This window comes from Gammaproteobacteria bacterium, from assembly GCA_009845905.1.
Classification (GTDB): Bacteria; Pseudomonadota; Gammaproteobacteria; order Steroidobacterales; family Foliamicaceae; genus Foliamicus.
The window spans coordinates 57,672-115,342 of the sequence record VXYS01000009.1; the positions used below are offsets into that span (position 1 = coordinate 57,672).

General features: G+C 64.9%; 53 protein-coding genes (2 of these 53 cut by a window edge). 29 read left to right on the top strand and 24 right to left on the bottom strand.

The annotated features are described in order from the left end of the window. The 4 genes in view from F4036_07795 to F4036_07810 are tightly spaced (at most 4 nt apart) and all read right to left on the bottom strand, a layout consistent with a single transcriptional unit that may run on beyond the window. A protein-coding gene (locus tag F4036_07795) for a hypothetical protein (GenBank protein ID MYK37637.1) crosses the window boundary here: on the bottom strand, positions 1 to 943 show its 5' portion. Its footprint begins 620 nt before the window's first position; 943 of the gene's 1,563 nt are visible here — the first part of the coding sequence; the start codon lies at positions 941 to 943; its stop codon lies beyond the left edge, outside the window. A gap of 4 nt (positions 944 to 947) precedes the next feature. After that, positions 948 to 1,949: an alpha/beta hydrolase gene (locus tag F4036_07800; GenBank protein MYK37638.1), complete on the bottom strand. Its 1,002-nt coding sequence runs from the start codon at positions 1,947 to 1,949 to the stop codon at positions 948 to 950. Continuing rightward, positions 1,946 to 2,719 (bottom strand): anti-sigma factor, encoded by a 774-nt coding sequence (locus tag F4036_07805; GenBank protein ID MYK37639.1) that lies wholly within the window; start codon positions 2,717 to 2,719, stop codon positions 1,946 to 1,948. The genes F4036_07800 and F4036_07805 overlap by 4 nt, the downstream gene beginning before the upstream one ends. Next, the gene (locus F4036_07810; GenBank protein ID MYK37640.1) at positions 2,706 to 3,305 is read right to left on the bottom strand and encodes a sigma-70 family RNA polymerase sigma factor; all 600 of its coding nucleotides are present in this window, start codon (positions 3,303 to 3,305) and stop codon (positions 2,706 to 2,708) included. The genes F4036_07805 and F4036_07810 overlap by 14 nt, the downstream gene beginning before the upstream one ends. A gap of 116 nt (positions 3,306 to 3,421) precedes the next feature. On the opposite strand from F4036_07810, the gene F4036_07815 reads away from it, so the two are divergent. The 7 genes from F4036_07815 (at position 3,422) to F4036_07845 (ending at position 9,766) form a co-directional block, all read left to right on the top strand. Next, entirely contained in the window at positions 3,422 to 5,203 is a 1,782-nt protein-coding gene (locus F4036_07815; GenBank protein ID MYK37641.1) for a thioredoxin domain-containing protein, read from the top strand. Between the two features lie 46 nt (positions 5,204 to 5,249). Further along, positions 5,250 to 5,744, top strand: coding sequence for a VOC family protein (locus F4036_07820; protein MYK37642.1), 495 nt, complete (start codon positions 5,250 to 5,252; stop codon positions 5,742 to 5,744). Positions 5,745 to 5,918: 174 nt separating this feature from the next. Next, a complete protein-coding gene (locus F4036_07825) occupies positions 5,919 to 6,710 on the top strand; it encodes a prolipoprotein diacylglyceryl transferase (GenBank protein MYK37643.1) in 792 nt (263 codons plus the stop codon). A gap of 4 nt (positions 6,711 to 6,714) precedes the next feature. Further along, positions 6,715 to 7,509: a thymidylate synthase gene (locus F4036_07830; protein ID MYK37644.1), complete on the top strand. Its 795-nt coding sequence runs from the start codon at positions 6,715 to 6,717 to the stop codon at positions 7,507 to 7,509. A 23-nt stretch (positions 7,510 to 7,532) separates the two neighbouring features. Next, positions 7,533 to 8,483: a DUF1838 domain-containing protein gene (locus tag F4036_07835; protein ID MYK37645.1), complete on the top strand. Its 951-nt coding sequence runs from the start codon at positions 7,533 to 7,535 to the stop codon at positions 8,481 to 8,483. Then, positions 8,480 to 8,851, top strand: a complete 372-nt coding sequence (apaG, locus tag F4036_07840; protein ID MYK37646.1) for a Co2+/Mg2+ efflux protein ApaG — start codon at positions 8,480 to 8,482, stop codon at positions 8,849 to 8,851. The genes F4036_07835 and apaG overlap by 4 nt, the downstream gene beginning before the upstream one ends. A 144-nt stretch (positions 8,852 to 8,995) precedes the next feature. Then, positions 8,996 to 9,766: a symmetrical bis(5'-nucleosyl)-tetraphosphatase gene (locus F4036_07845; GenBank protein ID MYK37647.1), complete on the top strand. Its 771-nt coding sequence runs from the start codon at positions 8,996 to 8,998 to the stop codon at positions 9,764 to 9,766. Between the two features lie 130 nt (positions 9,767 to 9,896). On the opposite strand, the gene rsmA is transcribed toward F4036_07845, so the two are convergent. From rsmA to F4036_07865, 4 genes are all read right to left on the bottom strand, one after another. Continuing rightward, the gene (gene rsmA / locus F4036_07850; GenBank protein ID MYK37648.1) at positions 9,897 to 10,667 is read right to left on the bottom strand and encodes a 16S rRNA (adenine(1518)-N(6)/adenine(1519)-N(6))-dimethyltransferase RsmA; all 771 of its coding nucleotides are present in this window, start codon (positions 10,665 to 10,667) and stop codon (positions 9,897 to 9,899) included. Further along, on the bottom strand, positions 10,664 to 11,662 hold the full coding sequence (gene pdxA / locus F4036_07855) for a 4-hydroxythreonine-4-phosphate dehydrogenase PdxA (GenBank protein MYK37649.1): 999 nt from the start codon (positions 11,660 to 11,662) through the stop codon (positions 10,664 to 10,666). Before pdxA ends, rsmA begins: the two co-directional genes overlap by 4 nt. Positions 11,663 to 11,680: 18 nt before the next feature. Further along, the gene (locus tag F4036_07860) at positions 11,681 to 12,970 is read right to left on the bottom strand and encodes a molecular chaperone SurA (protein ID MYK37650.1); all 1,290 of its coding nucleotides are present in this window, start codon (positions 12,968 to 12,970) and stop codon (positions 11,681 to 11,683) included. A 166-nt stretch (positions 12,971 to 13,136) separates the two neighbouring features. Then, positions 13,137 to 15,311, bottom strand: a complete 2,175-nt coding sequence (locus tag F4036_07865) for an LPS-assembly protein LptD (protein ID MYK37651.1) — start codon at positions 15,309 to 15,311, stop codon at positions 13,137 to 13,139. 183 nt (positions 15,312 to 15,494) lie between these two features. Here F4036_07865 and F4036_07870 point away from each other — a divergent pair, with 183 nt between their 5' ends. Further along, on the top strand, positions 15,495 to 16,148 hold the full coding sequence (locus F4036_07870; GenBank protein MYK37652.1) for a nucleotidyltransferase family protein: 654 nt from the start codon (positions 15,495 to 15,497) through the stop codon (positions 16,146 to 16,148). Here F4036_07870 and lipB read toward each other — a convergent pair. From lipB to F4036_07915, 9 genes are read right to left on the bottom strand one after another with little or no spacing between them, the layout of a single operon-like run. Then, positions 16,082 to 16,960, bottom strand: a complete 879-nt coding sequence (lipB, locus tag F4036_07875) for a lipoyl(octanoyl) transferase LipB (protein MYK37653.1) — start codon at positions 16,958 to 16,960, stop codon at positions 16,082 to 16,084. The two genes, F4036_07870 and lipB, sit on opposite strands and share 67 nt — an antisense overlap. Positions 16,961 to 17,018: 58 nt before the next feature. Then, the gene (locus F4036_07880; GenBank protein MYK37654.1) at positions 17,019 to 18,173 is read right to left on the bottom strand and encodes a D-alanyl-D-alanine carboxypeptidase; all 1,155 of its coding nucleotides are present in this window, start codon (positions 18,171 to 18,173) and stop codon (positions 17,019 to 17,021) included. Positions 18,174 to 18,201: 28 nt separating this feature from the next. Continuing rightward, entirely contained in the window at positions 18,202 to 18,939 is a 738-nt protein-coding gene (locus F4036_07885; GenBank protein MYK37655.1) for a septal ring lytic transglycosylase RlpA family protein, read from the bottom strand. Next, on the bottom strand, positions 18,936 to 19,931 hold the full coding sequence (gene mltB / locus F4036_07890) for a lytic murein transglycosylase B (GenBank protein ID MYK37656.1): 996 nt from the start codon (positions 19,929 to 19,931) through the stop codon (positions 18,936 to 18,938). Before mltB ends, F4036_07885 begins: the two co-directional genes overlap by 4 nt. Then, complete coding sequence (rodA, locus tag F4036_07895) at positions 19,918 to 20,997, bottom strand: rod shape-determining protein RodA (GenBank protein MYK37657.1); 1,080 nt, start codon at positions 20,995 to 20,997, stop codon at positions 19,918 to 19,920. Before rodA ends, mltB begins: the two co-directional genes overlap by 14 nt. Before the next feature lie 23 nt (positions 20,998 to 21,020). Continuing rightward, on the bottom strand, positions 21,021 to 22,901 hold the full coding sequence (gene mrdA, locus F4036_07900) for a penicillin-binding protein 2 (GenBank protein ID MYK37658.1): 1,881 nt from the start codon (positions 22,899 to 22,901) through the stop codon (positions 21,021 to 21,023). Positions 22,902 to 22,907: 6 nt separating this feature from the next. After that, a complete protein-coding gene (gene mreD / locus F4036_07905; GenBank protein MYK37659.1) occupies positions 22,908 to 23,363 on the bottom strand; it encodes a rod shape-determining protein MreD in 456 nt (151 codons plus the stop codon). Continuing rightward, complete coding sequence (gene mreC, locus F4036_07910; GenBank protein ID MYK37660.1) at positions 23,360 to 24,277, bottom strand: rod shape-determining protein MreC; 918 nt, start codon at positions 24,275 to 24,277, stop codon at positions 23,360 to 23,362. The genes mreD and mreC overlap by 4 nt, the downstream gene beginning before the upstream one ends. A 21-nt stretch (positions 24,278 to 24,298) precedes the next feature. Further along, entirely contained in the window at positions 24,299 to 25,366 is a 1,068-nt protein-coding gene (locus F4036_07915) for a rod shape-determining protein (GenBank protein MYK37661.1), read from the bottom strand. Between the two features lie 92 nt (positions 25,367 to 25,458). Between F4036_07915 and gatC the strand changes: the two genes are divergently transcribed. The 5 genes from gatC to F4036_07940 all read left to right on the top strand — a co-directional run bounded on the left by gatC (position 25,459) and on the right by F4036_07940 (position 31,115). Further along, entirely contained in the window at positions 25,459 to 25,785 is a 327-nt protein-coding gene (gene gatC, locus F4036_07920; protein ID MYK37662.1) for an Asp-tRNA(Asn)/Glu-tRNA(Gln) amidotransferase subunit GatC, read from the top strand. 3 nt (positions 25,786 to 25,788) lie between these two features. Next, positions 25,789 to 27,267: an Asp-tRNA(Asn)/Glu-tRNA(Gln) amidotransferase subunit GatA gene (gene gatA, locus F4036_07925; protein ID MYK37663.1), complete on the top strand. Its 1,479-nt coding sequence runs from the start codon at positions 25,789 to 25,791 to the stop codon at positions 27,265 to 27,267. A gap of 14 nt (positions 27,268 to 27,281) precedes the next feature. After that, complete coding sequence (gene gatB / locus F4036_07930) at positions 27,282 to 28,709, top strand: Asp-tRNA(Asn)/Glu-tRNA(Gln) amidotransferase subunit GatB (GenBank protein MYK37664.1); 1,428 nt, start codon at positions 27,282 to 27,284, stop codon at positions 28,707 to 28,709. Between the two features lie 143 nt (positions 28,710 to 28,852). Continuing rightward, positions 28,853 to 29,557 carry an ABC transporter ATP-binding protein gene (locus F4036_07935; protein MYK37665.1) on the top strand — a complete coding sequence of 235 codons (705 nt, stop codon included), beginning with the start codon at positions 28,853 to 28,855 and terminating at the stop codon, positions 29,555 to 29,557. Then, positions 29,460 to 31,115 carry an efflux RND transporter periplasmic adaptor subunit gene (locus F4036_07940; GenBank protein ID MYK37666.1) on the top strand — a complete coding sequence of 552 codons (1,656 nt, stop codon included), beginning with the start codon at positions 29,460 to 29,462 and terminating at the stop codon, positions 31,113 to 31,115. The genes F4036_07935 and F4036_07940 overlap by 98 nt, the downstream gene beginning before the upstream one ends. On the opposite strand, the gene F4036_07945 is transcribed toward F4036_07940, so the two are convergent. From F4036_07945 to F4036_07955, 3 genes are read right to left on the bottom strand one after another with little or no spacing between them, the layout of a single operon-like run. After that, positions 31,112 to 32,701, bottom strand: coding sequence for an FAD-dependent oxidoreductase (locus F4036_07945; protein MYK37667.1), 1,590 nt, complete (start codon positions 32,699 to 32,701; stop codon positions 31,112 to 31,114). The two genes, F4036_07940 and F4036_07945, sit on opposite strands and share 4 nt — an antisense overlap. Then, the gene (locus F4036_07950) at positions 32,598 to 33,443 is read right to left on the bottom strand and encodes a DUF1838 domain-containing protein (GenBank protein MYK37668.1); all 846 of its coding nucleotides are present in this window, start codon (positions 33,441 to 33,443) and stop codon (positions 32,598 to 32,600) included. Before F4036_07950 ends, F4036_07945 begins: the two co-directional genes overlap by 104 nt. A gap of 36 nt (positions 33,444 to 33,479) precedes the next feature. Beyond that, complete coding sequence (locus F4036_07955; protein MYK37669.1) at positions 33,480 to 34,376, bottom strand: DUF1838 domain-containing protein; 897 nt, start codon at positions 34,374 to 34,376, stop codon at positions 33,480 to 33,482. Positions 34,377 to 34,625: 249 nt separating this feature from the next. Between F4036_07955 and F4036_07960 the strand changes: the two genes are divergently transcribed. From F4036_07960 to F4036_07990, 7 genes are all read left to right on the top strand, one after another. Then, positions 34,626 to 36,959, top strand: a complete 2,334-nt coding sequence (locus F4036_07960; GenBank protein MYK37670.1) for a TonB-dependent receptor — start codon at positions 34,626 to 34,628, stop codon at positions 36,957 to 36,959. A 128-nt stretch (positions 36,960 to 37,087) separates the two neighbouring features. Further along, positions 37,088 to 37,939, top strand: coding sequence for a hypothetical protein (locus tag F4036_07965; GenBank protein MYK37671.1), 852 nt, complete (start codon positions 37,088 to 37,090; stop codon positions 37,937 to 37,939). 26 nt (positions 37,940 to 37,965) lie between these two features. Beyond that, positions 37,966 to 38,859 carry a DUF1838 domain-containing protein gene (locus F4036_07970; GenBank protein ID MYK37672.1) on the top strand — a complete coding sequence of 298 codons (894 nt, stop codon included), beginning with the start codon at positions 37,966 to 37,968 and terminating at the stop codon, positions 38,857 to 38,859. 46 nt (positions 38,860 to 38,905) lie between these two features. Next, positions 38,906 to 39,850 (top strand): ABC transporter permease subunit, encoded by a 945-nt coding sequence (locus F4036_07975; GenBank protein MYK37673.1) that lies wholly within the window; start codon positions 38,906 to 38,908, stop codon positions 39,848 to 39,850. Beyond that, complete coding sequence (locus F4036_07980; protein MYK37674.1) at positions 39,847 to 40,722, top strand: ABC transporter permease subunit; 876 nt, start codon at positions 39,847 to 39,849, stop codon at positions 40,720 to 40,722. The genes F4036_07975 and F4036_07980 overlap by 4 nt, the downstream gene beginning before the upstream one ends. Before the next feature lie 3 nt (positions 40,723 to 40,725). Further along, entirely contained in the window at positions 40,726 to 41,703 is a 978-nt protein-coding gene (locus F4036_07985; GenBank protein MYK37675.1) for an ABC transporter ATP-binding protein, read from the top strand. After that, positions 41,700 to 42,692: an ATP-binding cassette domain-containing protein gene (locus F4036_07990; GenBank protein ID MYK37676.1), complete on the top strand. Its 993-nt coding sequence runs from the start codon at positions 41,700 to 41,702 to the stop codon at positions 42,690 to 42,692. Before F4036_07985 ends, F4036_07990 begins: the two co-directional genes overlap by 4 nt. Positions 42,693 to 42,711: 19 nt before the next feature. Here the strand turns inward: F4036_07990 and F4036_07995 are convergent, their stop codons facing one another. Further along, on the bottom strand, positions 42,712 to 43,638 hold the full coding sequence (locus F4036_07995; GenBank protein ID MYK37677.1) for a LysR family transcriptional regulator: 927 nt from the start codon (positions 43,636 to 43,638) through the stop codon (positions 42,712 to 42,714). Positions 43,639 to 43,851: 213 nt separating this feature from the next. Between F4036_07995 and F4036_08000 the strand changes: the two genes are divergently transcribed. Genes F4036_08000 through F4036_08040 form a run of 9 tightly spaced genes read left to right on the top strand, consistent with a single transcriptional unit; the run spans position 43,852 to position 54,473 of the window. Further along, a complete protein-coding gene (locus F4036_08000; protein MYK37678.1) occupies positions 43,852 to 45,033 on the top strand; it encodes an amidohydrolase in 1,182 nt (393 codons plus the stop codon). Between the two features lie 2 nt (positions 45,034 to 45,035). Beyond that, the gene (locus tag F4036_08005) at positions 45,036 to 46,070 is read left to right on the top strand and encodes a hypothetical protein (GenBank protein ID MYK37679.1); all 1,035 of its coding nucleotides are present in this window, start codon (positions 45,036 to 45,038) and stop codon (positions 46,068 to 46,070) included. Positions 46,071 to 46,086: 16 nt separating this feature from the next. Then, entirely contained in the window at positions 46,087 to 47,694 is a 1,608-nt protein-coding gene (locus tag F4036_08010) for a peptide ABC transporter substrate-binding protein (protein MYK37680.1), read from the top strand. Next, on the top strand, positions 47,691 to 48,611 hold the full coding sequence (locus F4036_08015; protein ID MYK37681.1) for a hypothetical protein: 921 nt from the start codon (positions 47,691 to 47,693) through the stop codon (positions 48,609 to 48,611). The genes F4036_08010 and F4036_08015 overlap by 4 nt, the downstream gene beginning before the upstream one ends. A 4-nt stretch (positions 48,612 to 48,615) precedes the next feature. After that, positions 48,616 to 49,524, top strand: coding sequence for a hypothetical protein (locus tag F4036_08020; GenBank protein MYK37682.1), 909 nt, complete (start codon positions 48,616 to 48,618; stop codon positions 49,522 to 49,524). Between the two features lie 4 nt (positions 49,525 to 49,528). Next, entirely contained in the window at positions 49,529 to 51,379 is a 1,851-nt protein-coding gene (locus F4036_08025) for an alpha/beta fold hydrolase (protein ID MYK37683.1), read from the top strand. Next, positions 51,285 to 52,934 carry an FAD-dependent oxidoreductase gene (locus F4036_08030; GenBank protein MYK37684.1) on the top strand — a complete coding sequence of 550 codons (1,650 nt, stop codon included), beginning with the start codon at positions 51,285 to 51,287 and terminating at the stop codon, positions 52,932 to 52,934. Before F4036_08025 ends, F4036_08030 begins: the two co-directional genes overlap by 95 nt. 8 nt (positions 52,935 to 52,942) lie before the next feature. Continuing rightward, entirely contained in the window at positions 52,943 to 53,956 is a 1,014-nt protein-coding gene (locus F4036_08035) for a hypothetical protein (GenBank protein MYK37685.1), read from the top strand. 1 nt (position 53,957) lies between these two features. Further along, positions 53,958 to 54,473 (top strand): c-type cytochrome, encoded by a 516-nt coding sequence (locus F4036_08040; protein ID MYK37686.1) that lies wholly within the window; start codon positions 53,958 to 53,960, stop codon positions 54,471 to 54,473. A 51-nt stretch (positions 54,474 to 54,524) separates the two neighbouring features. Here the strand turns inward: F4036_08040 and F4036_08045 are convergent, their stop codons facing one another. The 3 genes in view from F4036_08045 to F4036_08055 are tightly spaced (at most 24 nt apart) and all read right to left on the bottom strand, a layout consistent with a single transcriptional unit that may run on beyond the window. Then, a complete protein-coding gene (locus tag F4036_08045; protein ID MYK37687.1) occupies positions 54,525 to 55,382 on the bottom strand; it encodes a DUF1838 domain-containing protein in 858 nt (285 codons plus the stop codon). Next, positions 55,369 to 56,583 (bottom strand): serine hydrolase, encoded by a 1,215-nt coding sequence (locus F4036_08050; GenBank protein MYK37688.1) that lies wholly within the window; start codon positions 56,581 to 56,583, stop codon positions 55,369 to 55,371. The genes F4036_08045 and F4036_08050 overlap by 14 nt, the downstream gene beginning before the upstream one ends. A 24-nt stretch (positions 56,584 to 56,607) precedes the next feature. Further along, positions 56,608 to 57,671, bottom strand: partial view of a primosomal protein N' gene (locus F4036_08055; GenBank protein MYK37689.1) — the 3' end only. 1,138 nt of this gene lie beyond the right edge of the window; 1,064 of the gene's 2,202 nt are visible here — the last part of the coding sequence; its start codon lies off the right edge, out of view; it ends in the stop codon at positions 56,608 to 56,610.

A 57,671-nucleotide genomic window follows, 5' to 3' on the forward strand; every position in this document is an offset into this window, starting at 1 on the left:
CGGGCGAAAACGTGTCCAGCCGGTCCCTCAGCATTTTGATGTAGGCGGTGCGGATCACCGGGATGTCGCCGAGTTGCGGAGTGATGATCACCTTGATGTGCTTGCCGTTGCGCTCCTCCCACTCGTGGATGTAGTGCATCGCGTGCTTGACGCTGCCGTTGAATTCCTCGTGGTGCGAATAGACCGGCCGCGGGATGGCCAGCAATACCGTGTCCACCCCGGTGTCGAGCAGGTCGTACATGGCCTTGCGCGCCATGCCGAAGTGTTCGGCGGTCACCCAGGCCCAGGGGATGTCGCCGTACTTTTCGTGCACCCGCTGCATCGCGTCCTCGGCGAGGAGGCGGCTGCCTTCCTCGTGAGGCACCCGGCCGTCCATGAAACCCTTGCCTGGCGCGTAGTAGAACACCCGGCACTTGGTGATCAGTCGGGCCGCCGAGGTGGACATGCCGGCCTTGCGGTCGGGAAGCAGGAAGAACCCCTGGGACATGTAGGTGGCGGTCGAGGGCGGCGACCAGACGACTTCGCCGGTCAGGTACTTGTCCGCGTAGGGCACGCCGTCGAAGTCCGTATCGCGCCCCATGTGATCGATCAGCCGGGTGGGCGTGAATTCCTCGAACTCGTAGTAGCGCTCGGCGTCCATGAGCACCACGCCCCGGTCGGCGCCGGCGATGTTGCGGATCGGCCAGGGAATGTACTGCAGGCTCTTTTTCGATAGCACGTAGTAGTCCTCGAAACGCAGTTCCTCCGGCTGGATGAGGTGCGAGATGAAGATTCCCACGCGGCCCTCGGGCACGGTGTCCTGGGCCTTGTAGTACTCGAAATAGTTCGGCTCCACCAGTTGCGGCGGAGTGCGGTTCATGTACTGAAACACGCCGAAGCCGGCCACCGCGAGCGTAAAGACCGCGATCACGGCCACGACCAGCACCTTAAGCAGCATCTTCATCTTTTCAACTCTCCCGCTGTTCGCGAAGTGAATCGGCGCCTCGGGCGAACGGCACGCGGTCCAGCCAGTCGCGCGCGTCAACGGCGGTTTCGCGCGGCGCTTCCTGTATCGCCATGTGCCCCACGCCGGGATAAATGATAGTCTCAACCGTAGGCGCGCTCGTCAGCAGCCGGGCCAGTTCGGCGGCCAGTTCCACGTGCACCTGCGGATTGTCCTCGCCCCACTGGATCAGGACGGGCGCCGACACCTGCCCGATCAGTTCCTCGATATTGCCCGAAATGTACTGACGCAGACGTGCCAGTTGCGCCGGGCGCTGTCCTTCCAGCCGCCACAGGTCATGCCAGCGGTCGACGAGTTCGGGCGAGACCCGTTGCGGATCGCTGAAGCCGCCCTTCAGCATGAATTCCGGCAGCGCGCGGGGCGTGATCCAGCGAACCAGGGCCGTCACCGGCGACATGCGCGGCGGCGCCTCCCGGCCTCGAACGCCGGGCTCCAGCGAACCGGGCGAAATCAGGCCCAGGCCGGCCACCTTGTTAGGATTTCGGACCGTGTAGTGAATGGCGACGGTGCCGCCCAGCGACGTCCCGACGATCGCGCAGCGCTCCACGCCCAGGCGATCGAGCAGCCGCTCCATCAGGTCCACCGTGCGAGGCAGGCTGTAATCGCCCGTCGCGTCGGCGCCGGACAGGCCGTGACTGGTCATGTCGAAGCGAACGACGCGATAGCGGTCCTTGAACGCGTCCACCCAGGGGTCCCAGCCGATCAGGCTGGCGAAGTTGGCGTGGATCAGCACCACCGCCGGGCCCTGGCCCTCGTCGCGGTAGTGGATGCGGGCCCCGTCGATCTCCGCGAATTGCGACGACGGCGTGCCGTAGCGGGCTTCGAGCGTCTCGGCCGGGATGTCCCGCCAGATCCAGGCGGCAACGCCGAACCCGATCAGCGCAAGAGCGATCAGCCCGCCGGCGGTCCAGGCGAGCGCCAGAAAAATACCGCGCAGAATCCTCAAAGGGGTTGTCCCGGGCGCGGACCTTCGGCGGCCACCAGCAACAGCGGCCCTTCGGACACCACCACGCCGCCGCGCTGTTCCAGCGTCACGGCGAAGGCCACCGGCTCAACCACGTTCAGCTTTGCGTCCACGGGGACAACGATATCGCCATCGGCGGAAGCGTCAAATACGCCGCCGTCCACCGGATGCGCATAGCGGTCCGGGACCACGATCCACAACTGGTAATGCTGCGATTCGGGATCGTTCGGCGGCAGCCCGGCGAATCGCATCTCGCCGGCCTGCAGCGTATCGCTCCATACGATTTCTCCACGCACCTCCTCGTAACCGCTGGTGTCCGAGCGCCATGGCAGCCTGACGACGTCCGGGGCCGACTGCACCGAAACGCTGTCCGGGACGGTTGGCTGGCGCGGCAGCAGCACGGTGCTGACGATCCAGACGATCACCATGGCCGTGGCCGCGCTCCATCCCCAGCGGGCCGGCCAGTTGGCCCGGGTTGCGCGCGGTGGGTTGTCCACCGCGCGGGCGCGGGCCATGCCCAGCAGGCGTTCGCGCAAATCCCCGGGCATCGGCCGCCACGCCTCGCGGTCCTGCGCCAGGAACGCGGCCTGCCCCAGGGCCGCGGCCTCGTGCATGGCGTCGCGTTCGCGCATACGGTCGGCGGCCGGCATGTCGGCCAGCAATTGCCGCAACTCGCCGAACTCCGCGTCGTCGAGCCGCTCCCCGGCGGCCTCGGCCGCGAGCAATTCGCGGATTCTGTCAGCCGGCGTCATTTTCGGCCTCCCCGCGCTGCACCTTGAGCGCCGCCCGCAGCCGGATAAGGCTGCGGCGGATACGCGTCTTGACGGTTCCCAAGGGCATATTCAGGCGCTTCGCGATCTCGCTATGTGAATATCCTTCGTAAAGGGACAGCGAAAGGATTTCCCTTTCGTTCCCGGACAGCTCGCGCAGCAGCGGTTCGACCCGCATCATTTCGAGCTGTGCGTCGAGCCGGGCCTGGTCGCTGCTGTTCTGATCCACCTCGTCGCCCACCAGCGGCACGCCGCCGGAAAAACGGGCCTCGTGCCGGACCTGGTCCACGATCCGCCGGCGCGCGACCGTGAGCACGAAGGTCAGTTCGCTGCCGCGATCGGGGCGGAACCGCCCGGCGCTGGACCAGAGCGAAAGGAAGGCTTCCTGCACCGACTCCTGGGCGATCGGGGAAGCGCCGAAATAGCGCCGCGCCAGCGACCACACCAGGTCGCCGTACTGGTCGACGAGTTCGGTCATGGCGAGCGGGTCGCCGTCGGCAATCCGCTCGAGTATTGCGGGGCCGGACGCAGGCGAAGCGCCGGCCGTTGCCGCCTTGCCTCTGTTCACGCGATCATCCAAGCAGCCGTTCGGACCCGAGAAAGCCCGGATTGTATTCGCACACCAGGGAAATACCGCGCCGCTGGCATAGACTGAGGCGAGCGCAGCCTTGAGGGCGGGAAAGCATGAATCGACTGAGGGAGGCAAGCAGTCCGTACCTGCTGCAGCACGCGGACAATCCGGTGCACTGGCACCCCTGGGACGAAGAGGCCCTGCGCGCCGCACGCGAATCCGGGCGTCCGATCCTGCTTTCGGTGGGCTATTCGGCCTGCCACTGGTGCCACGTCATGGCCCACGAGTCGTTCGAGGACGACGCCACCGCCGAAGTCATGAACGAGCTGTTCGTGAACGTGAAAGTGGACCGCGAGGAGCGCCCGGACCTGGACAAGGTCTATCAGACCAGCCACCAGTTGCTGACGCGCCGGGCCGGCGGCTGGCCGCTGACCGTGTTCCTGACCCACGACGAGCTGCTTCCGTTCTTCGCCGGAACGTATTTCCCCAAGGCGCCGCGTTTCGGCATGCCGGCCTTCACGGAACTGCTGAGGAACGTGGCCGCCTATTACGCCGGCCGGCGCGAGGAGGCGCGCGGCAACGGCAAGGCGGTCCGGGAAATGCTGGCCCGCATTGCGGCGCCCGGCGCGTCCTTCGCCGGCGAGCTCGACGAGCAGCCGCTGACCGGCGCCATGGAGCAGATGCGCGCGGCTTTCGATCACGTCCACGGCGGCACCCAGGGCGCGCCGAAGTTTCCGCGGCCGGCGGACATGGAACTGCTGATCCGGCGCGCCTCGCAGCCGGGCGGCGAGCCGGCCCGCGAAATGCTCGAGACCACGCTCGACGCGATGGCGGCGGGCGGACTCAACGACCACCTGCGAGGCGGGTTCTTCCGCTACTCGGTGGACGCGCGCTGGGAGATCCCGCATTTCGAGAAGATGCTCTACGACAACGCGGCGCTGTTGTCGGCCTACTCCCTGGCGTATCAATTCACCGGCAAGCAACGCTACGCGGAGGTCGCCGACGCCACGGCCGGTTGGCTGCTGAGCGACATGCGTCACGAGGGAGGGGCGTTCTTCGCCGCACTGGACGCCGATTCCGAAGGCGAGGAAGGCCTCTATTACCTGTGGACGCCCGAACAGGTGAGGGAACTGCTGCCGGAAGACGAATACGACGGCTTTGCGGCCCGCTACGGACTGAACCGGCGGCCCAACTTCGAGGAAAGCGCCTGGCACCTCGTGGAGCGGCCCGCGCCGGACGTCGCCGAAGCGGACTTTTCCGCGGCGCGGCAACGCCTGCTGGAGGCGCGCGCAAAGCGCGAGCGCCCGATGCGCGACGAGAAGCTGTTGACCGCCTGGAACGCGATGGCCGTGCGCGGGCTGGCGATCGCAGGCCGTTGCCTCGAACGCCCGGACCTGACCGCGGCGGCGGAGCAGGCGGCCGACTTCATCATCGCCGAAATGATGCGCGACGGCCGGCTGCTCGCCTGCTGGACCGACGGGCGCGCCGGCGGAGAGGGTTTTCTGGACGACTACGCGTTCTTCATCGACGCCTTGCTGGAGCTGGGCGGCGAACGGCAGGCCACGGCCGAGGCGCTGGCGCAGACGATGCTGGACAGTTTCGAGGATGCGGACAACGGCGGATTCTATTTCACCTCGGCCCGGCACGAGCGGCTGATCCACCGGCCGCGATCGCTGTCCGATGACGCCCTTCCGTCCGGTGCGGCGGTCGCGGCGCGGGCGCTGCTCAGGATTTCGCAGATCACGCCCGGCATGCGCCATGCGGCGGCCGCCGAGCGCACGCTGCGGACGGCCTGGGAGCACATGGGCCAGCATCCGCTGTCGCACACCGCGCTGTGCCTGGCGCTGGACGAGTGGCTTCGCCCCAACGCCTGCCGCCTGGACGGAACCTGCTGACGCCGACGTGGTATAAACGCGCACTTCAACCGAGGGAGTCAAACGAATGAATTCAGCACCCCGCATCCGGAACATCGTCAAGCGCACCACGCTGATCGTCCGGGACATGGAAAAGAGCCGCCGCTGGTACGAATACGTGCTGGGCATGCAAACCTGGATCGACATGCCCTACACGCTTTCGGGCAAGGGCATAGCCGCGGGCAAGAAGGGCGATGTCACCCACCTGGTCATCATGCAGTGCGAAGACCCCAGGATCGGAATGATCGGCCTGCTGCAATGGGTGGACCCGCCGCTGCCGGCGCCGGAGATTCCGACTTCCGTGGGCTACGGGACGCCGGTGTTCGTGGTCGATACGGAAGACGCGGCGGAGGTTGCGCGCCGGGCCGGCGAGCTGGGCACGCGGGTGCATACGCCGGAGAGGACCTTCAAGGTCACGGGGTCGAAGGGCGAGACGCGCCATCTGCTGGGGTGTGCGATCTTTGATCCGGACGGTTATTTTTACGAGTGCAACCAGGTGCTGCGCATCGACGATCCTGAGTAGCGCTGTTCCCTCGCCTTTTCCCTGCCCCCTGCTTTTCGGGAGGCGCCATCCATGGCTCGGTTCCGCCATCCTGGCTCCAACGCTCCCCAAAAGCAGGGGGCAGGGAAAAGGCTTCCCGTGTCGAGCGGCAATGGGCGGTAAAGGCTTGATTCGGGCTGCTAGACTTCGGGCGAGATGATCGAATATCCGCAGTTCGATCCTGTTGCGTTGCGCATCGGCTCGCTGGCGATACGGTGGTACGGGCTGATGTACCTGTTCGGCTTCGTCGCCGCCTGGTGGCTCGCGCACCGGCAGGCCCGCCGGCCAGGCAGCACGTTCACGCCGATCATGGTGCAGGACCTGATCTTCTACTCCTGCCTGGGCGTGATCGCGGGCGGGCGCCTGGGCTACCTCCTCTTTTACGGCTGGCAGCAGATACTCGACGATCCGCTCTATATCGTGCGGATCTGGGAAGGCGGCATGTCGTTTCACGGCGGGCTGCTGGGCGTGTGCGCCGCCGTTCTCCTGTTCGCCCGCAAGCACTCCAGGACGTTCGTCGAAACCGCGGATTTCGTCGTTCCACTGGTGCCGATCGGCCTGGGCGCCGGGCGTATCGGCAACTTCATCAACGGCGAACTCTGGGGCAAGCCCAGCGACGCGCCGTGGGCGTTCATCGTGGACGGCGTCGGCCGGCATCCAACGCAGTTGTACGAGGCTTTTCTCGAGGGACTGGTGCTGTTTGTCGTGCTCTGGTGGTATACGGCGCGGCCCTTGCCGTCCGGCGCGCGGCGCGGCCTGGGACGAGCAACCGGACTGTTCCTGGCCGGCTACGGGATTTTCCGGCTCCTGGTGGAGTTCCTGCGCGTGCCGGACGCGCACCTCGGTTACCTCGCTTCCAACTGGCTGACCATGGGGCAGCTTTTGAGCCTGCCGATGATCGGCTTCGGCCTGTGGCTGCTCGCCCGGCGCGCGCCGCAGCCGGTATAGGCACATGCGGCAATACCTCAGTCTTCTCGAGGAGGTACTGGAAACCGGAACCGAGCGCCGCGACCGCACCGGCACGGGCACCCGGGCGCTGTTCGGGCGGCAGCTCCGCTTCGACCTGGCCGACGGCTTTCCGATGCTCACCACCAAGAGGCTTCCGCTGCGGGTGATCGCGGTCGAACTGCTGTGGTTCCTGCGCGGCGGCACCAACGTGCGCTGGCTGCAGGAGCGCGGCGTGAAGATCTGGAACGAGTGGGCCGACGAGGACGGCAACCTGGGGCCGGTTTACGGGGCGCAATGGCGGCGCTGGCCGGACGGCAACGGCGGCGCGATCGACCAGGTGGACCAGGCCCTGGAAATGATCCGAAACGACCCGCACTCGCGAAGAATCATCATCAACGCCTGGAACGTAGCCGAGATTCCGCGAATGAAACTCCCGCCCTGCCACATGATGCTGCAGCTGCACGTGAGCCGCGGCAGGCTGTCGGCCCAGCTCTACCAGCGCAGCGCCGACCTGTTCCTGGGCGTTCCCTTCAATATCGCATCGTATGCGCTGCTGCTTTCCATGCTGGCCGAACAGACGGCGCTCGAACCCGGAGATTTCGTCTGGACCGGCGGCGACTGCCACCTCTACAGCAACCACTGCGAACAGGCCCGCGAGCAGCTTTCCCGCGAGCCGCGCCCCCTTCCCCAACTCAGGATCACGGCGGGACGAGAATCCATCGACGACTACGTGGAAACCGACTTCGAGCTGATCGGCTACGATCCGCACCCCCATATTCCGGCGCCTATTTCGGTGTAAGGCGCATCAGAAAGGAGAACAAGATGAGCAACAAGCCAGACCCCGTGAACCAATCCGGCCTCGACAGGCGCACGGTCCTGAAGGGCCTGGGAGCGGGCGCGCTGGGCGCGTCGGCGCTGTCCGGATGCGCGGCCGAACAAGGCGTTCCGCGCGAACCGCTGGACCTCAACGACCCCGTTGCGCGCTTTCGCGCGCGGGTCAAGGTGTTCGGGTCACTGGCCGAGGAAACGGTGCACCGCGTCTCGCGCGGTCACGTCTGGGGCTATGTCCACGAGGGCAACCTCGAGCCGCTGTTCAGCATGATCAATTACAACGTGACCCGCTGGCGGCAGGCGGAAGAGCACAGGTTCGTGGCCACGATGAACGAAACGGCGCTCTTTACCCGGTTCGACACCGACGAGGTGATTGACGAGTGGTACAACATGTACACCGGGGAAACGGTCGAAGTCCAGCACTACTTCACCGGGCCGATCACCGTCGAGAACACGCTGGAAGGAACGATTACCGACGAGACCGCAACGATGAAGCCGAAGAACATGGAATGGTGGACGGTGGGCGGCAGGCTGTTCATTCCGATTCGCTCGCAATTCCGGTTTCCCAACCCGCTGCGCCCGGAAGTCTGGCCCAAGGCCTCCGTGGGGCCCATCTTTCACTGGGACTCGTTCATGTTCCTGATGGCGGAACTCGCCGACGTCGAGAACCCGGAACTGTCCAGGGCGCCGGCGATCAGCCACTACCAGGAAACCCTGAACTGGAACCACTGGATGCTGATGGGCCAGCGGCCCGGGCGCCAGCTCTCCCGAGGCTACGGCTGCAAACTGGACAGTCTTGACGAGATGCCCGCCAACCTGCGCGGCACCCTGGAGGAGCACGCGCCGGAAATGTTCGACCTCGAGAACTGGACCGAAGTCAGGGACGACATGGTGGAGTTCATGAAGAACCGAACGCCCGCGGCGGTCGAGCCGGAAGAATGATCTCGGGCGAGGACATTCACGTCGAGGTTGAGCCGGCCTACCTGGGGCAGGATGCGCAGGGCGACCGCTACGTGTTCAGCTACACGATCACGATCTCGAACCGCGGCGGGGAAGCCGCCCGGCTGCTGACGCGGCACTGGATCATCACCGACGGCAACGGGCACGTGGAGGAGGTGTTCGGGGACGGCGTGGTGGGCGAGCAGCCCCGGCTGCTCCCGGGCGAGAGCCACCGCTACACCAGCGGCGCGATCATCGATACGCCGTTCGGGACGATGCAGGGCAGCTACGGCATGGTCACCGACGGCGGCGAGGACTTCAAGGCGCCCATCCCCATCTTCCGCCTTCAGACCCCCGGCGTCCTGCACTGAGTGGTTGCCCGCCTGTCCCTGCACCGCCCCTTCCGGGAGACGCATGAATCCATCCATGGAGCTTGGTTCCGGCATCCCTGCCTCCAACACTCCCGAAAGGGGCGGTGCAGGGACAGGCGGCGTATTGCTTTCAGGGTGGACTAAGTGGCGGTATGGGCGGTTGGGGATGTGCAGGGGTGTCTCGGGCCCCTGAATGCGCTGCTGGACCGGATCGGGTTCGAGCCGGGGCGCGACCGGCTCTGGTTCTGCGGAGACCTGGTCAACCGCGGGCCGGACTCGGCGGGCGTGCTGACGCGGGTTCGCGAACTGGAGGACTCGGCCATCGTCGTGCTCGGCAACCACGACCTGCACTGGCTGGCGCAACAGGCCCACGAAAAGGACCCCGAAGTGCGCGCACATGCCGATTGGCTGCGCCGGCGCCCGCTGGCGCATTTCGACCGGGACCTGAACTGCCTGCTGGTGCATGCCGGGGTCCTTCCCGGCTGGGACCTGGAGCAGGCGCTGGCGCGGGCCGCGGAGGTGGAGAGCGTTCTGCGGGACGCGCACTATCGGGACTTCCTGGCCGAGATGTACGGAAACGTGCCCAATAGCTGGCAGGACGGGCTTTCGGGAACCCGGCGCCTGCGGATGATCGTCAACGCCTTCACACGGATGCGAATGGTGGATGCGCGGGGCCGGCTGGATTTTTCCTACAAGGGGCCGCCCGGCGGGCAGCCGCCCTATCTCGCTCCCTGGTTCACGCATGCGGGCAGACTGCCGTCCGGGTGCCGGGTCGTGTTCGGGCACTGGTCGGCGCTGGGATGCTTCGTTACCGATCGCCATATCGCGCTGGATTCGGGCTGCGTCTGGGGCGGATCGCTGGCCGCGGTCCGGCTGGACGGCCCACCCCGATGCGTCAGCGTGCCCTGCGGCTGACGCTTCGATCTCGCCCGTTTTGTGCCCCCTTCCTCCGGGGGACGCATGAACCCATCCATGGGGCTCGGCGGCGGCTCCTGCCGCCGACGCCCCCGGAGGAAGGGGGCACAAAACGGGCTTACGTCGCCGATCAGGGAAGGTGTTCCGAGAGGTGGAGGTAGGACTGGACGTCGATTTGCTCGGGGCGCAGGGTGGGGTCGATGCCGGCCGCGGCGATCTGCTCTTTGTTCGCGAGGCCGCGCAGGGCGTTGGCGACGGTTTTGCGGCGCTGCGAGAAGGCCTGGCGCACGACGCGATCGAAGGTGTCGGGGCGGTGGATGCGGTAGCGTGAATCGGGCGTCAGCCTGACCACCATCGAATGCACCTTCGGAGGGGGCTCGAACGCGCCCGGCGCAACGGAAAAGCACGGCTCGGCGCGGCAGCGGGCCGCCGCCGTGACCGACAGGCGGCCGTAGCGGCGGCTGCCCGGAGACGCACACAGCCGCTCGGCCACCTCGCGCTGCAGCATGACGGTCATGTCGCGGAACCCGGCCGCGCTCTCAAGCAGGCGGAACAGCAGGGGCGTGCTCAGGTAATAGGGCAGATTGCCTATCAGGCGCAGGCGCGCATCGGGAACCCCGATGCCCTCAAGCGCCGCGTAATCGAACTCGAGCGCGTCCGCCAGGTGCACGTTCAGCGGCTCGTGGGGAAAACGCTCGCGCAGCCCCTGCGCCAGCGCCGAATCGATCTCGACCGCGTGTACGATCGCCCCCTTCGAGAGCAGGGGACCGGTCAGCGCGCCGCGCCCCGGACCGATCTCCACGAAGTGTTCGCCGGCCCCGGGCGCCGCCGTCGAGATGATCTGCTGAATGACCGAGGCGTCGGTAAGGAAGTGCTGCCCCAGCCGGGGACGTTTCTTCATTTTTGCGGAAGACCCGACCTGCGCCGCACCATGCGCGCCGCCGCCTCCACGGCCTGGACCAGGCTGCCTTCGTCGGCCTTCCCGGTGCCGGCGAGATCGAACGCCGTGCCATGGTCCACGGACGTGCGCACGAACGGCAGTCCCAGCGTCACGTTCACCGTCGCGCCGAAGCCGGCGTGCTTGACCACCGGCAAGCCCTGATCGTGATACATCGCCAGCACAGCGTCCTGTCCGGCGAGATTGCCCCGCGTGAAGGCCGTGTCGGCCGGCCAGGGACCGGTCACGCCGGGATCGCCGAATTCCGCGATCGCCCGCGCCACGACATCGCGGTCCTCGGCGCCTAGTTCGCCACCCTCCCCGGCATGCGGATTGAGACCGAGAACCGCCACCCGCGGTTTCTCTATTCCGAAATCGCGCTTCAGTCCCTGCACCAGCACTTCGAGGACGGCCGCCAGACGCTCGCGGGTGACGGCCCCGGGCACCGCGCTCAACGGAATATGGGTCGTGGCCAGGGCCACCCTCAGCGGCGTGCGACCGGACCCCGTCTCGCCCGCCAGCAGCATGACCGGCATGGGCGCGCCGCTGAGCCGCGCCAGGTATTCCGTATGTCCCATGAAATCGAGTCCGGCCTTGCGCATCAGCGCCTTGTTGACCGGTCCGGTCACCAGCGCATCGAACTCGCCGCTCAGGCACCCCTTCGCTCCCCGCTCCAGGGCCGCCAGCACCGCGGGCGCGTTGCGGGCATCCGCCCGGCCCGCCCGGCATGGATGAGCGAACGGCATGTGCGCGACGCTCAGGCCGCGCGCCCGGTCGCCGGGGTCGTACGAACCCGCCGGGAAGTCGCGGTCCAGCATTTCCGCGCGTTCGCGCAGCACCCGCGGGTCGGCGAGCAGCACGGTATTGAACCGGCTCAGTTCACGGGCCGCCTTGATTACGATGTCCGGCCCGATTCCGGCCGGTTCGCCCACGCTGACCGCCAGTTTAGGGCAGCGCATTGTGTTTGCAGGCCCTTGCTACTTCTTGTATTCCACGAACGCCTCGGCCCGCAGCCTTTGCAGCCAAAGCTGGGTTTCCTCCTGCACCTTGCGTTCCCGCAAGGCCAGGGCGGCGCGCTGCCGGCGCACGTCCTCGCTCACGTCCTGCATGCGGTTCCCGGAACGTTGCGCGATATGCCATCCGAAGGAGCTGCGTATGGGTTCGCTGATCTCGTCGCCCTCAAGTTCCGCTACACCGGCGGCGAATGCGGGATCGAGGTCCTCGGGGGATACCCATCCGAGCATGCCGCCCTCGCCGGCGGAACCGGGGTCGGCCGAGTAAGCGCGGGCCAGGGCGCCGAAGCTCTCACCGGCCAGGATCTGCTCGCGAATCTCGGCGATCTCGCCGCGGGTCGCGTCGTCGTCGCGTATCTCGTTCGGCTGAAGCAGTATGTGCCTGAGTTCCCACTGCTCCTGAATGATGGGGTCCCCGCCGCGCGTTTCGTCCAGGCGCACCACGTGCACCCCGCTGCCCGTGGTGATCAGTTCGGCCACGCCGCCGGGTTCGAGCTGAAGAACATGCGCGACGAATGCCGTGGGCAGCGCATTGCGTTTGCGCCAGCCCAGGCTGCCGCCCTGCAGCGCATTCTGCGCCTCCGAATAGGCGATTGCCAGTTCGGCGAAGTTCTCCCCTTCAAGCACGCGTTCACGCAACCTCTCCGCTCGCTCGCGGGCCGCGTCGCGCTGACCCGCGGTGGCGTTTAGCGGCGTGCCGATCAGAATGTGCGACACCATGTATTCCCGGTTCGCCTCCTCTCCGGCTTCGGCGCCGCGCAGGAAATCGTCCACTTCCCTGGGGTTGAGGTACACCCGCGCAACGACGTCGCGCTGCCTGAGCGTGTCCAGTTCGATTTGCGCCCTGAGTTCCTCGCGGTAGCGGGCGTACTCGATGCCCTGATCGGCCAGCGCGTCGGGAAGATCGCTCAGCTCGACCCCGTTTTGCTGGGCCACGAAGCCGAGCGCCCGGTTGACCTGCTCGTCGGAAATCTCGATGCCCAGGCGTTGGGCGCGCTGCAGTTGTATTTCCCGCAGGACCAGCCGCTCCAGCACCTGCGATTCGAGCACCGCCGAAGGCGGAGACCTGAGACCCTGGGCGCGAATGTTCGCGCGCACGCCGGCCAGTTCCTGGTCCAGTTCACTGGTCAGGACAACGCCGTCATTGACCACGGCGACGATGCCTTCCAGAAACTCGCCATCATCGCTGAGCTGCGCCCCCACCGGCCCCGCAACCACCGCCAGGCACACCAGCACCATCGCACAGCACCGCACGCGTACGTGAGCAGTTTCGTCCCCCCGGTCCTTACGGGAGTTTGTGAGCCAGGGATGGCGGAACAAAGCTCCATGGATGGATTCATGCGTCTCCCGGAAGGACCGGGGGGACGAAACTGCGTTGGCAGGCGGCGCGTGGATCACGGCTGTACTTAGGGGGCTGCTACTAGCGGCTGGGGTAGCCGAGCATACCACGCTCGATCATCGCCCGAGCGTCGCCTCCAAGGCTCGTCAGGCCCTTCAGCGTGACCTGCAGATAGACCGACGCACCGCCCAGCGTGGCGTCGCGCTCGACATGCCTGCGCCACAGCAATGCGACGTTGATGCAGCAGGACTCGTATTCGAATCCGAGGTAGCGCTCCAGCTCCACGTCTTCGGCGAACGAGTAGTTGTAGCGGCCCACCGCGGTCCACCGGTCATTGACGGCCCATCGGAACGCCAGGTCCACGTTTTCCGTCCGGGCCCAGCGGCTGCGGTAGGCCAGGCGCACGGTCCGGCGCGGGTCCTTTCTGTAGAGCACGGCGATTTCGGACCGGCTGGCATTGTCGATTTCAGCGTCCCACAGGTAGCGCATGTCCACCTGCCAGTCCTTGCCGAGGCCGTAGGCGAACTCGGCGATGTAATCCGAGGCCGCGTCCTCGTGGGAACTCAGCCCCTCGAGACTGACCTTGCGTCCGCGGAAGTTGTAGCGCTGCCCCAGGGTAAAGCGCAACAACTCCTTGCCGTCGGAGCCGCGCTGCAGAACGCCCTGGACCCCCGCGCTCAGGTGCACCGAGTCGCCGACCCGGTCGAACCCCAGGTAGCGGTTGGGGCGGAATAGCTGCACGTAGTTGAAGTCCGGAATGATCGTGTCGAAGACCGGGAGATAGTCCTGGTTCACCGTGGGAATGATGCTGAGCATGGCCCGCGGGCGCAGCGTCACGTCCAGCGCCTGCGACCCGAAACGCCGCCAGAGGCCGGTGCGGGCGTCCACGGTCGCGATCGGCAGCACCCGGTAGTAGTTGTCGGCATCATTCCGAAACGGCTCTTTCACGTGGTAGCCGGTCACCATCAGCGACAGGGACGGATTCACCTCGACCGGACCCGCGCGGTAGCGGGCCGACAACTCCGGTTCGAAATGGACCCGGCCGCCCGAGGTCCTTTGCGAATGCTCGAACCAGCCCGTTTCCATCCACAGGCGCCCGTCCACCCGGGGCAGCAGTTCCGGCCACCAGCCATGCAATCGAATCTCGGGCAGCCGCACATGTGGGCGAAACAGCCGCTCCACGTCCGGATGCACGACCTGGTGTCCGGTCACCCGGAACACGACATCCATGCGCTCGCCGCTGTAGTTGGCCGCCAGTTCCCGGCGCAGGTGTGTCTGGGCCTGTTCCCAGAAACCCCGCCCGATGTCCTCGATATAAAGATCGTCGGACACCCAGCGGCCATCGGCGAGCAGGCTCCACCTGTCCGACAGGGTCGTCTGCATCTCCAGGTTGACGTCGTAGCGCGAGCGGTTTCGCAGCTTGTCCTGGGGCAGGTAGCCGAGTTCGATCCGGCCCGACGAATTTCGCGTGATGTAGCGGTACTCGGCGCCGGCAAAAAAGCCCAGGCGCGACAGGTAGCGAGGCGTGAACGTGGCGTCCATGTTGGGCGCGATGTTCCAGTACCAGGGCGCGTCCAGTTCCAGCCCCCGGCGGCTGGAGCTTCCGATCTCGGGCACCAGGAAACCCGACTTGCGGGCGCCCCGGGCCGAAAAGGACAGCGACGGCAGGTACAGGATCGGCACGTCCAACAGTTCCAGGCGGATCCTCCGCGCCCGGCCGAAGCCACTCTCCTGCTCCACCTCTATCGAACCGGCGCGCAGTTCCCAATGATTGCGGCCGGGCAGACAACTCGTGTAGCTGACTTCCTCCATGCGCACCCGGTCCTGCTGCGCATCCAGAACGATTTCCTCGGCGCTGCCCCGCGCCAGGCTGTCCCGCAGCGCGTACTCGGCGGAGCCGAACCGGAGCCAGTCCTGATTCAGGTCGAGCGTGGCGTCCGTGGCCCGCACGCGGACCGAGTCCCCCGAATACACCACTTCGCCGCCGAATTCCACCCGGTTGCTGTCCTGCAACAGGCTGGCGTTCTGCACGTCCAGCCTGTTGTTGCCGAGGCAGAAGGACACATTGCCCAGGAAATCCACACGATCGCCGACGTTCCAGCGTATGCCGTTCTGCGCGGTAAGGCCGATCGTGGTGTCCGACCGCTGCGCGGCGATCTCGCAGGCCAGGTCGGCGCCCGGGCTCTCCTCCCAGATGCCGGCCTGGGCCGGCGCAATGCAGGCCGCGGCCAATGGGGCGAGCAATGAAACCGGCACGCGGGGGGACTCCGACGGTCAGGCAGGCAGCGGCGCGGCGGCGCGGGAATGCGGAATTGCTTTCATGGGCTGATCCTCACTTTACCCAAAAGCCCGCTCGGTGTGTGCCCGGCGCCGCGTGCGAAAATCGCCACCCGGGACACCATGACGAGCGCGCGCAACGAGCTTCGGCCCACGAGGGCGATGATTTTGGCGGCCGGCCGCGGCCGGCGCCTGCGGCCGTTGAGCGACCGCCTGCCCAAGGCGCTGATGGAGGTTGAAGGGAAGCCGCTGATCGAACATCTGCTGGCGGCCCTGGCCGCCGCAGGAGTACGGGAGGCAGTGGTCAATCTCTCCTGGCTCGGAGGGATGATCCGCGCCAGACTCAGCGACGGGTCCCGGTATGGCTTGAGAATTCGCTACAGCGAGGAAGGCGAGTCGGCGCTGGACACCGGAGGCGGCATAAGACGGGCCTTGCCCTTGCTGGGAGAGGAACCCTTCTGGGTGGTCAACGCCGACGTCCGCACGTCTTTTCCGTTCCCGGCGGGCAATCCCCGGGCGGGCGATCTGGCCTGGCTGATGCTGGTGCCCAACCCGGAGCACAATCCGGCAGGCGATTTCCACCTGCGGGAGGAGCGGGTCGGCAAGGACGGACCACGCTATACCTTCGGCGGCGTAAGCATTCTGGCCCCCGAACTGTTCCGGGATTCCGCGGAGGAAGTATTCGGCCTCGCCCCGCTGCTGCGCACGGCCGCCAATGAAGGGCGCGTTGCGGGCGCGCTGTACGAAGGCTACTGGGCGGACGCCGGCACGGTCGAGCGGCTGGAAGCGATCCGGCGCCGACCGTCCGAAGCGTAAAGGCGGGAGAGCAGGCAAGGCTGCAGTTCGGCGGCCGCGTCGGCGAGGTTGTCCGGGCCGCCGAGGCTCGCGAAATTGACCGCGCCCAGACCCTCGAAGCCGCAGGGATTGATCCGGGAGAACGGACCCAGGTCGGCGCAGACATTCAGCGCCATGCCGTGATACGAACACCCGCGCCGTATGCGCAGGCCGATGGCGGCCAGCTTGGCGCCGGCCACGTAGACGCCGGGCGCTCCGGACCGGCGCGATGCCTCGATTCCGTATCCCGCGGCGCAATCCATCACCGAGGCCTCCAGGGCGCAGACCAGGGTCCGGGGCCCAAGCCCGGCGCGGCGCAGGGACACCAGCGGGTAGACCATCAATTGCCCGGGGCCGTGGTAGGTGACCTGACCGCCGCGATCGGACTGTTCCACGGGAATATCGCCGGGGTCGAGGACATGGGAAGGTTCGGTCTTGACGCCCAGGGTGAAGACCGGTGGATGCTCGCACAACCAGATCTCGTCGTTCGTGCGATCGCCGCGTTCGGCGGTAAACCGCTGCATGCGCTCGAAGGCTTCCCTCCAGGGCAGGCGCCCCAGCCACCTGATTCTAGTGTCGTGCCTCACAAATGCCTTGGCACCAGAGCGAGCGGGGCGGGCCAATGCAAGGCGCAGACCGCAGGGAATACTGCACGTATTGCCCAGGGCTGCAACGCCGCAGTGGCGCGCCCCGCTCGCTCCCGAAGGGCACGTCCCCCATGGCCCGTGGCCGCGTTGCGCCCCTGGGCAATGGAAGGCACCATTCCCGGCGGGACGCGCCTTGCCACACGCCATGGGGGACGCGCTGGTGCCAAGGTATTTGTGAGGCACGACACTAGGGAACCGGCGTCGCTTACTCGAACCACAGCAGGACGGCGTCCCGGGTGCGCTGCCACAAGCCTCCGGACGGCACGGCGCGTTCGGGCACCAGCGGCAGTTCCGCGAGCGTCTCGCCGTCCCGGATCAGGGCCACCCGACCGACCGGCTGACCGGCCTCGAGCGGCGCAATCAGGGGCTCGTTCACCGTCACCCTGGTCTCCATCCCGTCACTTGCGCGCTTGGGCAGGGTCATGATCACGTCGTCCTCCACCGTCAGGCCGACCACAGTGTCCTCGCCCTTCCATACGCGCGCAGATCCGAAATCGGCGCCTGCTTCCAGCAGCGTGCGGGTCTCGAAGTAGCGGAATCCGTAGCTCAGCAGCCGCAACGCGTCCTGTGACCGTTGCGACTCGCTGGCCGCACCCATGACGACGGCGATCAGGCGCATGCCGTCGCGCACCGCCGAAGCCACCAGGCAGTATCCGGCCGACTCGGTGTGCCCGGTCTTGACGCCGTCCACCGTCGCGTCACGGTTCAGCAGCGTATTGCGGTTCGGTTGCCGTATGTCGTTCCAGGTGAACTCGCGCAGCGCATGCATGCCGTACAGGGTCGGGTAGTCCCGGACCATGGCCCGGGTGAGAATCGCCGTATCCAGCGCGGTCGTGTAATGGTTTTCGCCGGGCCAGCCCGTGGAGTTCTCGAAGTTCGTGCCGGACATCCCCAGACGCTGCGCGATCGAGTTCATCAGTACCGCGAAGTCCTCCTCGGCGCCGGCCAGGTGCTCGGCCAGGGCGACGCTGGCGTCGTTGCCGGACTGGACGATCATCCCAAGCAGCAGGTTCTCCACGCTGACCCGGCTGTTGAGGTCCAGGAAAGTCCTCGAACCCTGCATGCGCCAGGCCTTTTCGCTGATGACCGCCTCTTCGTCCAGCGAGGTTTCGCCCGCGGCCAGCGCCTCGAACACGGCGTAGGCGCTCATGATCTTGGTGATGCTGGCGGGCTCGACCCTCAGCTCCGGCTCCAGCGAGGCCAGAATCGTTCCGGTTTCCTGCTCCATCAGAACGAACGACGAAACGCTCAGGGCAGGCGGGCTCGGCAGCCCGGCGACCGGCCGCGGCGACTGGGCGGCGGCCGAACCCGCCGCCAGGGCGGCCGTGAGCAGAATGGCGAATACGCTGGTCCTTCTCATTGAATTCTTCTCGTCTGTTGTGCCCGGTTCAGCCGGGCGGAGCGACACCCTGCACACGGACGGCTCCGGAAATGCCGATGTTGGCCAATTGGCGCCTGAGCCGGGCCGCGTGCCTTCCATCGTCGAGCGGACCCACCCACACGGCATACACGCCATTCCCCTTGCGGCGCAGATATACGCCGGATATACCGGCCTGGCGAATCCGGTTATAGAGCCTGGAGGCGTTCTCCCGATAGGCGAAAGCGCCGGTTTGCAGATAGGCGTAGCCGCCCGCCGCGGGCGACGGTTCCGGCGAACCGCCCGCCTCCAGCGCCTCGACCCGGACCCTGGCCGTCCCGCGCCGATATACGCCCAGTTCCCTCGCGGCGCTGTACGACAGGTCGATCACCCGATCGTCAACGAACGGCCCGCGGTCGTTCACCCGCAACTCGGCGCTGCGGCCGTTCTCGAGATTGGTTACCCGAACGCGCGTCGGAAGGGGCAGCGTCTTGTGCGCAGCGGTCATCGCGTACATGTTGTAGGGCTCGCCAAGCGCGGTGGGCCTGCCGTGAAAGTCCTCGCCGTACCAGGACGCGATTCCGGTTTCCACGAATCCTTCGGCCGAGATCAACGGGCAATAGGTCTTGCCGAACTGGTTGTAGCAGTCCTGTCCGGGACGGCCGCCGGACGAACCGCCCCAGGGTCCGCCGACCATGCCCACGATTGCCGAACAGCCCGCTGCAAGAGTCATGCAGCCCGCAAGGAGCAGCACCCGGACGGGTTTCATCCTGTGTCCGCGGAGATTATTGACTGTCCGAGTTGATGCACGACGAGGGCGTACATATAGCTGCGGTTGTAGCGCGTGATCACGTAGAAATTGGGAAGCGCCACCCAGTACTCGGGACCGTCCGCGCCCTGCATCATCAACAGCCCGGCAGGGGTCTCGTCCGGCAGATCGCCATCGAACAGAACGCCGTCCGAGCGCAGTGCTCCGAGGGTCGTGGGCGGGGACAGGCCCCGTTCCTGGGGCACGGCACGGCTGTTCCCGGCCAGCGTTGCGTGCATCGCTACCGCGCCACCGCGGCGCCAGCCGTGATCGCTCAGGTAGCCGGCCACGCTGCTGAGCACGTCGCGCCAATTGGAAAAAAGGTCGCGCCGTCCGTCGCCGTCGCCGTCGACGGCATAGCGGCGGTAGCTGGACGGTATGAACTGCGCGCGGCCCATGGCCCCGGCATAGGACCCCAGGACTTCCGCCGCGTCGAGCGCGTCCTCGTTGTGCAGCACCAGGAAGTCCTTCAGTTCGCGGCGGAAAAAATCGCCGCGCCGCGGATGACGAAACGCCAGCGTGGCCAGCGAGTCCAGCACCAGGTGCCTCCCGGTGATCCGCCCATAACGGGTCTCGACACCGAGAATGCCCAGCACCACCGAAGCCGGAACTCCGGTATCGCTTTCCACCTTCGCCAGCGTCCCGGCGTGCAGGCGTCCGAAGGCCTTGCCCGAGGAGATCCTTCCCGAATCCATGAATATCGCCCGGTAATCGCGCCACTCGACCGTGCGCTCCGGGGCGCGGCTCATGGCTTCGATCACTTCGGGGCGGAACTGCGCCGACGCGAGCAGCTCGCTGGCGTCCTCCCGGTCCAGGCCCTCGTCGCGCACCAGTTCGTCGATGAACGCACGGACCTCGGGAGCGTCGACGTCGATGGCGCCCGCCGCGAGCGGCGCGCACAGGACGGCCAGAAGAAAATATCTGCGAAACACGGACTGACTAACGGGCGAGATAACGTCGATCGGAACGAATGGCCATGAGGATACCGAAGCCGGCCAGGAAAGTCACATTGGCGCTTCCGGCAACGCTCACCAGCGGCAGCGGCAATCCTACCACCGGCAACAGCCCGGTCGTCATGGCCGCGTTCAGGGCAAAACTGAAGAAGAACCCCAGCGCCAGGCTGGCGGCCACGATGCGGGAATAGCGCCACTGGGCGGCGAATGCGATCTGCAGCATGCGCACCGTAATGGCAATGAACAGCAGCATCGCCACGACAACGCCCACAAAGCCGAATTCCTCGCTGATTACCGCGAATATGAAGTCCGTCGTCGGTTCGGGGAGAAATCCGAACTGCGCCTGGCTGCTCTGCATGAAGCCCTTGCCGAAAGCGCCGCCGGAACCGATGGCGATCTTCGACTGAATGATGTGGTAGCCGGCGCCCAGCGGGTCGGACTCCGGATTCAGCACGCTCAGGATTCTCTGGCGCTGATAGTCATGCAGACTCACCCACAGCGCCGGAATCGCCAGAACGCCCATCGCCGCCCCGCCGTAAATGAACTTGCGGTTCAGGCCGGCCAGAAGCAGCGCGATGAAACCGAAACAGCCGATCACGACGGTGGTTCCCAGATCGGGCTGGCGGCTGACCAGCAGAGCCGGCGCCACGATCAGCAGCAGGACCGCGAGGGTCTTCATGAATCCGGGCCGTTCCCGCGAGCCATGGAAAAGGCAGGCCACCATCAGCGGAACCGCCAGCTTGGCGAACTCGGACGGCTGAAAGCGGACCCCGAGATCAAGCCAGCGGCGGGCGCCGCCGCCTTCTTCACCGATAACCAGCACCAGGGCCAGCAATACCATTACCGCACCGTATGCCCAGGGCGTCGCGCGGATCATGAATCGAGGGCTGATCTGGGCGAGAACCAGCATCAGACCGAGCCCGATCACCAGGCGCGAAGCCTGGAAGAGCACGACATCGCCGCTGCCGCCGGATGCGCTGAACAGGACCGCCAGCCCGCCCGCCATAAGCAGCATGACCCACACGAGCAGCCAGCCGTCCAGTTTCAGGCGCTGCAGCACCCCCATGTCGTGCTGAGCCACCAGCATGTTCATTGCGCACGGGCCACCAGGTCCGGCGGCGCATTGCCCGCCAGGTAGGTCTCGAGAAGACGGCTGGCCACCTCGGCGGCGGGGCCGGAGCCCGAACCGCCGTTCTCCACGATCACGGCAATCGCAATGACGGGATCGTGGACCGGGGCGAAAGCCACGAACAGCGAATGGTCCCGGAAGCGCTCCTCGACCTCTTCGGGCATCTCCTCGTCGTCCTGCGGCATCGCCCGCACCTGCGAGGTCCCGGTCTTGCCCGCCATCCGGAAGTCGAGCCGCGCGCCGGTGGCCCTGGCGGTTCCGCGCGGTCCGTGAACGACGGCAACCATGGAATCGACGACCGTGCGCCAGTGTTCCACCGCTTCCGGAGCCAGCGTGCCGGTCTGCACCGGCGGCATCCGCACCAGGTTGCCGCTTGCCGGGTCGCGGATGGCCTCGACCAGCCGCGGCCTGTAGCGCCGCCCCCGCATCGCAACCTGCGCGACCGCCTGCGCGAGTTGCAGGGGCGTCACCGTCAGGTAGCCTTGGCCAATACCCGCCACGACGGTATCGCCCGGGAACCAGGGTTGCTGCGCGGGATCGATGAAATTGGCGCGTTTCCACGCCCTGGAGGGCACGATTCCTGCACTCTCGCCGGCCACGTCCAGGCCGGTCGGCGTGCCGAAGCCGAATTGAACGAGACTGTCATGCAAGCCTTCAACATTCATGTCGCGCGCCAGTCGGTAGAAATAGACGTCGCACGACTCGGCGACGGCATCATGCAGATTCATCGGGCCATGGCCTTCCCGCTTCCAGTCCCGGAAGACCCGCCGACTCCCCGGCAGCCGGAAGCTGCCCCAGCAATTGACGCTATGGTCCGCCTCGCGATGCCCGGCCGTCAGGGCGGAGAACGCCAGCATCGGCTTGATGGTCGAGCCCGGAGGATAGGTTCCGCGCACTGCCCGGTTGAACATGGGCCGGTCGGTGTTGCGGTTCAGTTCGGCAAAGGTGGCGCTGTCCATGCCGGCAACGAAATCGTTGGGATCAAAAGCCGGGCTGCTGACCAGGACCAGCACGCCGCCGTCCCGGGGATCGATTGCGACTACCGCGCCCCTTCGCGATTCCATGGCGGCGTACGCCTCCGCCTGAAGGTTTCTGTCCAGCGCCAGGAGCAGGTCGGCCCCCGGTTCCGGTTCCAGTTCGCGCGTGCGCGAAAGCGGACGCCCGTAAGCATTGGTAACGACTCGCTCGCTGCCCGCGCTGCCGCGCAGATAGTCCTCGTAACTGCCCTCCACGCCGGTCTTGCCGAGGTGGGATATACCGGCGTACTTTTCCGGTTCCAGGCGCGCCTTGTCCTCGGCGCTCACCGCGGTCACGTAACCCAGTCCGTGAGCGCCGGCCGCACCCAGGGGGTATTCCCTGAGCAGCAATCCCTCGATGTCCACACCGGCGAAACGGTGCCGCACAACCGCAAACCTGGCGACCAGCTCGTCGTTCAGGCGGGTCCGTATCGGAATGGCCTCGAAGGGCTGTGAGCGTCGCGAGGATTCAATCAGCTCGGGCTGGGTGTCCGCATCGAGGATTCCGGAATGCGCCAGGCGCTCGAGCGTGCCGGCCAGGTCATCGACCTGTTCCGGTACCAGGGTCAGGCGGAATCCGGCCCGGTTGGCCACGATTACTTCCCCGTTGCGGTCGAGGATGACGCCGCGCCGCGGTGGCACCTTGCGGCCCTGCACCTGGTTGCCCAGGGCCTGTCCGGCGTAGTAGCCGTGCTGGATCAATTGCAGGTAACTCAGTCGGGCAAGAAGCACGCACGACAGGAGCCCCAGCAGAAAAACCAGATAGGTGGCCCGCCGGACGAGCGTGCCCTGCTCCACGTGCCGGCTTGGCGGGCGGGTCGCCATGCGCGGTCAGACCCTGAGGAACAGGAACGCGATCAGGATCAGCACGCCCCCGCTCATCAGGCTGCTTGCAAGCCCGGCCCAGGAGCCCGCGTAATCGAACCAGCCCCCGATCAGCGCCACGACACTCAGGTACGCCGTCATCATCAGCATCGCCAGGAGAAACCTGAGCCAGGGAGGCGACGAGACGACCCAGTGGCGCATATTGGCGGCCAGAAAAACCAGCAAGGTGGCCGCCAGCGCGTGCAGACCCAGTGGCGAGCCCACCAGCAGGTCCTGAAGCAGCCCGGCGACTGCCGCCAGCGCAAGACGCGCGTCCTCGGGAGCGGCCAGGACCAGCCAGATCAGCGCGACGGCCAGCCAGGGAGGCTGCCACAGGCCCACGAGCTGCGGCAGCGGCACCACGCTTATCAGCAAGGCCACGCCCACAAGCGCGTAGTTCCGCGCAACGGCGCCTTCCGTCATGATCCTGCGGCGGCGGCGGGTGAGTCGCCGTTGACCGGGCCCGGTTCCGCGCCCGGCTGCAGCGGCTCCGAACGCAGCAAAAGCACCTGGCGCGGACTTTCGAGGTTGGCGGAGGGCGTCACGAAGGCTTCCAGGAAAGCCTCGCCCGAAGAGTTGCGGACATCCTCCACCACGCCGACCCGCAATCCCGCGGGGAACAGGCCGCCGCTGCCGGAACTGACCACGGTATCCCCCTGGTTCACGTCGGCATGGGCCGGCACGAAAGGCAGCAGCAGGCGATGATCCCTGCGGCCGGTGCCCAGGGCTATCGCCTGCAGTCCGGTGCGCTCGAACATGACCGGCAGGGCGTGATTGGCGTCGCTGATCAGCAGCGCCTCCGAAGTAACGAGGTAGTCGCGGGTCACCTGGCCGACCACCCCGCCGGAATCGACTACCGGCTGTCCGATATACGCCCCCTGCCGGCTGCCCTTGTTCAGGGTCACTCGGTGGCGGGAGGGATCCGGATTTCCGGGCAGGGTCTCAGCCGTCAGATTGTCCGAGCCGAGCTGGGCGTTCAGCGTGTGCAGCGAACGCAACACTTCGTTCTCGGATTTCAGCGCCGCCATCTGCTGCAAGTCCACGTCCTGCCGCAACAGCTGCGTGCGCAGGTCCTGGTTTTCGCGCATCAGGGACGATTGATCGCGGAAATAGCCCTGAACCCCGCGAAAGCCGCCGGAAACGAGGCGCACGGTCGCCTGCACCGGCACAAGCATCAATTCACCGACCCCGCGCACCTTCTGGACGGCGGGAAAGTTCGCTTCGACGACCAGCAGGCCGAAACTCAACAGGCAGATCAGCAGGCACTCGCCGGCGCGGCTCGGCCCTTTTCGCCTTCGAAAGCGATCCGCCCTGAGCGTTGCGGTCCACCGGGTCACGGCGCTACCCCATCTGACCCCTCAGTCCCACCGCGGGCCGGCGATCTCGCTGGCGAAACGCACCGTTCCCTGGGTTTCCACCAGGTGTCCGCAACCGCGCACCACGCAGGTCAACGGATCCTCGGCCACGAAGGCGGGTACCGCCGCGCGTTCCCGTATGAGCGAATCCAGCTTCGGCAGCAGCGCGCCGCCGCCGGCCAGGACCAGGCCGCGCTGGCTGATGTCGGCGCCCAGCTCCGGCGGGGTATGCGAGAGGACGTCCAGCACCGCCTGCACGATTTCCTCCAGGGTGTCGTTCAGGGCGTCGCGCACCTCGTTGCTGTTCAGCGTGAACTGGGAGTGCAGGCCGCGGGAAAGACTGCGTCCGTGCAACTTGATTTCGCTGATTTCCTCGCCGGGGTAGGCGCTGGCCACCTCGCGCTTGATCACTTCGGCCTGGCTGGGTCCGATCGACATACCGTGGTTGCGCCGCACGTACTGCACGATGGCGTCGTCCATCCGGGTTCCGCCGGCCTTGACGGAGCGCGCGTAGACCACGCTCGACATCGACAGGACCGCGACTTCCGAGGTGCCGCCGCCAATGTCCACCACCATGTTGCCGCAGGGCCGGTGGACCGGCAGCCCCGCGCCTATGGCCGCGACGATGGGCTCGTCCACGACGAACACCTCGCGCGCGCCCGCGTCGCGGGCCGATTCCTCAATGGCCCGGCGATCCACCGGCGTGGCCCCGTGCGGGACGCAGATCACCAGGCGACGGACGGCCGGGCGAAAGAAACCCAGGCCCAGGGCCTTGATGATGAAATGCTTGAGCATCTGCTCGGCGACTTCGTAGTTGGCGATCACGCCATCCTTCAGGGGCTTGACGATCTGCAGATCGCACGGCGTGCGTCCCAGCATTCCGAACGCTTCCGCGCCGATGGCCAGCACGCCGTCCGAACCGACATCGGCCCCGCGCCGAAGCGCAACGACGGAGGGCTCGTTCAGGACGATCCCCCTCCCGCAGACGTATACAAGGGTGTTGGCGGTGCCCAGATCTATGGCCAGATCCACGGCCAGCCGCTCTATGAAACCACGGACAAAATTGCTCATCGGCCCAGCACATCCCTGGGAGCGGACACTCCCTTGAAATCCCGCAAATCATAGCAGATCGAGCAAAACAGCCCTATAGTATTCGCCGCGAAATGAACAACCTCCAGACACCCAGGGACCCTGAGCCGGCCGACGATTTCTCGGACGAGGAACTGCTGCGCGTGGCGCAACTGACCCGCCTTGCGCTGGAGGAAGGCGAGAAGGAAGAGCTGGTCAGCACGCTGCGCCGGATCATCGGATTCGTGCAGGTATTGCAGCAGCTCGATACCGGCGACGTGGAACCCATGGTGCATCCGCTGGATCTCGCGCTCCCCCTGCGAACCGACGAAGTCACGGAGACCGATGTGCGCGCGGACGCACAGGCCTGCGCGCCGGATGTCGTGGACGGCCTGTACCGCGTGCCCAGGGTCATCGAGTAGCCGATGATCGACTTCTCGCTGAGCGGTCTTCGACGCGCGCTGGACTCGGGCGACATCGGCAGCGTGGAACTCACGCAGGCGTGCCTGGACCGGATAGAGGAACGGAATCCCGAGCTGAACGCGTTCCTGACCGTGTGCGGCGAATCGGCGCTCGACGGGGCGCGCCGGGCCGATGCCGGCCGGACGAACGGCGGCGCCCTGGCGGGGATACCCCTGGCCCACAAGGACATCTTCTGTACCCGGGGCGTGCGCACCACGGCCGGATCGCGAATCCTGGACAACTTCGTTCCGCCCTACGACGCCACCGTCGTGGAACGGCTGGCGGCGGACGGGGCGTTGCTGATCGGCAAGACCAACATGGACGAATTCGCGATGGGCTCGTCCAACGAGACGAGCTATGCCGGGCCGGTTCGCAATCCCTGGAACCCTTCCCGCTCGCCGGGCGGATCGTCGGGCGGATCGGCCGCCGCCGTAGCCGCCGGCCTGGTTCCGGCGGCGACCGGCACGGACACCGGCGGATCGGTGCGCCAGCCGGCGGCCATGTGCGGGCTGACCGGCTTCCGGCCGAGCTACGGGCGGATTTCGCGCTACGGAATGATCGCGTTCGCCTCGAGCCTGGACCAGGCCGGCTCTATTACTCGCACGGCCGAGGACGCGGCCCTGCTGCTGGACAGCATGGCCGGCCACGATCCGCGTGACTCGACCTGCGCGGAGCGCGACGGCGAGGACTACTCGGGCTCCCTGCAGGGTATGAAGGGCAATGTGCTCAAGGGCGTGCGCGTAGGTATCGTGAAGGAGTTCATGGACGAGGGCCTGGACGCCCGCTGCCGGCAGGTGTTCGTCGACAACATGGAAACCCTGCGCGGCATGGGGGCGGTCGTTACCGAAGTTTCGCTGCCGCGGCTGCCGCTCTCGGTTCCGGTCTATTACGTCGTCGCGCCCGCCGAGTGCTCGTCCAACCTGTCGCGCTTCGACGGCGTGCGATTCGGTCTCCGCGAAGCGGGCGCCGACAGCCTGGAGGAACTGTATACAAGGACCCGCCGGGCGGGCTTCGGCGAGGAGGTCCGGCGCCGCATACTGGTGGGTGGCTGGGTGCTGTCCAAGGGGTACTTCGACGCCTATTACCTGCAGGCGCAGCGCGTGCGCCGGCTGGTCGCGGCCGATTTCGGCAAGGCCTTCGAAACGGTGGACCTGCTGGCGGGACCGACCGCACCCGCTCCGGCGTTCGGGATCGGCGAGAAGATCGACGACCCGATCCAGATGTACTTGAACGACGTCTATACCATCGGCGCCAGCCTGGCCGGAATCCCCGCCATTTCGATTCCCGCCGGTACGGTGGACGGGCTGCCGGTGGGATTGCAGCTCATGGGCCGGCCGTTTGCCGAGGTGGAAGTATTGCGCGCCGCGCACGCCTACCAACTGGAAACGGACTGGCATCGACTGTGGCCGCCAGGCGCGTCGGCGCCCGTCGGCTCGGCTTGACGGGAGATCGCGCGATGGAATTCGAGGTGGTCATCGGGCTGGAAATACACGTCCAGCTTGCCACGCGCAGCAAGATGTTCTCGGGCGCATCGACGGTGTTCGGGGCCAGCCCCAACACCCAGGCCTGCCTGGTCGACCTCGGCTTTCCGGGCACGCTGCCGGTGGCCAACCGCCAGGCCGTGGCCATGGCCGCCCGGTTCGGACTGGCGACCGGCGGAGAGGTCGCGCGCCGTTCGGTGTTTGCGCGCAAGAACTACTTCTATCCCGACCTGCCCAAGGGCTACCAGATTTCGCAGTTCGAACTGCCCATCGTGAGCGGCGGATCGGTGGAAGTGGCCGTTGCCGGCGAGCCGGCCCGGCAGATCGAACTGACTCGCGCGCATCTTGAGGAGGACGCAGGAAAGTCCCTGCACGACGCCATGCCCAACGCCACCGGCGTGGACCTCAACCGGGCGGGTGCTCCGCTTCTCGAAATCGTGACCGAGCCGCAACTGCGGTCCCCGGAGGAGGCCTCCGCATGCATGCGCGGCATCCACCAGTTGGTGACCTGGATCGGTATCTCCGACGGCGCGATGCAGGAGGGTTCGTTGCGCTGCGACGCCAACATCTCGCTCAGGAAGCCCGGGGACACGGAGTTGGGGACGCGCACCGAAATCAAGAACCTCAATTCCTTCCGGTTCGTGGAACGCGCGCTGCATTCCGAAATCCTGCGCCAGGCCGAAGTGCTGCGCCAGGGAGGAAGCATCGCGCAGGAGACCCGCCTGTACGACGCCGTGCTGGATACGACCCGGCCGATGCGCGACAAGGAGCAGGCCAACGACTATCGCTATTTCCCCGATCCGGACCTGCCGCCGCTGGCCCTGGAGCCCGGGTTCCTGGAGGAATTGCGCGGAACCCTTCCCGAACTGCCGCAGGAACGCCGCGCCCGGTTCCGTTCGGACTACGGCCTGTCCGCCGAAGACGCCCGGCGGCTTTGCGAGAGCCGGGCGACGGCTGACTATTTCGAGAGCGCCGGCGAGGCCTGCGGGGACATGCAGCTGGCGGCGCGCTGGACCAGCGGCGAACTGGCCGCCGCGCTGAACCGCGACGGCCTGGACATTGCCGACAGCCGGGTGAGCGCCGACGATCTGGGAGTGTTGCTGTCCCGTCTGCGCGACGGCTCGCTTTCCGGCAAACTGGGCAAGGAAGTGTTCCAGGCAATGTGGGCCGGCGAGGGAAGCGCCGACGACATCATCAAAGAGCGCGGTCTTCGCCAGATCTCGGACGCCGGAGCGCTTGAAGGCGTCATTCAAGAGGTCATGGAGCAGCACGCCGAACAGGTACGGCAGTACCGGGAAGGCAACACCCGGGTGTTCGGCTTTCTGGTCGGCCAGGTGATGCGCGCCACCAGGGGCCAAGCCAACCCGCAGATCGTCAATGAGCTGCTCCGCAAACGCCTGTAGCAGCATGCCATGGCGCTTTGATATCGCCCTTCATTGCCCCCTTTCCTCCGGGGGACGCATAAACCCGTCCATGGGGCTCGGTTCCGCCATCCTGGCTCCACACGCCCCCAGAGGAAAGGGGCAATGAAGGGCTACGGCAGTAGATGACGACGTCTGCAATACGTACGCGCGAACTGACGCGGACCTACCGGATGGGAACCGATACCGTGGTCGCGCTGTGCGATGTCAGCCTCGCGGTACGGCCGAACGAGTACCTGGCCGTCACGGGCCCGTCCGGATCGGGAAAATCGACGCTGATGAACCTGCTCGGCTGCCTGGAGACGCCCACGGCGGGAGACTACTGGCTGAACGGCGTGCACGTGTCGCGCATGAACGGCCGGGAGCTGGCCAGGGTGCGCAACCGGCAGGTGGGTTTCGTGTTTCAGACCTTCAATCTGCTGGAGCGCTGCAGCGCCGTGCAAAACGTGGAGGCGCCCCTGATCTATGCCCGGATGCGCCGCCGCGAGCGTCTGAAGCGGGCGACCGAGGCCCTGGAACGGGTCGGGCTGGCCGACCGCCTTGCGCACCGGCCCAGCCAGCTCTCCGGAGGGCAGCGGCAAAGAGTGGCGATTGCGCGTGCGCTGGTTACGCGCCCGAGCATCTTGCTGGCGGACGAACCGACGGGTAATCTGGACTCGGCCACCGGAGCGGAAGTCCTGACGTTGTTCGATTCACTGCACAGCGACGGTCACACGTTGATCGTGGTTACCCATGACGCCGGCATCGCCGCCCGCGCCGAGCGCAGGATCGAGATGCTGGACGGCAGGATCACCGCCGACAGCGGCGCGCCTGGTAAAGCCTGTGCTTGATTCCCCCTTTGCGTGGAGCGTCGGCGGCAGGACAGCCGCCGCCGAGCCCCATGGACGGGTTCATGCGTCTCCACGCAAAGGGGGAATCAAGCACAGGCGAGGGACAACGAGAACGCTGTGGCCCGGCGGTGCGGCTTTCGGACTGATGCTGGTCCTGGCCGGCTGCGCGGAAGAACCGGCGCCCGAGCCGCAGGCCTACGACCAGGCGCCCGTGGAGCTTCGCGACATCCGCGTGTTCGTGGAGGCCGCCGGCGCGGTCGAACCGCTGCGCACCGTGGAACTGAAATCCAAGGCTTCCGGCGAGATACTCGCGATCAACGCCGAGAACGGCGATCCGGTTGAGCGCTCCGCCCTGCTGGTGCGGATCGACAAGCGCATCCCCACCAACAACCTGGCCCAGGCCGAGGCGGCGCTGAAAGCCGCGGAGTCGCGCCAGTCCATCGCCGAACTGCAGATGGAGCGCGCGGAAAGGCTGGTGGCCGACAACACGATCACCGACAGCGAGTTTGAAGAGACTGCGCTTTCGCTTTCGGAAGCCGAGGCGCAACTGGTTCGCGCCCGCGTGGACGTGGAAAACGCCCACATCGCGCTGGACGATACCGACGTGCTGGCGCCGATCGACGGCACCATCATCGAGCGCAATGTCGAGCCCGGACAGGTCATTTCATCGCCGACCCAGGACGTGGGCGGCGGCACGCTGCTTTTGCGCATGGCCGACCTGCGCCGGGTCCTCGTGCGCACCCGCGTGGACGAGACCGACATCGGCAAAATCAACGCCGGCATGCAGGCGCAAGTCAAGGTGGCGGCCTATCCCGCCCGCGAATTCACCGGTTACGTGGAGAAGATCGAGCCGCTGGCCGTGATCGAACAGAACGTCACGATGTTCTCGGTCCTGATCCTGCTCGACAACCCCGACTCGTTGCTGCTCCCGGGCATGAACGCCGAGGTTCAGATCAAGATCGCCGAGGAACTCGAGGCGCCGGCCGTGCCGATGGCGGCGCTGCGCACGATCGACGACATCGAGGCGACCGCGCACATGCTGAACTGGCCGTACAGCAACCTCCACGACGCGGTCATGAAGGAACGGGAAGAGACCGGCGACGGCGGGCAGCCGGACCCGGCGGCAATGTCACGGCCCGATCCCGGGGATTTCGCCCGCCAGCAGAACCGCACCGGGCAGCGCCCGCAGCCCGGACCCGAGCAGCGCGCGGCCATGCGCAGGGCCATGGGCGACGCGATACGCAATCAGCCGCGGCGCGTGGGGCGCCCCTGGACGGGCGGCGCGAGACCGGGCGGCGGTCCCGGCCGGCGCTTCCAGCGGCAGGAGCGGGATTACGACTTCAGGGCGGAATACTGGGTGCTGGTCATGCGTGACGACGGACCGGCGCCGGCCTGGGTCCGCACGGGCCTGAGCGACTTCGAGTACTCGGTCGTGCTCGCGGGACTCGAGGAGCACGACGAGGTCCTGCTGCTGCCCAGCGCGGGACTCTACGAATCGCAGTCCAACCTGCGCAACTGGATGCGCCGGCGCGCCGGCGGCCTGCCCGGCATCGGCTAGAGGTATCCGAGGATCTCGATCGCGGCGCGTTCGCCGGACTCCATCGCGCCCTCCATGCCGCGATTCAGTTGCGCGGTGTGTTCTCCGGCGAAATGAATGCGGCCAAGCGGCGCGGCGATCGTCTGGGCGAACGCGGTGATCTGACCGGGCTTCCAGTAGGCGTAGGCGCCGCCGGCATACGGATTGTTGGACCATTTCCACAGGTAAACGGGTTCCAGCGCGTCCTTCAGTGACGGCCGCAGCCGGAACAGCTCGGCGGTCACTTCGGCGATGGCCGCTTCCTCGTCCATGTGGGCAAGTTTCAATGCGAAATGGCCGTTGACATAGGCCAGGCAGCTGGTGACCGAGTCGGGGCTGCCCGGGTCGTTCTTCAGCGCCATGAACCGTCCGGGCAGCGCGTCCGTCCACATGCTCGGCGCCATGCCGTCCTGCTCCCAGTAGGGTTGCTTCACCGCGTAGTGGATCTGCGTGCACGGCGTATAGCCGAGGTTGTCGATCGCGGCCCTCTGCAGGGCCGGCGGCTCGGGATCGAGCGCGATCCTCCGCAGCGCCGAAAACGGCATGGCGATGATGGCGCGCGCGGCATTCAGCCGGCGGCCGTCCTCCAGGCTGATCCGCACCCGATCGCCTTCGCCGGCGATCGCCGCAACGGGGCTGTTCAGCAGCACGTCGCCGGTCAGGTTGCGAGCCATCGCCTCCGGAATCCGCTGGTTCCCGCCATTTGCCGCCCCGCCCTGGCCCGGCCAGTTGGCCTGATGGATCGCGAAACTGATGGTGTGAAACATCATCAGGGCGGACAGGTCGTGATGATCGGTTCCGTAACTCGCATTATGTCCCACCCCGAGTTCGACGCCGGCTTCAGTCAGGCCCGCTTCCGTGAGCACCTCGCCGACCGGCCGGTCCCATGCGGCGAACTCCGGCCGCCGCCAGGCGCCCAGGTCCGATTCCGGATAAGGGTTCAGCTCGGCATAGACCTGGTAGGGCGGTCGCGACGGAAGCATTTGCCGGGCCCAATCCTGCCGGTACGGATTGAGCGCATGACCAGGCCAGTCTTCCTCGCTGATCAACTGGCCCTGGACGCAGTACAGCAACTCGCCCTCGCGGGGCTCGGTGCGCGGGCGCACGGGCCCGATCTCGACGCCGTACTGCCTGGCCGCGTTCAGCAACCGCGCATAACCGCCACCCATTCCGCTTGCACCCAGTTCCGGGTGCCCCGGAACCAGAGACTCGGCTACGGTGTGCACCCGGCCGCCAAACCTGGAGGTCGCCTCCACCACCATCACGTTCACGCCCAGTTCTTCAAGCAGCAGCGCTGCGTTCAGCCCGGCCAGGCCGGCGCCGATCACGATCACTTCCGCGTCGAGGCCACCGCCGGTCTGTGCGCCCCGCAAGGCGCGGGGCAGCATCCAGGAGCCGGCCAGCGCCGTTCCTCCAGCCAGAAACCGCCGGCGCGTAGAGCGCCCAACGATCTTCCGCCCTGCCTTATTCGTCGTGTTTGTCATCGAAGGAAAGTTCCTCTGTAAAGAAATCGGGCCTTGTCGCTTCCATGGCGGTCCGGATGTGTTCGGGAATCTCCGACGCATCAAAGTGCTTGGTCATGTCGGCCCTCCAAAGCATGCTGCCCGGTATATCGCCCATCTTAAGCATGGTCATCCATTCGGTCACCAGCGTATGGGCAAGCGGAACGTCAATGCTGGTGACCGACGGGTCGTCGAGCTGCGCCACCGGGACCGCGGCGCTGTCGATGGTCATCTCGTACTTCACCTTTCCGGAGGAAGGCTCCTGCCACTGGGTGTGCGCCTTGCGCTGCATGAAGGCCGTATCCCCGACCACGTTCCAGTCCAGAACATAAGGCCGTTCGAAGATCGAACTCTCCATGGCGAACGGCGCAATCATGGAAAAGCCGTCTTCGGCGGTCATTCGCGCGCCCGAGATCAGGGTGCACATCGGTTTGAGCGTAACGGTCTCGCCCGTGTAGGGGTTCTCGAAGGAATCGATCAGCTCCCAGGTTTCCGGGTCCGCGTAGACGCCGCAACCCTCCCACCGGGACTCGTAGCCGCCTCCATCCATCCTGCGGTAGGCCTTCTTGGTGACGCCGATCATGCCGAACAGCGGTTCGCTGAAAGAGCCGCTGGGTACGCCGTAGGCCACCATGCGCGACATTCTGTAGATGAGCCGCCCCGAGGTGTCGGCGTCCACCTTCACCCAGGCCTCGATGTTGTAGGCCGGATCATCGAAGCGGCCGGCATCGGCGGCTGCCGCGGAGGCCAGCGCCCAGATCAGCGCGGCGGCGACAATCCTGGGCGCTTTGCGATTACTAAGCGTCATTTTGCTCTCCCAAAAAAAAGTCAAGGGCACAACCCCTTACAGATCGAATTCTTCCCAGCGGATCGGAGTCGTCAGAAAGCCCGGATAGCGCCGTTCGGCTTCGGCGAGAAATTCTGCCGGAAGCGCGTCAAGACGATCATATTTCCGACCCATGCCGGCCCATAGGATGTGGCCCGGAATATCGCCCATCCTCATGTAGGTAAACCAATTCAATTCGGTGCTCCACATCATGTCATGGTAGGGCGCGGAATTCTCCGGATCGGTGAGTTCGGAACGAAAGCCGTGATATCGATACACCGCGTTATCGACGCGCCATTCGCCGTCCGGGCGCCGGTACGCGATGCGCTCGTCATAGGTGGCCCAGACATCGTCGCCGATCACCGTCCAGGGCATGACGAAAGGCCCTTCCTCCGTGGGCGATTCCCTCTCGAATTCCGCAAGCGACCGGGGGCCGTCCACGCTGAATATCGAGGCCCCGAAGGAAGTCCTGAAGTGGACCACCTCGTTGTCCTCTCCGGTAAACGGATTGCGAAAACCGTCAATGACGCGTCCGCTTTCCGGGTCGGTGAAGAGTATCAGTCCCCGATAACCCTGCGCCCAGGATCCGTCATCCAGTTTTCGGAATTCGACCAGTCTGCAGGACTGGTAATCGAACAGGAGTTTCGCGAGTTCATTTTCCTGCGTGCCGAACACGCGCCCGTGCCCCCAGCCGTAGCTGGGTTTTCCACTCACGTCGCCGATCAGGCGAACGTAAGCGAGCAGGTTGGTTTCCGGCGAAGAGAAGTCGACGGGCTCCCGGAGGGCAGGAGGCGCGGAATCGCCGGCCCGAATGGATCGCGGCAAAAGCATCGAGGCGCCAAGACCCGCCGCCCCGAAAAGCATGTCCCTTCGGCTTAGCGCCGGCGAGTCTGCAAGCAGGATGTCCCTGAGCATGAGTTCAGTCTACCGGGCCGCTCATCCGTTCGGAAAATACCACGTACGCCTCTCCTGCATGGGCTGGGCTTGACGAATCAAAGAAAAAGTTTTGGCTTTCCAAAGAAAAACGAAGGCTTGCGGCCGAACGGATGGTCTAGTATTTTGTTCAATCGCACAACCGGGAAAAATCATCCTGATCTACCCGTAAGTGAGCGGAGGGCAATTATCTGCGGGATCGGATCCAGACCCTGCAGGAGGAGGAGGTTGATGGTTTCTCGACAACGGACAAACGGCGCAATCGCCCTGGCGATCGTGTTCGCTCTGGGGTCAGGTGGTGCCCTTGCGCAGCAGCAGGCAATCGAGGAGATTGTCGTTACAGCAAAGCATCGCGAGCAAAACCTGCAGGACGTTTCACTGGCGATTACGGCATTCACGGCGGCCGATATCGAAGCGAAGGGCCTGGCGGATGTGCGCGACGTGGCGCAGTTCACGCCGTCCTTCAGCTATTACAGCGGAACCGGAAGAGCGGACCCCACGGCGTTGGTCGTGCGCGGCCTTGCGCCGAATACTTCGGATGAGCGCTACCAGGGGCTTTCGGTCTTTATCGACGGAATCTTCCTGTCAGGCCAGCTCACGAGTATCGACACTTCGTCGCTCGAGCGGGTCGAGGTAATCAAGGGGCCGCAGGCCGCAACCTTCGGCCGGGCAACATATTCCGGGGCCGTGGACTACGTAACGAAGACGCCAAGCGACAACGAGTTCTCGGGGCGCGTATTCGGACAATGGTCCAGCAATTCCGGCAACAGCAACCACAACGCAAGCGTGCGCGTCAATATTCCGGTCGTCGCGGACAAGTTGTGGCTGGCCGTCAACGCCACTTCCCTGCGCCGCGGCGAACTGGGCACGAACCCGGCGAATGGCGAAAAGGTGGGAATTGAAGAAACGACCGCTTTCGGCATCACCCTGTATGCCGAACCCAATGAAGACCTGAGCATAAAGTTCCGCTACGGAGTGGACCGGGACCGCGACAGCATTCCGGCCTTTTACGTGGAGGAACCGGCGGAATGGGCGGCGCTTGGAACCAGGACGCAAACCGTCCCCGGAGGTTTTCTCTGGCCCGACGGGAAGGTGCCGGATGCGCGTCTCGGAATTGCCGGCGGCACCGAGTTCCTGGACGCGGACCGCCCACTTGACGGCGGACGCGACCGCGATCGCGATGTTGCCAGCCTGATAATCGAAGCCGACGTTTGGGACGGCCACGAACTGAGCTACCGGGGCGGCTATTTCGACTCGAAATACTGGGCCAATGCGGACTTCTATTGGCGCTCGGGCATCAATGATCCCTTCTTCGGCGACGCAACAAACCGCAAGGCCCGGACCCTGGCCGGCACGGGAAATTTCCTGGACGGCCTGTTCGCCAACCTGTTCACGATCGCGTTCCAGGAGACATTCGAGAACACCAGCCACCAGGTGAGACTGGTTTCGCCGGGCGACCGCAAGCTCCGCTATCGCGGCGGCTTTTACTACTTCAAGGAAACCGTGCGCAACTTCCGCTTTGAAGAGGACAAGAAGCCGTCCAACCCGGAGGGCCAGCAACGCGGCGACGAGTGGGTGGAGAACTTTGCCGGTTTCGGCGGCATGGAATATGACTTCTCCGAGAAAATGACCTTGAGCGCCGAGGCCAGGATCGCACGGGAAGAGGTCGTCTGGGAGGAATGCGGCTTCTGCGAGGTGAACAACACCGGGAACGGCCGGGTACACAAGGACACTCAGATCAGTCCGCGGTTCACGGTCGAATACCGGCCCAACGACAATTACCTGCTTTATGGCCTGTTGGCGCGGGGATACAAGGCCGCCCGCCACAACAACAACACCCGATTTTCGCTGCCGACAGCCGAGCCCGAGCGTCTCGACAATTTCGAGGTTGGAGCGAAGACCACGCTGGCCGACGGCCGGGCGATACTCAACGTCGCCGGGTACTACAGCGATGTCCAGAACCAGCAGGCTTTCTTCCCGGTCCCGGATCCCGCTACCGGCGGAACGACCAACCTGACCGGAGTCGGCAATTTCGGCGACAGCCGTATCTTCGGCTTTGAAATCGAGGGCAGCGTGCTGTTGAGCGAAGGCTGGCAGGTGAGCGGGGGCGTCGGCCACGCCGACCACAAGTTCACCTCGGACGGACCGCCGCTCAACGACTTCGGGCTGTTCCGCCCCGGTCAGACGGTCAACGGCCTGACCACCGTCAACACGCCCAAGTGGACCGGCAACCTTTCAACCGACTATACGTTCCCGATACAAGGCGGCGCCTATGACGTTACGCTTCGGGCGGACATGCTCTTCACGGGCAAGATGTTCGTCGATCGCGCCAACCTGGCGTACATCGACAGCGTTGTCCGGTTCAACGCCAAGGCCACGCTGAGCGCGGAGACCTGGCACGTATCGGTGTTCGCCAAGGACATTTCCGATGACCGCACCCGCACAGGGGCCGGATTGTCGGGATCGTCGGGTTGCCTGTACACCGAAATACCCGGTTCCCGGTGCCTTTCGGTCGGCGTGCCGCGCGGCAGGGAAGTCGGCATCGAAGCCGTGTTGAATTTCTAGCGGGTACCGGCTCCGAATACGCGTGGGCGTCAGCTACCGGAGCCCCGGGGCTGACGAGGATGTCGCCGCTGGGCGTATGAGGCGCCAGGACCGTCAACTGTGTCCGTTCATTGGAGCGACGGCTGATCATGTTTGAACTGACGCGACGCACCTTCCTGGCCGCAACGGGCGCCATATCCATTACGCAAGCGTTCAGCCCCGCGGGAACCAGCGCGGCGATGGCAGCCGAAACGGCGGATGGCATGAAATTCGACGACCCTCAGCACAACCTGGACGCGCAGGTGCGCCTGTGGGGCGGAACGGACAACAGGGTCCGATATGGTTTCGGGCAAGGTCGCGCCTTTGCCGTCTTTCAGGGCGAACTGGCCATTCCGCTTTTCGACGCAAGGGCCGTGGCCTGGAATCGATTTCGGCGCGAACCCGACGGAAGTTATGTCCGACAGACGGCCTTCGTCCAATATCACTACAATCTTGATGGTGGATTTGCCGAGTCGTGGACAAACCCCGTGACGGGAGAGTCCCGTCAATTGCCGGTCATCAGGAACGAATTCGGGGAGGTTCGATTCAGGACCACGGGAACGGACATACCTCCTGAAATGGAGGTTGAAACGCCCTGGAAGGAGGGAGTGCCCCGCATTTTTCCCTGGATCGTCATGGGAGACGACGTCTGGCTGAGCAAGGAGGAAATGGTGCGCTACCGGTCCGCCCGGGAAGGCCGCCGCGTGGTGGAGAACGCCGTTCGCACCTATCACACGTCCCTTGCGGAACTGAACGATCTGCAGCGCCCCAGCGTGAGCTCCAGGATGGTCGAGTATGCGCAGTCGGAACTGTTCGGTTTTCTGGGCATGCCCGAGGGCCGGTCCGGGCACCTGCTGTGGCGGTTCGTGTCCAGGAAGCACGAGTCGCTTGACGACCTGCCCGGGGACATCCGCCGCGAGGTGGACCGGCGCAATCCGGAACTCTGGGAAATCCCCGGGTGACGTTCTCGCGCCGTAATCTGATCGCCATGCTTGGGGCGACGGGCGCGACCGCCGGCATGTCGCAATTGGGCGCAGAAGCCGTCGTCGGCAGGGTCGGGGGCTTTGATCCTTCAGATCCGCTCCACAATGCTCATGCCTACGCCAAGATGGAAGGCAGTCTCGATGGAACCATGAACTACCATCTGTCCGTGGGCTACATACTGGGGTTCATGCCGGGTCAGTTGCCGCGGCTGTTGACGGGCTTTCAGAACCTCAAGGTCAACCGAATTGAAGATCTGGGCGAGGGCTCGTACCTGGACACCTACTCTTCCGTCTACACTTTCACGGTCCCGGACATGTCGGAGCAATTGCCTGGCGACTGGACCAACCCCTACACGGGCGCCACGAACCGGCCCTTTCACTACCGTTCGGGCCCGAGCCGCCTGCTCATCACGCCCGAGGGGTTCAAGGCGCCCGCCAGGCCGGAAGCTCCGGGAAACCCGAATCCATTCGTACTGCCGTGGCTGGTGCTCGGCGATCAGATCGTCAGAAGGCTCAACTCGTCGTCCTGGTTTCCGAGCGATCTTTCTCCGGAAGAATGGCCCCTGGAGTCTCCCGGCGAGGAGATGATTTCCGCCCACTTCACCAGCCGCGTCGGCGATCTGGCCGACCTGGCGAACCCCGACATCGCCAGGATGGATGTCACATCATTCACCAATTCTCAATCCAATTGGCTGCCCTGGATGCTCATGGGACAGATCCCCGGTCATATCGGCTATCACACGATCGGGCGCTCATTTGCCGACCTGGGCGACGTGCCCGAGGAATCCTTGCGGCTGGCGGAGCAAGTCGTGCCGGATTTTTTCGATGCGCCGCTGGACCTGCCCTACACACTGCAGCTCAGGGAGTACAAGAAGGCACGAAAACCCGCGCAGCCATAGCGAGACTCGCGGCGCGGATCGGGACCCCTTGATGCAATCGTCTTCAATGGCCGCATACCTGGTGCGCAGGCTGTTGATCGCAATCCCTACGATGTTCGTCATCGTCGCCCTGTCGTTCCTGCTGATCCGGGCGGCGCCCGGGGGGCCCTTTGACGAGGAGGCCGCGCTGGAACCCCAGGTCGTCGAGAACATGCAGGCGGCCTATCACCTGGACAAGCCGATCCCCGTTCAGTTTTCGATCTACCTCGGCAACGTGCTGCGGGGCGATCTGGGCCCCTCCATGATCTACAAGGACTTTTCGGTCAACGAACTGCTCATGTCCGGCCTTCCGGTCAGCGCGGACCTCGGGCTGAAGGCACTGACGCTCGCCGTGCTGATCGGTTGCTTCATCGGCGTGGTGGCCGCGTTGAATCAGAACCGGGCGCTGGACTTCGGCGTGATGTCCCTTGCGATGACCGGCATAGCGGTGCCGAGCTTCGTGCTGGCGCCCCTGCTGACCCTGGTTTTCGGCATTTACCTCAAGGAAGTGTCCGGAATCGGCGCGGCGCTGGCTCTGCCCGTGTCCGGCTGGGGAGGATTTCGTCACCAGATCCTGCCGATCATTGCGCTGGCATTGCCGCAGATCGCCATAGTGGCCAGGCTCACCCGATCCGGCATGATCGAAGTGCTGCGCTCGGGTTTCGTGCGCGCGGCGCGACTACGGGGGTTGTCCGAGATGCGGGTTGTGACCCGGCACGCCTTGCGGGCCGCGCTGCTCCCGGTCGTCAGCTATCTGGGACCCGCAATCGCCGGGGTGGTGACGGGTTCGCTGATCATCGAGCAGGTCTTCGATCTGCCAGGAATCGGGCGCTACTTCATTCAGGGAGCGATCAATCGCGATTACCCGCTGGTGATGGGCGTCGTGATTCTCTACGCTTCGGCAGTCCTGATCCTGAACCTGATCGTCGACATGCTGTACGGCGTCCTTGATCCGAGAGTCCGGATCCGATGAACGCCCCGGAAACCCTCCCGCGCCCAAGGCGATCGCACTGGGACGACGCCAGGCGCCGGTTTGTTTCCAACAAGGCGGCGATTGCGGGGCTTGCCGGCCTGCTTGCAATTGCGCTTTTCGCGGTACTTGCGCCGCTGGTCAGTCCCAATGACATGGAGACCATGGATTTCGCCAGGCTTGCAAGCCCGCCGGCCATTGACGGGAGTCACTGGTTCGGGACCGACACGCTGGGACGGGACCTGCTGGTTCGCACGGCGCACGGTGCGCGCGTCTCGCTGATGATCGGCGTCGTCACGACGCTTGTTGCGCTTCTGATCGGCGTCGCGTACGGCGCCATCGCAGGTTACGCGGGCGGGAAAGTCGACTCCGTGATGATGCGGTTCGTCGATGTTCTCTACGCACTGCCGCTGATCTTCTTCATCATCATTCTGGCCACCGTTTTCGGGCGGAACATTCTTGTCATTTTCGTGGCGATCGGGGCGGTCGAATGGCTGACGATGGCCCGGATCGTGCGCGGCCAGACCTTGTCTCTCAAGGAAAAGGAATTCGTCGAGGCGGCGCGGGCCCTGGGGGTGCCGGGCCCGGCCATCGTGCGCCGGCACATCATCCCCAACGCGATAGGACCGGTGATCGTATTCGTGACCCTGCTGGTTCCGGCCAACATCCTGATCGAGAGCTTCATCAGTTTTCTCGGGCTCGGCGTGCAGGAGCCGTTGACGAGCTGGGGAGTGCTCATCAAGCAGGGCGCGGTCGAACTGGAAACCGCGCCGTGGCTGCTCCTGATTCCGGCGCTGTTCCTGGCAGCGACCCTATTCTGTTTCAATTTCATCGGCGACGGGCTGCGTGACGCGCTCGACCCGAAAGACAGGTAGGCCATGGCGCCGGCAAAGACCGTCCTCGAAGTCGAAGACCTGAGCGTGGAGTTCGACACGCCCGACGGAACGGTACGAGCCGTGAACCAGGTGTCGTTTTCCATTGAAGCCGGCAGCTGTTATGGCGTCGCCGGCGAGTCCGGTTCGGGCAAGACGCAATTGTTCCTGTCGATCATGCGAGAAATGCCGAACAACGCGAAGGTGACCGGCAAGGTAATTTTCAACGGCAGGAACCTGCTGGAAGTGTCGCGGGCCGAGCTTGACCGCATTCGTGGCGCCCGAATCGCCTACGTCATGCAGGACGCGCTGTCGGCGCTGACGCCGCACAAGACCATCGGCGATCAATTGATCGAGGTCCTGCGGGTCCACGAGCACCTGACGCCGGCCCGGGCGCGGCAAAGGGCGGTTGACGTCCTCGATCTCGTCCGCATTCCGGAGCCCGGGAAGCGCATGAAAATGTATCCACACGAACTCTCCGGCGGGATGCGTCAACGGGTCCTGATCGGTTCGTCCATCCTTTGCGAACCGGACATTCTGATCGCCGACGAACCCACGACGGCGCTGGACGCGACGGTACAGGCCCAGGTCATGGAGATTTTTGATGATCTTCGCGTGAAAACCAGGGCGGCTATTGTCCTGATCACCCACGATCTGGGCGTACTGGCCGGCTGGGCGCATCAGGTGATGATCATGTACGCGGGACGGATCGTGGAGGCCGCTCCGGTCGACCGGATTTTCGCCGCACCCTGTCACCCGTACTCCCGGGGCCTCCTGAGCGCCGTACCGCGACTCGACGGTCCGCTGAACCAGGACCTTCAGGGGCTTTCCGGGATGCCGCCCAACCCTTTGGCCTTGCCGCAGGGCTGTGCCTTTGCGCCGCGCTGTTCCATGCGTCAGGCTGTTTGCGAGCGAGAAGTCCCGCGGATTCAAACGGGTGCGGAAGAACACCGGTTCGCATGTCACTTTGGTGGTCCCGCATGACTGCCGCGGGCCTCTTGTCCGTACGGCAGCTCCGCGTCGAGTACCAGATCCGGACCGGCGGTTTCCTGAGGCCCAGGTACCAGGCGCTGCGGGCCGTGGATGGCGTTTCGTTCGAATTGGGGCGCGGTGAATCGCTGGGTGTGGTGGGAGAGTCCGGATGCGGCAAGACGACCCTGGCGCGTTCCGTACTCATGCTGAAACGTCCGGCCTCGGGTCAGGTCCTGTGGTTCGGAGAAAACGTCTCCGATCTTGACGAAGAGTCCATCCGGCCCCTGAGACGGAATTTCCAACTGATATTTCAGGATCCGCTATCGAGCCTGGACCCGCGCATGACGGCCTCCGAGGCCATTGCCGAAGCCCTGCACTCCTTCCACCCGGACATGTCCCCGCGGGAAATGAACGCTGCAGTCGAAAAAATGATCCGGCAAGTCGGCCTCCCGCCGGAATCGGCATCCAGATATCCGCATGAACTCAGCGGCGGACAGTGCCAGAGAGTAAGTATCGCCAGACACGTCATCCTGCGTCCCGAACTGCTGGTGCTCGATGAACCCGTAAGCGCGCTCGATGTTGCCGTTCAGGTCCAGATCGCAGGACTCCTCAAGCGCCTGCAATCCAGGCTCGGGATGGCGTTACTGTTTATCAGTCACGACCTCTCCGTCATTCGGCATCTGTGCGAAAGAGTACTGGTGTTGTACCTGGGCAAAGTCGTGGAAACCGGGCCTCGCAGCCGGATATTCTCCGCGCCGCTGCATCCCTACACTCGTGCGTTGTTGAGTTCCGTGCCGACGCCCGATCCCCGACGCGGGCCGGTACGAGCCAGCCTGGATTCTTCGAAGGAACAGCCTTCGTCCCTGAATCCGCCCCCGGGTTGCCGGTTCAGCACGCGCTGCCCCTTTGCCACGGAACGCTGCCGGGCGGAAGAACCGCCATTGATCGATTCCGGAACCGGGCAGGAAGTCGCCTGTCATTACTGGGAACAGTGGCGCTAGCGCCATGCTCCCAGGCGCCTCAGGCGTGGTGGCCGTTGCTGTGACTGGCTGCTTCGCGCAACAGCCAATCGCGGAACAAACGAAAGCTGCGCCGTTGCGGAAAGTGCATGGGGTAAACGAACAAGTATTGAAAACTCAATGGGTAGCTTTCGGGGAACAGCCTTGACAGACGGCCGGCGGCAATGTCATCCCTCACCAGGGCGCCGCGTCCGAGCCCCACGCCCTGACCATCCACCGCGGCCTCCATCGCGATACTGGATACGACATAGCGCGGCCCTCTCCGCGTATTGATATCCCGGACGTCGAAGGCGTCGCACCATCGCCGCCAATTCGGAAAGACCCGCATCCTGCGCATCGTGTCGTCATGAAGCAAGGTTGCATTTCGAAGATCGGCCAGTGTTCTCAAGCGCTTCTTCTCCGCGTACGCGGGAGAGGCTACCGGGAAAACGCGCTCTTCGAACAGAAAATCCACCGCCAGGGTGTCCGCCAGGCCCGCGCGGGTTTCGATACCGTAGTAGATCGCCAACGAGGGTTCGCCTTCCTGCAATTGCACCGTGTTGGTGGTGCTCCAGACGCGCAGATCTATTTCAGGGTGATGCGAATAGAACCGGGGGAGGCGCGGGACGAGCCATTTCTGTGCGAACGACGGCGAGGCCTTGATCGTGAGGACAGGATTTCGCGTTACTTCCTGAAGCGAGCCCACCGCGTCGCGCATTTGCGAAAGCGCCCGGGATAGCACGGGGCGGCACGCCCGCCCTGCATCCGTCAGTGTCAGCTTCGGACCGTGGCGCTCGAACAGTTCGAATCCGAGCGAGTCTTCCAGCGTGGCGACCCGCTGACTTACGGCCGCCGAACTGATGTGAAGTTCGCTCCCCGCTCGGGTGAAGTTCAAGTGTTTCGCAGCGGCATCGAACGCTTCGATCGACTTCAGAGAGGGCAGCCGCATGTCCGGCACTCAGCGCGACATGCCCGATCGCTCCCGGGCTCCCAGTGCGTAGTGAGTATTGGGCAACTCTTCCCCGAGCGCGAATTCAGGAGTTCATCGTAACATATTCTTATGATAAGACCCAAAATAGGAAGGAAATATCGGATTTTCGGTATGCTAGAGTCGCACTCTGCAAGAAATTGTTTGCCTTGAACAAAACGCCAGGGGAGCGAGATGGCAGGGAGAGTACGTAGAGCGCCGTACGCGTTGATCGACGGTGATTCCCATGTGGGAATGCCGCTGGACTTGTGGAACCGATATCTGGACGAAGAGTTCAGGAAGCGGCCTGATCGCCCCAGGCATGAAGTGAGGGAAGAAGATCAACTCGCCTTTTTTCGCTGCGGAAGATACTCCTTTCCGCCCAAAGGGTTCAAAGGCTACATGCCTCCGTCCGGCCGCCCGCCCGGTCCCCTCGGCGGGATCGATGCACAAGTGCGCGTTCGCGACTTCATGGATCCCGAGGGAATCGACCGTACGGTCCTCATGCCTTCACGTAACATCGCGCCGGCCTATCTGGGCGACCCGGAACTGGGAAACGCAATGGTGGAGGCCTACAACAACTGGCTGCACGACATGTGCAATGAGTTCCCCACGCGAATGTTCGGATACGGCATTCTCAATGCGGCGGACACCAACCACGCGATCAGGGAAATGAGGCGCAGCGTATTCGAACTCGGATTCCCGGGCGTATATGTCAATCCCAACGTGATCGGCAATGCGCCGGAGGAGTACCACACGCTGGCCTCGGAACACTACTATCCGATTTACGAGGCCGCGCAGGAACTCGACGTGCCTGTCGCGATACATGGCTTTTCCGATCCCTACATTGAGGGCTTCGACCTCAACTGGCCGAACAGGATCCCTCTCTGGAGCGACATCAACGGCTTTCCGATGCAGGGTATGAATTGCTTCCTGAGCCTCGTGGCCGGCGGGGTCTGCGAAACGTTTCCCGCACTCAGGGTCGGGATTTTCGAGTCCGGCGTGGGCTGGGTGCCGTTGCTGCTGGACCGCCTGCACGAACGCATGGAAAAATTCGCGCCGATGGTGGCCGACAGCGCTCCGAAGCTGAAGCTGGAGCCGAGGGAATACATCCAGCGGCAGCTTTATTTCGGATTCGAACCCGAAGACCCCTTTGTCGAATTGTTCATAGAGTGGACCCGGGCGCCGAACCGGTTGATATTCTCGGCGGACTATCCGCACCTGGATTTCGAGCCCGGGCAGACCGAGGAGTTCCTCCGGGGCAGAAAGACGCTGAGCGACGAGGTCAAGCGCATGACGCTGCATGACAACTCGATCGAGTTCTTCCGCTGGGAGGATACGGCGGCTTCCGGGGCCGACGAAGCGCCGGCCGTATAGACGTGCCCACGGTCGTTGCGGTCCAGCCTCGCATCCGGCTCGCGTTCCCCCACGCTGGTCGGTTTGACGGCGGCGCCATCCGCACAAACGCCATGGACGGCGCCCGGCATATCGAGGCTGCGCGCGCCGAACAAGGCGCAAGCCTGGTGGCGTTCCCGGAGTTCTTTCTGACCGGCTACACCCTGGGTGTGGATTTCGAAGGATGGCTCGGCGCCTCCATTCGCATACCGGGTCCGGAAACGGACGTGCTGAGTAGCGCAGCGCAACAAAACAGCGTGTACGTCGCGGGAGCGGCCTTCGAAACCATCGACGGCTTTCCTGGGCGGTATTTCAATACCGCATTCCTCATTGCGCCCGACGGCGACGTCGTTTTGCTGTATCGAAAACACTATGCGATGACCGCCAAGACTCGTCCGGGCGATGTTCTGGACGAATGGCTGCAGCATTTCGGCGAAGATTCCCTTTTCCCGGTAGCGCCGACACCGCTCGGCCGCATCGGCGCGATGGTCGCAAGGGATTCTCATTGGCCGGAAATGGCGCGCTGCCTGGCGCTGCGCGGCGCCGAAATCATCTTCAATCCCAACGCTTCGGGCGCCGAGCCTGATGACGCCGGAATCCAAGCAAGGCGATCCAGGGCTTACGAGAATCATTGCTATCTGATCTCGCCCAACATCGGCCCTTTCGTCACGGACAACGAATTCGACAGGACCAGCGGGAGGGCACCGTCGGAAATCATCGACTATCGGGGCAACATCCTGGCCAGGCGCCAGGAGCTCGCGGAATTCATGATTGCCGCGGATCTGGATATCGGGGCTCTCAGGACTTTTCGGATTGCCGGCGGCGGGAAGGGCAATTTTCTTGCTCAGCTTCAACCGCATCTGCACACTCCCGTATACGGCGCCGCCGAACTGTTTCCCGCGAACGGCTGGCGGGAAAAACCCATTCGCACCGTTTCCGAGAACCTGGACCGGGAGGCCGCCGTTATCCGGAAAATGCTGCAAAACGACGTGCTGACCCCGCCGGAGCCGGCTGGCTGATCGGGGCGAAAACGTGATGATCCCGGCACGCATGGACGCAAGAACCTGGCTTGCGACCGCACTATTGATTTGCGCCCTCGTTGCCGAAGGCAGCCAGGCCCAGGAAGCGGACATTCTGCGCCGCAGCAATAGCGGCGAACCGGGCACGCTCGATCCGCACCGTGGAAGTAACACGGCCGAACTCATCATCATCAATGACCTATTTACAGGCCTGCTGACGCGGGATGCGCATGGAAGAGTGGTGCCCGGTGCGGCGTCGGATTACACCGTATCAGCGGACGGCCTGACCTGGACGTTCACGCTGCGGAACGATCTGAAGTGGTCCGACGGCACGCCGATGTCCTCGGCCGATTTTCTTTATTCCTTTCGCCGCTCGATGGACCCGGCAACGGCCTCGCCCACCGCGTCGCTGCTGTACCCGATAAGGAACGCCCGCGCGGTCAACAGCGGAGACATGAATCCGGACCGGTTGGGAGTATCCGCGCCTGAGCCCGACCTGCTGATCATCGAGCTCGGACGCCCCGTACCCTATTTCGACAGGCTGCTGCTGGTTCCGGCCGCGTTGCCTGTGCCGGAACATGCGATCGAACAGTTTGGTCGAAGTTGGTCGCGTCCTCCGAACGCGATCAGCAACGGCGCTTTTGTGCTGAGGCAATGGACTCCCCGCGTCCATGTGCAGGTCGAAAGGAACATGCACTTCTTCCAGCGGGATTCCGTGCGGCTTCGGGGCGTGCGCTACTTTCCGACCGAAGACCTGAGCACGCAGCTCAAACGTTTCCGTGCCGGCGAACTCGACCTGGGCCTGAATTTTCCGCCGTCCCAGGCTGCCTGGGTCAGAAACAACCTCGGCGGCTCCGTTCGGATCTTCCCCATTTACGGCACCTACTATTTCCCGATCAACCTGACGCTCGAGAAATTCGCGGATGTCAGGACGCGACGCGCCATGAACATTGCCATTGACCGCGAGGCGATCGCGTTCAGGCTGCTCGGCTCGGGAGAGCAGCCGGCTTATTCCATGGTGCCGCCCGGCTTCGAGTTCTACCCACCGCTGGAACCTCCCGTGGACAGCGTTCTGCCGCTTGAGGAACGGCAGGGGATAGCGAGAAAACTGCTGGCGGATGCGGGTTTCGGCCCATCAAATCCACTGGAGGTCGAGATTCGCTACAACATGACGGAGGAGCATCAGGCGGTTGCGGTCGCCATGGCCAGCATGTGGAAGGCCGTAGGCATCAGGGCGACCGTTCTCAGCACCGAATCCCGGACTCATTTCAGGGACCTTGCGCTGGGTGAGTTCGAGGTCGGCAGGTCCGCGGCCTTCGCTTCCTTTGCGGACCCCAGCGCGTTCCTGATCCGGTTTTCCTCCGGGAACCTGCGGGACAACTATTCGCGCTACTCGAATGCCGTGTTCGACCGGCTGATCGACGAATCGAACAACATTTTCGATCCCCCGCTTCGGGCCGCCAGTCTGCGCGAGGCGGAAGCCCTTGCGCTAAGCGAATTTCCGGTGATTCCCATCTACCACTATGTGTCCAAGAGGCTGGTCAGTCCGCGTGTAACGGGCTGGCAGGACAATCCCGCAGGCACTCATCTGAGCCGGTACCTCGCACTGCGAGAGGAATCATGACCAGCCCATTGCAAGGCAATCTGATGGCAATGGGCTGGTACATGCGCAGGACCGCGGACTCGCATGCACTGGGCGATTTCTACCGGGAAGTGATCGGCTTGCCCGTGCTGCGAGGCGGCAGACCCTGGACGGTGACCATGTTCTGGGCCGGAGAGGCAACCGTATTTGAGTTGAAATCAGACGAAGCACCGATGCCGGAGCGCGACCGGGACCCGGATACGGCGCCTTGCACGCCCATTTTCAGGGCGCATGGGCTGGATGGATTGCTGCAACGCCTGGCGGACGCCGGCGTGCGCATACTGCGAGAGGAAAGATCGCCCACGTTCCGCCAGGCCTTCGTGCTCGATCCGGACGACCAGCTGATGCTGTTTCGCGAGACGCCAAGGACCGCGGGTTCGGCGATCGATCGGGAAGCCTGGCGCCGTTTCGATACGGGAAACCGCTTTCAACCCGTGCGCGGGGCAAAGATGCCCGGAGACATACAGTGCCTGGACGGCATATTGATGCGAGCAAGGGACTTCACGGCAATGCACTCCTTCTATCGAGAGGTCATAGGCCTGGAAGAAGCCGAATCGGATACGGACAGGGCCGTTTTCCACCTGGGGGACAACACCTTCCTGGAACTTCGGCCCGGCGGCCGGCTTGCACGCGTGCCCGAGGACCGGGTGGAGGTTACGAACTCCTTCATCCTGCGGCTGCAGGACACGGAACGCTTCAAGACGAGCGTAAAGGAGCGAAACGTGCATTTCGTCAACGAGCACATTCAATGGAAACGGGCCCACCTCGCCTATTTTTCCGACCCGGAAGGCCGGATCACGGGCATTGAGCAACGCTACGCGCCCGAGAACTTTCTTGAGCCGGTGGAAGCCTATCCAGAAGACCTCGAGGCCGAGCGCCGTTTTGCCGAGAGGGCGTGAAGCGTTGGACAAGGTAGTGCAGGGACTGGGATGGTTTGTCCGGCGAACGGCGAATCCTATCGAACTGGGCCGGTTCTATGAACAAGCGCTGGGCCTGCCGCGCCTGCGCTCGTGGGAAACGGATGGGCACGCCGGCGCCATGTACTGGGCGGGCGAAGTGTGCGTATTCGAAACCAACCTGATCGGCGAGAAAGCCGCAACCGGGACGCGGGAGAGTCAATGCATTCCCGTCTTCCGGTCTCATGACCACGAGGCAAGCGTGGAACGGCTGTTGAGCGGCGGGGCCGGTATCCTGCGTTCGGAACGGGACGAGCGGGCGGATACCGTTTTCGTTCAGGACCCGGAAGGTTTCCCGCTCGGTATTGAACGGCTCAGGGACGACTCCTTGTTCGCGATAGACAAGAGGCTGACCGAAGCCTGGACCGGAAACCGCACCACTCTGCCCGGCGGCATCGGGATCGATGGAGCGGTGCAGGCCCTGAGTCGCGTCGTGCACCCGACCACCGACCCGACCGGAGATGCGGAGTTTCTCGCCAACACGCTGAAGCTGGACAGGCTGGGCGATCTTGGCGGCCGTGAGTGGCTGGGACTGGGCGATACCGCCATTCTCGAGATCCGCAAATCGGGGCGCCGGCTGGCGCGCCCGCAAGACCGGGTTTCTGTCCGGGACACCTGGATCCTTCGCGAGTACGGACACGATCAGCTGCTCGACTGTATGCGGAAGAAAGGCGAAGAGCCGGTCTCCTCGCTCAAGTTCAAGGGCGGAATGCTGGACTATTTCGTAACACCCGGAAACCGGCTGTTCGGCTTTCAGCAGCGACTGAGATTCCATCCGGATGAACCTGCGCGACAGATGATCGAAGACCTCGCGGCTTATTCGCGCTGGGAGCTTGAAACGAAAACGTTGGAGTAATGCAATGATCAGGAAATTTCGCCTTAAGGCGTCTGGAAACGTTCGATGGCCGGCAATGCTGGGCGCAATACTGCTGCTGCTCTCGTCCCAGCAGCGGGCATCCGCCCAGGGACTGGGAGATCCGACCCCGATCTCCGGAAACGTTCATGAGGTTATCGAGTTGACCGACGACGACGGCGTAGTGATTCCGGCGATTTTGATGTATCCGGAAGCCGGCATGAACCGGCACGGCCCCGCCCTGGTTTTTCATCACGGCGGGTTCGGCGGACATCCGGCAAGACAGGTGGGCGCCCCAAGGTTTGCGGCCGAGCGTCTGGCGGCGGCCGGCTACGCGACGTTGAGCCTCCTGTCCCGCCAGTCCGCAGGGCACATCGACAGTCTCTACGAGGAATCCCAGAAGGACATCAAGGCGGCCATCGACTACTTCGATAACCTGGGCATAGAAGACATCGTGTTGCTGGCGCACAGCCTGGGCAGTATTCGTATTGCCGGATATCTCGCCGACAGGAAGGACCCGCGCGTCAAGGCCGCGGTCCACTTCGCACCGACCGCGGACATGCCCGAAGCCATACCGGGTTGGGCCACGCGCGAAGGCGTGGAAGCGAGGATCAGAACGGCGAGGGAAGCTGTGGCTGCAGGCCGCGGACGAATGGATCTCAGCGACGATCCCGACCGCTCCAGGGGGATTGAAAAGGACGAGTTTATCGACCTCCTGTTCACGTTTCAGACGCCGGCAGCGTATCTCAATTGGTGGGGGCCGGATGCGCGCACGCGCAATTCGGAGCGATTCGCCGAAATCGAAGTGCCGATGCTCATGCTGGCCGGCTCGGAGGACCCCTACGTGCCGCCCGGACGAATGGAGCAGCTCAAGAAAGCGGCGATAAATTCGCCGGTCGTCGACTACATCGGATACGAGAACGGCGATCATTTCTTTTCGGGGTTTCAGGACCGGGCGGCGGCCGATGCGATCCGGTGGCTGGATGAGCAGGGACTGGGCCCGCGCTCACCGATCCAAACGCGCCTCGTCGACGCCCGCCTGGCGACCGGCAGGTATTTCCCCGGGGTGCTATACGGCCCGAGGGAGGACAGCGATGCCACGCGTCCCGTATTCCTGATTCAGAACGGATTCGGCGCGACCATCATGGAGGGTCCCGGGCACTGGCTGGCGACCCGCCTGGCCCAATCGGGATTCGCGACGCTGACGCCCATGACGCGGGCCAGCGGATTCACCGGCGGCATTATCGCGAACGTGGACGAGATCGTGGACGACCTGGGCAACTGGATGGATTTTCTCGAAGACAGGGGCTCCCGAAGAATCGTGCTGGTCGGTCACGGAGTGGGCGCGACACTCACCGCGATCTACGCCGCGGAGACGCGCGATCCTCGTGTTGCCGGACTCGTGTTCCTGGGTCCGATCGGCGACCTGCCGCAGTGGGCCAGGCAGGCGCTGGGCAGCGACCGTTACGAATCCATTGTCTCCATGGCGATGCTTGACGTCGAAAACGGCGGGTCGCAACTCATTACCGACAAGTTCTACCTGCCATCTCCAGCGGTGAACGGCGAGCGCGGAATGTTCGGGCAGAGGTCCGGATCCTGGCTGAATTTTTTCGGACCCGGGGCGCGCACCGTACTGACGGAGCGGCTGGCGGAAATCGAGAGCCCCATAGCGGTGCTGGCCGGATCCAATGACTATCTTGTCGGCCGCGATATTCCCGGTAAGCTGGAGAAGGCCGCTGCCGGCCCTGTGAGAGTGGTCTGGTATGGCGGCCCGAATGGCGCCGACCACTGGTTTTCGGGGCTTCGGAATCAGGCCGCAAGCGACGTTGCCGCCTGGACAAGAGAGGTGCTTCGCTAGCAACTCGGTTATATTCTTTTCACAAATGCTGGACCCGGAGGGGACGCAAATGTCTGATCATGCACACAGGGCGGAACACCATGGGCTGTCCATCGACACCAGCGGCTACTCGCGCAGGCGCTTCATCGGTACCGGCGCCTGCGCGCTGGCGGTGGCCGGCCTGCCGGCCGCGGCACGCGCGGTAACGAACTACAAGGGTCATGACGTCATCGTTGTCGGCGCCGGCCTGTCGGGCCTGCACGCTGCCTGCATACTCCAGGAACAGGGGCTTGACGTCATGACGCTGGAGGGGCGGAACCGGATCGGCGGCCGCGTTTACACGCTGATGGATGTGCCGGGCAAGCCGGAGGCCGGCGGCGAATGGATGGGGGCCAACTACGCCCGCATGATCGACACGGCCCAAAGGCTCGGACTGGAAATGCTGGGGCCGGACGACGTGTCCGACATTCGGGAGTGGTGCTACCGCATCCGGGGCGAATACATCCTGGCCTCGGACTGGGAGAGCCATCCGCTCAACCCCACGGAGGGCGACGACCGGCGGATCCTGCCCCACCGCATGCTGTTCGAACTGTCGCACAAGAACAATCCGCTGTCGGGCCAGCCCCTGGATGCCTGGATCACGCCGGAGTTCGCGCGCTTCGATATACCCCAGACGCACTACCTCAAGGAGTATCTCGGTTTCGACGACGAAACGATCCGCCTGATGAACGTGGTGATCCATACCGACCACATGGACAACACCTCGGCCCTGCACGAAATGCGCCGCTATGCGGTGGGAGAATTCAACGCCTCGCGAGCCCTCGCAATGGCGGGCCAGCCCGCCTGGGTGCAGATCAAGGGCGGCAACTCGAACCTGCCGGAAGCCATGGCCGCATCCCTGGACAACCCGGTGGAACTGAACAAGACCGTTTATGCCTTCGAGGACAAGGGCAATGAGGTGACCGTGCATTGCATGGACGGCACGCGCTACACCGCCCGCCAGGTTATCTGCTCGACGCCCTGGCCGGTCCTGCGCAAGGTCAAGTTCACGCCACGCTTGCCGGCGCGGATGGAACGGGCGATCGACGAAATCGACTACGGCACGTCCATCCAGGTGCACTTCCTGCTCAAGAAGAACTTCTGGGAGCTTGACGAAATGCCCGGCAGCATGTGGACCGACGAACCTTTCGAGCGCTTCGGCGTCCATCACCGCGGTCCGAACGGCGAGGCGACCTCCGCGGTCGCCTTCATCAACGGCAACGAAGCCTACAAGTACGACTTCATGAGCGACGAGCAGGTCAGCGAATACACGATGCGGGAACTCGAACGGGTGAGGCCTTCGCTCAAGGGCGCGCTCGAACCGATCGGGATCCAGTCCTGTCATCGCGAAGTCCACGGCGGCGGAGACTGGGTGTTCTGGCGTCCCGGCCAGGTCGGGCAGTTCGCCGCCCACATGCGCGAAGCCCACGGCAATATTCATTTCGCGGGAGAACACACGGCCCTGATGGAGCGCGGCATGGAGGGCGCCTTCGAGTCGGGCGAGCGCGCCGCGGTGGACGCACTGCTTCGCGCCTGAGTTCCGCCATGAGAGTTCTGCTTTTTGCGCTCTTGTGCGCTCCATTGGCCGCGACCGCGGCAACTGAATATGATCCCCTCGCCCGCGACCTCCTGATCCTGACGGACTGGTTCGAAGGCGAGTTCGACAACGAGGAGCAGCGCTGGTTCCAGGCGGACCCGCGTTCGAATACGCCCGAGGAAGAACGGCATGTTCGCATTCACACGACGCACAAGCGCATTGGCGCGCCGGACTTCGGCGAGCACGTCTTCTACGTGGAGGAGTACACCCACGATGATCCGGAAAGGGTGTTCCGCCAGCGCCTGGTGATCTTTTCTTCGGCCCCGGAGGACGGCGGAATCCGCATGCGGCAGGGCTTCTTCAATGAGCCGGAGCGCTTTCTCGGCGCCCAGCACAATCCCGGCCTGTTCGACGATCTCACGGCCGAGGACGCATTCTTCCTGGACGAGTGCGATGTCTACTGGAAACGCGTGGCCGGACAGTTCGAAGGCGGCATGCGGCCGAAAGCCTGCGTTTTCGGCGAGGGCGAGTTGCGCCGCTATTCGGTCCACGATCTGTATCTTTCCGAGACCAAGTACTGGCGGGTGGATTCCACTTTCCTGGTCGCCGACGACAGTCTTCATGTCGGGATGCCGGCTGACCAACCCTTCGAATTGCGCCGCGTCAAGCGCTTTACCTGCGGCATCACGTTCGACCCGCGCGGGCCCGAACCCCAGGAAATCACGGACATTTCGCTGCACAGCCAGGGCGGGTCGGCCGACGTCACCCGGGAACGCGACGGCCAGGAGTTCACGCTCCTGATGCGCGACAAGGAATACCCGTATTACTCGACGCGGCCGGATTTCATCTATTTCTCGATCCGCCGAAAGGGCGAACTCGCCTCGGTCGTGTTTACCGTCAACGACCCGGACTCACGATCGCTGGCCGTGAATACCGGAGACCTGGTGGCCTCGTGCTATCGGGACGGCTACGAATTCCGCGAGTCGCTGGAGGCGCTGGCGATCGCCGGCGGGGAGCGCTGAGATGCCTGTGACGAACCTTTATCCGACCGCATTCGGACGAACCGTCCGGGCGGCGTTACTGGCCGGCCTGATGTTTGCGCTGACCGCCGGGGCCGATGCGCCCGGCCCGGCCACAGGTCCGCTGGGGCAGGCTTCCGATTCCAACCCGGGCGGGCTGGCCCATGCAGCGGAAGCCGGCGCGCAGCAGCCGCAAGCCGCACCGGACCCTGTGGCGATGCGGCGCGGCCGCATCCTGTTTCTGCAATGCACGGCCTGTCATTCCCTGAAGGAGGGCGAAGACCACAAGGTCGGCCCCAACCTTCATCGTGTAATCGGGGCGCCGGCCGCCCACAAGCCGGGCTACAACTATACGGACTCCCTGAAGGAATCGGGGATCGTCTGGTCGCGCGAGAACCTGAGCCGGTTCCTGGCGGAGCCTTACGAACTCGTTCCGGGGACCGCCATGGTCTTCATCGGGATAGAGAGAGGCGCCGACCGCGCGGCATTGCTTGACTACCTGGAGCAGGAAACACGCTAGCGTGATTCCCATCCCCGGCCCGGGCCATTCGAATCCCGCCGGGCGCCATGATCATTCTTCATCGGACGTCGTAGTCAAACCGGACGTCTTCTCGTAAGTTTCCGGGTTTTCAAGCGATCCGGGGAAATAGCGGTCATAGACCGAACGGACTTCCGGAGCCAGGTAATCCAGGCTGGCCGTCTTTCGGCCGGTTGAGTTCCAGAACGTACGTCCGGGCCGGTCACCCATGTTCATCCATCGCGCCCAGGGCGAATAGCCGCCCCAGGAATAGCGCATGTCGGCGCTTGTGACATCCGCATCAACGACATCGGACGTCCTCGCGAGCATGTTGATCCACTCCGCCCCGTAGCCGCCATGTCCGTACTTCACGAGAAGCTCCAGGGTAACGGCCGCATCTTCGCCGGAAAAAGACCAGGGCAATAGCAGCGGCCGGTCCATCAGCCAGGCCTCTCCCGTATAGCCCTCCATGTGCTGGCCTCCCGGACCCATGATCCAGGAACTCAGACGTGTCAACAGAGGCGCCGGCGTATTCGTTTCCCCGGTGTATGGATTCCTGTAGGACTCCAGTACGGCGCCGGTATCAAGATCCGTAAAAAAGCCCCAGTCACGCACCGACATGCGAAATCCATCGCCTTCGCGAACGAACTTCACGTAGCGCAGGCCCGAAACGCCGAACAGCGGCACGGGCATTTCTCCGTGAACCAGCGCGTAGATTCGCCCCTCCCCTATCATCCAGTTGGGCTCGCCGTTCAGATCGCCCATGACCTTGGCCAGACCATGGAGATTGTCCGACGGATCGCCGGGATCAAACCCTCTCGGAGCGCTCGCGGACGCGGCGCGTGGCATCGCCATTCCGCTCAGGGCCGCGCCGGTGGCCCAGATTATCGCGGCCCGTCTATTCAGGATCATTACCTGTCTCCAGCAGCGGCGCCAATTGTATCGATGCAGCCACGAGGGCCCGCGCCACGGCGTTCGGCAGCACCGCCTCGTCCCAGTCCACCCGCCGGGGGCCGGTGCGGACGATCACGTAATCGTCGTCGGCGCTGATGAACACCCGCTGCCCGCCGATCCCGTCGAAATAGACGAGATCGTCCGACAGGAAGGGTTCGGAAATGGCGAACCCCACGCCCTCGCGTTCCTCGGTGTAGTAGCGCTTGCGCACGTCCTCGTTCGACAGCCAGATCTGATAGCCGTAGTTCGGTTCCCTCCCGGAGGCCGCGGTCATTTCGTCGATCCAATGCCCGGACACGATTCGGCGACCGTCATAGCGCCCGCCGTCCTTGATCATCAGGCCAAGCCTGAGCCAGTCCCGCGGGCGAGCAAGAAACGCGGCATAGGTGCGCGCCAGGCCACCGGGGCGGTCCAGCCACACGTAAGCGTCGTCGGCGCCCAGCGGCTGCCACAGGTTTTCCGATACGAAGTCGGCGTAGCGCCGGCCTGTAGCGCGCTCAAGAATGACGCCGAGCAGCTGGCTGTTAACGTTCGCGTAGGCGAACCGGGCGCCGGGCGGGCTCGCCAGCTGCAGCTCGAGCATCAGCCTCTCCAGCCGCATGCCGAAAAGGAGCTGATTGAAGTCGGCATATGGATTTCGGCTCGGCGTATAGAACATGAAACCGGACGCCATGTTGAGCAGGTTGCGGATGGTGATCCCGCCGCGCGGTTCACCGCGCCATTCCGGCAGATAGAGCGACACGGGATCATCGACGCTTCCAATGTGGCCCTTCTCAATGGCCAGACCGAACATCAGACCCAGAATGCTCTTGTGCATGGAAGCGGTTTCCGGGCGGATGTCCGGACCGAGCCCCTCGCGATACCACTCCACGCGCAAGGCGCCGTCGTGCCAGACCAGCAGGGAGTCGGACTGCATCTCCCGGGCATAGGCAATCGCCTCGGCGAAGCGGCGTTCTTCGCCTGTCGCCCCGGGCAAGGCCTGCGTGAGATCGCCCGGCACCGGTTCCGTGGTCGGGTACCGGTCGAGCGCTCCGAGGAAATCCGGCGGGCCGCCGCCGATGAAGCGCAGGTAGTTGTACCAGAATGCCCAGTCGTAGATTCCGGCCGCGGCGACCGCCGCCAGCAACAGCCCGAGCAGCCCAAGGACTTTCTTTCGCAAGACGGTGCTCCCGAAAGACCAGGATTATCCGATTTCCGCCGGGTCCACGTCCAGCGACCAGGACACGCGCCTGGGGCGCGGCAACTCGCGCACCGCCGGTATCCAGCGACCGAGGAAGGCCTGGAGGCGGGCGCGGTCGGGCGAGCGCGCCAGCAGGTGCGCGTGGTTGCGGTCGCGCCTGCGCTCCATCAGGGCGGGGGCCGGTCCAAGCACATCCACCGCGGAACCGCCGCCGTTTTCCGGGGCGGCCGTTTTCGCTCGATCGAGGAACTCGCGGACGCTCGCCGCTTCCGGCGCGTTGGCCCGCAGCACCGCGAGGTGCGCGAATGGCGGCCAGCCGCTGCGCCGGCGCAGTTCCAGCGCCGTGGCGGCAAAGCCGCCGTAACCCTCCTTCAGCAACTGGCGAAGCAGGGGGTGCTCGGGAAAGCGGGTCTGCAGCACCAGCAGGCCGGGCCGCTCGCGCCGGCCCGCCCTCCCGGCAACCTGCACCAGCGTCTGCGCCAGGCGTTCGGGGCCGCGGAATTCCTGCGAAAACATGCCCTGGTCGGCGTCGATCACCCCCACCAGCCCCAGGCTCGGGAAGTCGTGGCCCTTGGTGAGCATCTGGGTGCCGAGCAGGATACGGTAATGCCGCTCGCGAATGCCGCCCAGGATGTTCTCCAGCCTGCGCCGGCCGCGCACGTTGTCGCGGTCCATGCGTGCCACCGGGTAGTCCTCGAAGCGCGCCTGAAGTTCCTCCTCCAGCCGTTCCGTTCCGCGCCCTATGGTCTGTAGCGGCGAGCCGCAGTTCTCGCACACGGGCGGCGGGCGGCGCCTGGCGCCGCAATGATGACAGAGAAGCAGGTCGCGCCTGCGATAGAACACCAGGCGGGCGTCGCAGTGGCTGCATTCTTCCGTCCGGCGGCAATCCGGACACATCAGCACCGGCGCGAAACCGCGGCGGTTCAGGTACAGCAGCACTTGCGAACCCGACTCGAGCTGCTCGGACATGGCCTGGAGCAGCGGTGCGCTCAGGCCATGCTCCGGCGGATGGCGGTTGAGGTCCACCAGCCGGGCCAGCGGAGGCCGCGACCCGGTGACCTTCTTCG

Bases quoted from the DNA above. Each gene is read 5' to 3' on its own strand.
- F4036_07805 (MYK37639.1), bottom strand. From the start codon at position 2,719: ATGACGCCGGCTGACAGAATCCGCGAATTGCTCGCGGCCGAGGCCGCC.
- F4036_08010 (MYK37680.1), top strand. From the start codon at position 46,087: ATGATCCCGGCACGCATGGACGCAAGAACCTGGCTTGCGACCGCACTA.
- F4036_07970 (MYK37672.1), top strand. From the start codon at position 37,966: ATGCTTGGGGCGACGGGCGCGACCGCCGGCATGTCGCAATTGGGCGCA.
- F4036_07965 (MYK37671.1), top strand. From the start codon at position 37,088: ATGTTTGAACTGACGCGACGCACCTTCCTGGCCGCAACGGGCGCCATA.
- gatB (MYK37664.1), top strand. From the start codon at position 27,282: ATGGAATTCGAGGTGGTCATCGGGCTGGAAATACACGTCCAGCTTGCC.
- F4036_07830 (MYK37644.1), top strand. From the start codon at position 6,715: ATGCGGCAATACCTCAGTCTTCTCGAGGAGGTACTGGAAACCGGAACC.
- F4036_08025 (MYK37683.1), top strand. From the start codon at position 49,529: ATGATCAGGAAATTTCGCCTTAAGGCGTCTGGAAACGTTCGATGGCCG.
- F4036_08015 (MYK37681.1), top strand. From the start codon at position 47,691: ATGACCAGCCCATTGCAAGGCAATCTGATGGCAATGGGCTGGTACATG.
- gatA (MYK37663.1), top strand. From the start codon at position 25,789: ATGATCGACTTCTCGCTGAGCGGTCTTCGACGCGCGCTGGACTCGGGC.
- rodA (MYK37657.1), bottom strand. From the start codon at position 20,997: ATGGGGGTGCTGCAGCGCCTGAAACTGGACGGCTGGCTGCTCGTGTGG.
- F4036_07815 (MYK37641.1), top strand. From the start codon at position 3,422: ATGAATCGACTGAGGGAGGCAAGCAGTCCGTACCTGCTGCAGCACGCG.
- F4036_08000 (MYK37678.1), top strand. From the start codon at position 43,852: ATGGCAGGGAGAGTACGTAGAGCGCCGTACGCGTTGATCGACGGTGAT.
- F4036_08030 (MYK37684.1), top strand. From the start codon at position 51,285: ATGGCGGCCCGAATGGCGCCGACCACTGGTTTTCGGGGCTTCGGAATC.
- gatC (MYK37662.1), top strand. From the start codon at position 25,459: ATGAACAACCTCCAGACACCCAGGGACCCTGAGCCGGCCGACGATTTC.
- F4036_08040 (MYK37686.1), top strand. From the start codon at position 53,958: ATGCCTGTGACGAACCTTTATCCGACCGCATTCGGACGAACCGTCCGG.
- F4036_07880 (MYK37654.1), bottom strand. From the start codon at position 18,173: ATGAGAAGGACCAGCGTATTCGCCATTCTGCTCACGGCCGCCCTGGCG.
- F4036_07870 (MYK37652.1), top strand. From the start codon at position 15,495: ATGATTTTGGCGGCCGGCCGCGGCCGGCGCCTGCGGCCGTTGAGCGAC.
- F4036_07940 (MYK37666.1), top strand. From the start codon at position 29,460: ATGACGCCGGCATCGCCGCCCGCGCCGAGCGCAGGATCGAGATGCTGG.
- F4036_08045 (MYK37687.1), bottom strand. From the start codon at position 55,382: ATGATCCTGAATAGACGGGCCGCGATAATCTGGGCCACCGGCGCGGCC.
- mrdA (MYK37658.1), bottom strand. From the start codon at position 22,901: ATGGCGACCCGCCCGCCAAGCCGGCACGTGGAGCAGGGCACGCTCGTC.
- F4036_07980 (MYK37674.1), top strand. From the start codon at position 39,847: ATGAACGCCCCGGAAACCCTCCCGCGCCCAAGGCGATCGCACTGGGAC.
- F4036_07935 (MYK37665.1), top strand. From the start codon at position 28,853: ATGACGACGTCTGCAATACGTACGCGCGAACTGACGCGGACCTACCGG.
- F4036_07820 (MYK37642.1), top strand. From the start codon at position 5,250: ATGAATTCAGCACCCCGCATCCGGAACATCGTCAAGCGCACCACGCTG.
- F4036_07985 (MYK37675.1), top strand. From the start codon at position 40,726: ATGGCGCCGGCAAAGACCGTCCTCGAAGTCGAAGACCTGAGCGTGGAG.
- apaG (MYK37646.1), top strand. From the start codon at position 8,480: ATGATCTCGGGCGAGGACATTCACGTCGAGGTTGAGCCGGCCTACCTG.
- F4036_07915 (MYK37661.1), bottom strand. From the start codon at position 25,366: ATGAGCAATTTTGTCCGTGGTTTCATAGAGCGGCTGGCCGTGGATCTG.
- F4036_07975 (MYK37673.1), top strand. From the start codon at position 38,906: ATGGCCGCATACCTGGTGCGCAGGCTGTTGATCGCAATCCCTACGATG.
- F4036_07990 (MYK37676.1), top strand. From the start codon at position 41,700: ATGACTGCCGCGGGCCTCTTGTCCGTACGGCAGCTCCGCGTCGAGTAC.
- F4036_07955 (MYK37669.1), bottom strand. From the start codon at position 34,376: ATGCTCAGGGACATCCTGCTTGCAGACTCGCCGGCGCTAAGCCGAAGG.
- F4036_07995 (MYK37677.1), bottom strand. From the start codon at position 43,638: ATGCGGCTGCCCTCTCTGAAGTCGATCGAAGCGTTCGATGCCGCTGCG.
- pdxA (MYK37649.1), bottom strand. From the start codon at position 11,662: ATGCGCTGCCCTAAACTGGCGGTCAGCGTGGGCGAACCGGCCGGAATC.
- F4036_07825 (MYK37643.1), top strand. From the start codon at position 5,919: ATGATCGAATATCCGCAGTTCGATCCTGTTGCGTTGCGCATCGGCTCG.
- F4036_07960 (MYK37670.1), top strand. From the start codon at position 34,626: ATGGTTTCTCGACAACGGACAAACGGCGCAATCGCCCTGGCGATCGTG.
- rsmA (MYK37648.1), bottom strand. From the start codon at position 10,667: ATGAAGAAACGTCCCCGGCTGGGGCAGCACTTCCTTACCGACGCCTCG.
- F4036_07835 (MYK37645.1), top strand. From the start codon at position 7,533: ATGAGCAACAAGCCAGACCCCGTGAACCAATCCGGCCTCGACAGGCGC.
- F4036_07950 (MYK37668.1), bottom strand. From the start codon at position 33,443: ATGACGCTTAGTAATCGCAAAGCGCCCAGGATTGTCGCCGCCGCGCTG.
- F4036_07885 (MYK37655.1), bottom strand. From the start codon at position 18,939: ATGAAACCCGTCCGGGTGCTGCTCCTTGCGGGCTGCATGACTCTTGCA.
- lipB (MYK37653.1), bottom strand. From the start codon at position 16,960: ATGGCGTGTGGCAAGGCGCGTCCCGCCGGGAATGGTGCCTTCCATTGC.
- F4036_08035 (MYK37685.1), top strand. From the start codon at position 52,943: ATGAGAGTTCTGCTTTTTGCGCTCTTGTGCGCTCCATTGGCCGCGACC.
- mreD (MYK37659.1), bottom strand. From the start codon at position 23,363: ATGACGGAAGGCGCCGTTGCGCGGAACTACGCGCTTGTGGGCGTGGCC.